Source organism: Granulicella sp. L60 (genome assembly GCF_009765825.1).
Taxonomy (GTDB): Bacteria; Acidobacteriota; Terriglobia; order Terriglobales; family Acidobacteriaceae; genus Edaphobacter.
Genome location: NZ_LMUR01000018.1, coordinates 1,534,454 through 1,592,124, shown reverse-complemented (window position 1 = coordinate 1,592,124; position 57,671 = coordinate 1,534,454). Strand labels below are relative to the sequence as shown.

General features: G+C 56.2%; 39 protein-coding genes and 1 tRNA gene (1 of these 40 cut by a window edge). 17 read left to right on the top strand and 23 right to left on the bottom strand.

What is annotated here, in order from left to right:
• From GSQ82_RS16925 to GSQ82_RS16905, 5 genes are all read left to right on the top strand, one after another.
• Nucleotides 1-69, top strand: partial view of an ATP-binding protein gene (locus GSQ82_RS16925; protein ID WP_158793351.1) — the 3' portion only. The gene continues 378 nt to the left of window position 1, outside the view; only the last 69 of its 447 coding nucleotides appear in the window; the start codon falls outside the window, past its left edge; the stop codon is at nt 67-69.
• The gene (locus tag GSQ82_RS16920; protein ID WP_158793350.1) at nt 70-423 is read left to right on the top strand and encodes an STAS domain-containing protein; all 354 of its coding nucleotides are present in this window, start codon (nt 70-72) and stop codon (nt 421-423) included.
• Nucleotides 424-607: 184 nt separating this feature from the next.
• Entirely contained in the window at nt 608-1,771 is a 1,164-nt protein-coding gene (locus tag GSQ82_RS16915) for a hypothetical protein (RefSeq protein ID WP_158793349.1), read from the top strand.
• 97 nt (nt 1,772-1,868) lie between these two features.
• Nucleotides 1,869-4,817 carry a sensor histidine kinase gene (locus GSQ82_RS16910; protein ID WP_158793348.1) on the top strand — a complete coding sequence of 983 codons (2,949 nt, stop codon included), beginning with the start codon at nt 1,869-1,871 and terminating at the stop codon, nt 4,815-4,817.
• 8 nt (nt 4,818-4,825) lie between these two features.
• Entirely contained in the window at nt 4,826-5,458 is a 633-nt protein-coding gene (locus GSQ82_RS16905) for a response regulator transcription factor (protein ID WP_158793347.1), read from the top strand.
• Here the strand turns inward: GSQ82_RS16905 and GSQ82_RS24765 are convergent.
• Nucleotides 5,445-5,756, bottom strand: coding sequence for a hypothetical protein (locus tag GSQ82_RS24765; RefSeq protein ID WP_216847104.1), 312 nt, complete (start codon nt 5,754-5,756; stop codon nt 5,445-5,447). The two genes, GSQ82_RS16905 and GSQ82_RS24765, sit on opposite strands and share 14 nt — an antisense overlap.
• Nucleotides 5,757-5,994: 238 nt before the next feature.
• Here GSQ82_RS24765 and araA point away from each other — a divergent pair, with 238 nt between their 5' ends.
• Both araA and GSQ82_RS16895 read left to right on the top strand, forming a co-directional pair.
• Nucleotides 5,995-7,491 (top strand): L-arabinose isomerase, encoded by a 1,497-nt coding sequence (gene araA / locus GSQ82_RS16900; protein WP_158793346.1) that lies wholly within the window; start codon nt 5,995-5,997, stop codon nt 7,489-7,491.
• Between the two features lie 16 nt (nt 7,492-7,507).
• Nucleotides 7,508-9,556 carry a beta-galactosidase gene (locus GSQ82_RS16895; protein ID WP_158793345.1) on the top strand — a complete coding sequence of 683 codons (2,049 nt, stop codon included), beginning with the start codon at nt 7,508-7,510 and terminating at the stop codon, nt 9,554-9,556.
• Nucleotides 9,557-9,559: 3 nt separating this feature from the next.
• On the opposite strand, the gene GSQ82_RS16890 is transcribed toward GSQ82_RS16895, so the two are convergent.
• The 6 genes from GSQ82_RS16890 to GSQ82_RS16865 form a co-directional block, all read right to left on the bottom strand.
• On the bottom strand, nt 9,560-12,703 hold the full coding sequence (locus GSQ82_RS16890) for an efflux RND transporter permease subunit (RefSeq protein WP_158793344.1): 3,144 nt from the start codon (nt 12,701-12,703) through the stop codon (nt 9,560-9,562).
• The gene (locus GSQ82_RS16885; protein WP_254061700.1) at nt 12,700-14,019 is read right to left on the bottom strand and encodes an efflux RND transporter periplasmic adaptor subunit; all 1,320 of its coding nucleotides are present in this window, start codon (nt 14,017-14,019) and stop codon (nt 12,700-12,702) included. Before GSQ82_RS16885 ends, GSQ82_RS16890 begins: the two co-directional genes overlap by 4 nt.
• A 2-nt stretch (nt 14,020-14,021) precedes the next feature.
• Nucleotides 14,022-15,473 (bottom strand): TolC family protein, encoded by a 1,452-nt coding sequence (locus GSQ82_RS16880; RefSeq protein WP_254061699.1) that lies wholly within the window; start codon nt 15,471-15,473, stop codon nt 14,022-14,024.
• A gap of 26 nt (nt 15,474-15,499) precedes the next feature.
• Nucleotides 15,500-16,540 carry a YncE family protein gene (locus tag GSQ82_RS16875; RefSeq protein WP_158793343.1) on the bottom strand — a complete coding sequence of 347 codons (1,041 nt, stop codon included), beginning with the start codon at nt 16,538-16,540 and terminating at the stop codon, nt 15,500-15,502.
• 78 nt (nt 16,541-16,618) lie between these two features.
• On the bottom strand, nt 16,619-18,076 hold the full coding sequence (locus GSQ82_RS16870; RefSeq protein WP_158793342.1) for a cell wall metabolism sensor histidine kinase WalK: 1,458 nt from the start codon (nt 18,074-18,076) through the stop codon (nt 16,619-16,621).
• Complete coding sequence (locus tag GSQ82_RS16865) at nt 18,073-18,783, bottom strand: response regulator transcription factor (RefSeq protein WP_158793341.1); 711 nt, start codon at nt 18,781-18,783, stop codon at nt 18,073-18,075. The genes GSQ82_RS16870 and GSQ82_RS16865 overlap by 4 nt, the downstream gene beginning before the upstream one ends.
• A gap of 415 nt (nt 18,784-19,198) precedes the next feature.
• On the opposite strand from GSQ82_RS16865, the gene GSQ82_RS16860 reads away from it, so the two are divergent.
• Entirely contained in the window at nt 19,199-20,329 is a 1,131-nt protein-coding gene (locus tag GSQ82_RS16860; RefSeq protein ID WP_158793340.1) for a DUF481 domain-containing protein, read from the top strand.
• A gap of 55 nt (nt 20,330-20,384) precedes the next feature.
• On the opposite strand, the gene GSQ82_RS16855 is transcribed toward GSQ82_RS16860, so the two are convergent.
• From GSQ82_RS16855 to GSQ82_RS16835, 5 genes are all read right to left on the bottom strand, one after another.
• On the bottom strand, nt 20,385-23,531 hold the full coding sequence (locus GSQ82_RS16855; RefSeq protein WP_158793339.1) for an efflux RND transporter permease subunit: 3,147 nt from the start codon (nt 23,529-23,531) through the stop codon (nt 20,385-20,387).
• Between the two features lie 39 nt (nt 23,532-23,570).
• Entirely contained in the window at nt 23,571-24,701 is a 1,131-nt protein-coding gene (locus tag GSQ82_RS16850) for an efflux RND transporter periplasmic adaptor subunit (protein WP_254061698.1), read from the bottom strand.
• Between the two features lie 100 nt (nt 24,702-24,801).
• The gene (locus GSQ82_RS16845; protein WP_254061697.1) at nt 24,802-26,073 is read right to left on the bottom strand and encodes a TolC family protein; all 1,272 of its coding nucleotides are present in this window, start codon (nt 26,071-26,073) and stop codon (nt 24,802-24,804) included.
• Between the two features lie 59 nt (nt 26,074-26,132).
• Entirely contained in the window at nt 26,133-26,486 is a 354-nt protein-coding gene (locus GSQ82_RS16840) for a DUF190 domain-containing protein (protein ID WP_158793337.1), read from the bottom strand.
• A gap of 90 nt (nt 26,487-26,576) precedes the next feature.
• Complete coding sequence (locus GSQ82_RS16835) at nt 26,577-27,362, bottom strand: hypothetical protein (RefSeq protein ID WP_158793336.1); 786 nt, start codon at nt 27,360-27,362, stop codon at nt 26,577-26,579.
• 143 nt (nt 27,363-27,505) lie between these two features.
• On the opposite strand from GSQ82_RS16835, the gene GSQ82_RS16830 reads away from it, so the two are divergent.
• Nucleotides 27,506-28,213, top strand: a complete 708-nt coding sequence (locus tag GSQ82_RS16830) for a response regulator transcription factor (protein ID WP_254061696.1) — start codon at nt 27,506-27,508, stop codon at nt 28,211-28,213.
• Entirely contained in the window at nt 28,210-29,631 is a 1,422-nt protein-coding gene (locus tag GSQ82_RS16825; protein ID WP_158793334.1) for an ATP-binding protein, read from the top strand. The genes GSQ82_RS16830 and GSQ82_RS16825 overlap by 4 nt, the downstream gene beginning before the upstream one ends.
• A gap of 214 nt (nt 29,632-29,845) precedes the next feature.
• Here the strand turns inward: GSQ82_RS16825 and GSQ82_RS16820 are convergent, their stop codons facing one another.
• From GSQ82_RS16820 to GSQ82_RS16795, 6 genes are all read right to left on the bottom strand, one after another.
• Complete coding sequence (locus GSQ82_RS16820) at nt 29,846-30,340, bottom strand: MgtC/SapB family protein (protein ID WP_158793333.1); 495 nt, start codon at nt 30,338-30,340, stop codon at nt 29,846-29,848.
• A 143-nt stretch (nt 30,341-30,483) separates the two neighbouring features.
• Nucleotides 30,484-31,251, bottom strand: a complete 768-nt coding sequence (locus GSQ82_RS16815; protein WP_158793332.1) for a phosphatase PAP2 family protein — start codon at nt 31,249-31,251, stop codon at nt 30,484-30,486.
• Nucleotides 31,252-31,410: 159 nt separating this feature from the next.
• A complete protein-coding gene (locus GSQ82_RS16810) occupies nt 31,411-32,835 on the bottom strand; it encodes a HAMP domain-containing sensor histidine kinase (protein WP_158793331.1) in 1,425 nt (474 codons plus the stop codon).
• 4 nt (nt 32,836-32,839) lie between these two features.
• A complete protein-coding gene (locus GSQ82_RS16805; RefSeq protein ID WP_158793330.1) occupies nt 32,840-33,517 on the bottom strand; it encodes a response regulator transcription factor in 678 nt (225 codons plus the stop codon).
• A gap of 106 nt (nt 33,518-33,623) precedes the next feature.
• Nucleotides 33,624-35,081, bottom strand: a complete 1,458-nt coding sequence (locus tag GSQ82_RS16800) for a cell wall metabolism sensor histidine kinase WalK (RefSeq protein WP_158793329.1) — start codon at nt 35,079-35,081, stop codon at nt 33,624-33,626.
• Nucleotides 35,078-35,803 carry a response regulator transcription factor gene (locus GSQ82_RS16795; protein WP_256370094.1) on the bottom strand — a complete coding sequence of 242 codons (726 nt, stop codon included), beginning with the start codon at nt 35,801-35,803 and terminating at the stop codon, nt 35,078-35,080. The genes GSQ82_RS16800 and GSQ82_RS16795 overlap by 4 nt, the downstream gene beginning before the upstream one ends.
• A 287-nt stretch (nt 35,804-36,090) precedes the next feature.
• On the opposite strand from GSQ82_RS16795, the gene GSQ82_RS16790 reads away from it, so the two are divergent.
• From GSQ82_RS16790 to GSQ82_RS16770, 5 genes are all read left to right on the top strand, one after another.
• The gene (locus GSQ82_RS16790; protein WP_158793327.1) at nt 36,091-38,922 is read left to right on the top strand and encodes a TonB-dependent receptor; all 2,832 of its coding nucleotides are present in this window, start codon (nt 36,091-36,093) and stop codon (nt 38,920-38,922) included.
• Between the two features lie 229 nt (nt 38,923-39,151).
• Complete coding sequence (locus GSQ82_RS16785) at nt 39,152-40,060, top strand: YncE family protein (protein WP_158793326.1); 909 nt, start codon at nt 39,152-39,154, stop codon at nt 40,058-40,060.
• A gap of 45 nt (nt 40,061-40,105) precedes the next feature.
• Nucleotides 40,106-41,413, top strand: a complete 1,308-nt coding sequence (locus GSQ82_RS16780) for a histidine-type phosphatase (RefSeq protein WP_371417222.1) — start codon at nt 40,106-40,108, stop codon at nt 41,411-41,413.
• A gap of 609 nt (nt 41,414-42,022) precedes the next feature.
• Nucleotides 42,023-44,524: a TonB-dependent receptor gene (locus GSQ82_RS16775; RefSeq protein WP_158793324.1), complete on the top strand. Its 2,502-nt coding sequence runs from the start codon at nt 42,023-42,025 to the stop codon at nt 44,522-44,524.
• Nucleotides 44,525-44,652: 128 nt separating this feature from the next.
• Nucleotides 44,653-46,320 (top strand): hypothetical protein, encoded by a 1,668-nt coding sequence (locus GSQ82_RS16770; RefSeq protein ID WP_216847103.1) that lies wholly within the window; start codon nt 44,653-44,655, stop codon nt 46,318-46,320.
• A 432-nt stretch (nt 46,321-46,752) separates the two neighbouring features.
• On the opposite strand, the gene GSQ82_RS16765 is transcribed toward GSQ82_RS16770, so the two are convergent.
• The 3 genes from GSQ82_RS16765 to GSQ82_RS16755 form a co-directional block, all read right to left on the bottom strand.
• Nucleotides 46,753-48,870: a protease pro-enzyme activation domain-containing protein gene (locus GSQ82_RS16765; protein ID WP_158793323.1), complete on the bottom strand. Its 2,118-nt coding sequence runs from the start codon at nt 48,868-48,870 to the stop codon at nt 46,753-46,755.
• A 339-nt stretch (nt 48,871-49,209) separates the two neighbouring features.
• Nucleotides 49,210-49,812 (bottom strand): response regulator transcription factor, encoded by a 603-nt coding sequence (locus GSQ82_RS16760; RefSeq protein WP_254061695.1) that lies wholly within the window; start codon nt 49,810-49,812, stop codon nt 49,210-49,212.
• Nucleotides 49,813-49,831: 19 nt separating this feature from the next.
• The gene (locus GSQ82_RS16755) at nt 49,832-52,765 is read right to left on the bottom strand and encodes a sensor histidine kinase (RefSeq protein ID WP_158793322.1); all 2,934 of its coding nucleotides are present in this window, start codon (nt 52,763-52,765) and stop codon (nt 49,832-49,834) included.
• 618 nt (nt 52,766-53,383) lie between these two features.
• Here GSQ82_RS16755 and GSQ82_RS16750 point away from each other — a divergent pair.
• Nucleotides 53,384-54,370: a glycosyltransferase family 2 protein gene (locus GSQ82_RS16750; protein ID WP_158793321.1), complete on the top strand. Its 987-nt coding sequence runs from the start codon at nt 53,384-53,386 to the stop codon at nt 54,368-54,370.
• Nucleotides 54,371-54,537: 167 nt separating this feature from the next.
• Here the strand turns inward: GSQ82_RS16750 and GSQ82_RS16745 are convergent, their stop codons facing one another.
• Both GSQ82_RS16745 and GSQ82_RS16740 read right to left on the bottom strand, forming a co-directional pair.
• Nucleotides 54,538-55,899 (bottom strand): hypothetical protein, encoded by a 1,362-nt coding sequence (locus GSQ82_RS16745; RefSeq protein WP_158793320.1) that lies wholly within the window; start codon nt 55,897-55,899, stop codon nt 54,538-54,540.
• A gap of 307 nt (nt 55,900-56,206) precedes the next feature.
• Nucleotides 56,207-56,298 (bottom strand) — tRNA-Ser (locus tag GSQ82_RS16740).
• A 110-nt stretch (nt 56,299-56,408) separates the two neighbouring features.
• On the opposite strand from GSQ82_RS16740, the gene GSQ82_RS16735 reads away from it, so the two are divergent.
• Nucleotides 56,409-57,671: APC family permease (locus GSQ82_RS16735; protein ID WP_371417221.1), on the top strand; the 1,263-nt coding region annotated here is incomplete at its 3' end.

The window sequence follows — 57,671 nt, the reverse complement described above, 5'->3', positions numbered from 1 at the left end:
GTGAAGGGCAGTAAAGGCAACAATAGCTATGTTCGGCTGGTGATTCGTTTGAATAAGGAAGGTTGCTAAGTGGAAGCCGGGACAAAAACGATTGTCGATGAAGTGAATGGAGATAGTGGCAAAGCGGTCAGCGTACTCCGTTTCAGCGGAGATATCTCCAGCAGTTCGCGAGATGCAGTGCTGGGGGCGTACGGAAAGGTAGCCAAGGATCGCCCCGTGCTGCTGGACTTTAGCCGCGTTGACTACATTAACTCGAGCGGGATTGCACTCGTGATCCAGCTGATGATGGAAGCAAATAAATCGGGCCAGACGATCTGCGCGTTCGGGCTTACTCCCCACTTCCAGAAGGTGTTCACGATGGTTGGCATCACAAAATATGCCAGGCTTTATCCAGATGAGCAAACGGCAAAGGCCACGGTCTGAGCTGTCGCGCTTTTAGAGATAAGGTAAGGTCGTTTCGAGCCTTCTCTATTTCCATAAAAGCACTCGCTCTGCTGTTCCGGATGGCTCATGAAGGTGATTCTCTGCGATTCCAGGGGTAGGTACCCTTTTCACTGGGCCTGTCATGCGATGTTTTGCGCTCAGAACTATTGCGCAACTAAGAGTTATGGTCCATTGGGTGCTTAAGGCAGCGGCGCTGAACCGCTGCGCCAGGGTCCGCGATATGATGAGCGTCATGATCTCCAGTATGGGCATGATCTCGCGCAAACGGGCGGGGAAGGCAGCCGCTTTGGCGGTTGGACTGTGTCTCATGCTGGGCGGATGCCATTCGCAGCGACAGGATGTTCCTCCAATCATTGTGTTCAGTAAGGTTCCTGTGAAAGACGAAGGAGGGCCTGAGAGGAAGGAGATAATTGCGGGAAGCGTCTCGGTAGCGCGGGCAGGACAGCAGATTGTCCTGTATGCGAGAAGCGGATCGCAGTGGTGGCTACAGCCGAGCTGGGCTCAGCCTTTTACAACGATCGGGCCTGATTTTCGGTGGCAAGCCTCCATCCATCTTGGCACGGAGTATGCCGCTGTTCTGGTGAATCCTGGGTATCAACCGCCGAAGAGAACAGTTGCATTGCCTGAGGAAGGCGATAAGGTCGTTGTAGTCGCCACGGTGAACGGTCGAGAGGGGCCCGTGAGACCTGTTAAGATCATGCACTTTAGTGGATACGACTGGAAGGTGCGCGATATCGGCAGCAATCATGACGGTCGAGCAAACTCTTACGATCCTATGAATGCGTGGACGGATTCGCATGGCTCATTGCATCTCCGCATCGCGAAGCGCTCGGAGGGGTGGACCTCCGCCGAAGTAAACCTGACGCGAAGCCTGGGTTATGGAAGGTACGTCTTTGTTGTGCGTGATGTATCTCATCTTCCGCCGTCGGCCGTGCTTGGGATGTTTACGTGGGATGGGGGGGCCGCGGAGCAAAACTTCCGTGAGCTGGACATAGAGGTAAGCCGCTGGGGAAACCCTGCCAACAAGAACGTGCAGTATGTCATCCAGCCTTACCATGTCTCCGAAAATGTTATGCGATTTATGGCGCCTGCTGGCGTTTTGACGAATTCTTTTCGGTGGGAGCCCGGACTGGCGTCCTTCAAGACGCAACGTGGCTCAGAGCTTTCAGGAAGATCAGGTGAGATCGCGGAGCACACCTTCACTGCGGGTATTCCCTCGCACGGAAATGAGGCGGTGCACCTTACTCTGTGTCTTGCCGGTGGCACCAGAGAGGATCAGCTGAGCGAAGCCGAGGTCGTCATTGATAAGTTTGAATACTTTCCGTAGGTGTGAGCGAGGTTTTCTGCGGCTGGCCCGGCTTCTGGCTGGATTTGCGTCCACATGTCTGATCGCGTCTGCGTATGCTTTGAATCCAGGCAATGCTATGTCTCAGTACCTCTACGATAGTTGGGGCGCTGAGAACGGATTTCCTGGCGGCGCGATTCGTTCCATCGTTCAGACGACGGATGGCTATCTCTGGATCGGAGGAGAAGAGGGGTTGGTGCGCTTTGATGGACAGCAATTTAGGCTGGTCCAGCCACCTGATTCATCTCCGGTAAGAAACATTCTTGGTTTGGCTACCGATGGCGGCACAGGGCTCTGGATTTGGCTGCCGAATTCAAAACTTCTGCACTATAGGAACGGAAAGTTTGAGTCCGAACAACTCGATACTAGATTGCCCAATTTCCCTATCTCGACCTTGTCTGCGGAGAAAAAAGGCGGTTTTTTCCTGGCAGGATTGACGGGGGAGATCTTGAGGTACAACGGGCAGAGCATTGAGAATATTGCCTTGATCTCCGAGAGACTGCACCCGATGATGATCACGCTGGCCGAGACACCTGACAAGCGTCTATGGATCGGCACGCGAGAGGCAGGACTTTTTTACTTGAAAGATGGACAGCCTTTCTTTGTGACGAAAGGCCTGCCGGATACGAAGATCAACTCCATACTTGCAGTGAACGACCAGGACCTATGGGTCGGAACTGACAATGGCGTCGTGCGTTGGAATGGGACCGAACTTACATCGGCAAATGTGCCGGTCGCTCTTAAGCATATCCAGGCCCTGACCATCCTGGAGGACCGCGATGCGAATGTCTGGATTGGGACACCCATTGGACTGTTTCGAACCAATGCGCATGGGGTTGCTGTGACAAAGAAGCCAGACAAATCGCCTATCGGGTCGGTCTCCACCTTATTTGAAGATCGTGAGGGAGATATATGGCTAGGCGGAGCTGAGGGAATCGCGCGGCTCCGCGACACGGTGTTTACCACTTATTCCAGCTCGGAAGGGCTGCCCTCAAACAAGAATGGGCCCGTTTATGGCGACGCAAGTGGAAGAACGTGGTTCGCACCTGCAGAAGGTGGTTTGTACCGGCTGCAGAACGGCAAGGTCGATCAGGTGACAGAGGCTGATCTGAGCAAGGATGTTGTGTATTCGATTACGGGGGATAAAGGAGAGTTGTGGGTCGGCAGACAGCTCGGAGGTTTGACACATCTGAGCTATCAGGATGATTTGCTTACGTCCCAGACCTATACCCATGCAAATGGGCTAGCCCAAGACAGCGTCTACTCCGTTCACAGGAGCAGGGATGGAACGGTGTGGGCGGGTACGCTGAGCGGGGGCGTAAGTATGCTCAAGGAAGGCAGGTTCACTACGCTGACGGTGACCGATGGATTGCTATCCAATACGGTGGCCGCGATGGAGGACAGCCCGGACGGGACGATGTGGTTTGCCACGCCTAATGGCCTGAGTGCGATGTCGAGCGACCACTGGAAGAGTTACACGGACCAGGATGGCTTGCCCTCGGATGATGTCGACTGCCTCCTCCAGGATCCAAAGGGAGTGCTTTGGATCGGCACTTCGGGAGGGCTTGCTTTTTTAAAAGCGGGACGAGTTCAGGCAGTTCACACCTCTCTGGCATCGCTGCACAAAGCGATCTTTGGTATAGCGGAGGATGGGGAGGGATGGCTCTGGATCGCGGCTTTCAACGACGTGTTGCGCGTGAATCGTGACAAGCTGTTGAGCGGTACACTCACTGACTCGGATGTGCGCGAATTTGGGATCATGGACGGTCTGCACAGCGTGGAAGGTGTGCAACGGGATCGATCTGTCATCGCTGATCCACAGGGGCGAATCTGGGTGTCGATGACTCGCGGGCTCTCTGTTGCCGAACCTGCACGATTGAAAGAAGAGGTGGCGCCTGCACTGGTTCGTATCGAAGGAATCTCCGCGAATGGAAGTCCTATCGAGATGCAGGGAACACCTCGAATTCCAGGCGCTGGGCAAAGGATCGCGTTCAATTATGCGGGGTTGAGTCTCTCCGTGCCGGAACGTATTCGCTTCCGGTATAAGCTCGACGGGTTCGATCGGGACTGGAGCGAGCCGGTAGTGGCTCGGGAGGCTGCGTATACCAATCTCAGTCCGGGCAACTATCAGTTTCGCGTGATGGCAACCGACAGCGCAGGCCAGTGGAGCGGCCCGGAGGCCGTCACCCGCTTTGAGATTGAACCGGCGATGTGGCAGACGTGGTGGTACAGGCTTCTGTGTCTTCTGGGCCTTGGATGCGTGGTGCTCGCTATCTACCGTTTGCGTCTGCATGAGCTTACGAAGCAGCTTAATATTCGGTTCGAGGAGCGGTTGGCGGAACGGACGCGCATTGCGCAGGAGTTGCACGATACGCTGTTGCAGGGCTGCCTGAGCGCGTCCATGCAGCTCCATGTGGCGATTGGTCAGTTGCCACCGGATTCACCAGCAAGGCCTTTGCTGGGGCGGGTTTTGCAGCTCATGGGACAGGTTGTGGATGAGGGCAGGAATGCACTGCTGGGCTTACGCTCGCCTGAAAGAAGCACCGACGATATTGAACAGGCCTTTTCCCGGATTTCAGAGGAGCTGGGCGCTCCGAGTGGGATATATCGGGTCATCGTAAAGCGTGAAGCTCGACCGCTGCATCCGGCGATTCGGGAGGAGGTGTATCGCATTGGACGAGAGGCTGTCGTGAATGCGCTTCGTCATGCGGGAGCGAGCAGTATCGAGGTAGAGATTGAGTATGCTCCGACCTATCTCATACTATGGATTCGCGACGATGGCTGCGGGATCGATCGCGACGTGTTGCGTTCGGGACGTGCAGGACATTGGGGACTTTCAGGGATGCGCGAGCGCGCTGAAGTGCTTGGCGCGAAGCTGAAGATCGGTTCGCACGCCGAGGGGGGCACCGTGGTCGAACTGCTGGTTCCAGGCGCGATTGCCTTTCAGTCTCATGGACTCGTTCGGCTTCCGCGGCGACGGTTGAGGCTGGGTTTGAAGAAGACAGAGATTGGTAAATCCAACAGATAGAGGGCAGGATGACGAGGGACAGCAAGCATATTAACGTCTTGAGCGTGGACGACCATCCGTTGATTCGAGAGGGCATCGGCACAGTGATTCGCAGTCAGCCGGATATGTCGATCATTGCGGAGGCGGCGACTGGACGCGCTGCGATGGAGGTATTTCGCGAGCATCGTCCGGATGTGACGTTGATGGATCTGAGGCTTCCGGATATGAGCGGCGTCGATGCGATGGCCGCGATTCTGGCGGAGTTTCCTGAGGCGCGGATCATTATTCTGACTACGTTCAGTGGCGATGTGGAGATGAAACGCGCGCTGGCCGCGGGTGCGCGGGGGTACATGCTGAAGAGTATGAATCCGGGAGAGTTGGTGCAGCTGATTCGTCAGGTGCATGGCGGGCGTAAGGGGATTTCGCCGGAGGTGGCGGAGCAGCTTGCGGAGCATATGGGGGAGGAGACTTTGACTCCGCGTGAGATTGGAGTTCTGGCGCTGGCTGCGGGAGGCAATGGAAACAGGGAGATTGCTAAGAGGCTTTTGATCTCGGAGGATACGGTGAAGGGTCATATCCGGCACATCATGGAGAAGCTGAATGCGAAGGACCGGACGCAGGCGGTTTCGATTGCGCTTCGGCGGGGCATTATGCATCTGTAGGTGGGTGGATTTTTTGTCTGAAAACTTGTACTTTTTCTGCGTGGTGGGATTGGGGTGGTTTTGGTGTTTTTACAGGGTGTTTTGATAAAAGCTGGTGGCTGGGCGTGGTAATTAGCTGGTGAGTTTGTGGCGATTGGTGTGGTGGAGATGGTTGGTTCGCGCCCACCTTTTTCGGGTCGGAAAGTACGACAGGTTTTTCAACTTTTTTTGCATTTTTTCTTTTGGGTCCACGTACCGGAGCGATGTTTTGGGTAAGGGTGCTTGCGTCTCGGAGCGATGCTTTTTTGACGGATACCAATAGATGCTGCTTCTGAGATGAGAGCGGGCAAGAAAGAAATTGTTTACCGGAACTTCACCGAGCGGATGGAGATGGGCCGGGCATTTTCAAAAGAATGGATTGACAGGCTGTAAAAGAGGCGCATACCATTTTGCCAGATTGAGTAAACCTTTTCTCAAATTTGATACCTCCATATTTGAGAACGAATCGCTATCTGGATACAGCACTTAAAACGATATTTAGAGAATTGGGAAAACAGATGAAACCGTTGAAGTCTTTGGAAGTGTGGTTTGTTACCGGGAGTCAGCATCTGTATGGGCCGGAGACGCTGGCCCAGGTGAAGCAGAACTCGCAGACGATTGCTGGAGCTTTGGATGGAGAGACGGTGGTGCCGGTCTCGATCGTCTTCCAAGGCGTGATGACGACGTCGGATGAGATACGGGAGTTGTGTCGACGGGCGAACAATGCCGAGGTCTGCATAGGGCTGGTGTTCTGGATGCACACGTTCTCTCCGGCGAAGATGTGGATTGCGGGACTGTCGGCTTTGACGAAGCCGTTTCTTCATCTGCATACACAGTTCAATCGTGAGTTGCCGTGGTCGACGATCGATATGGACTTTATGAACCTGAACCAGGCTGCGCATGGGGATCGTGAGTTCGGATTTCTGACGGCTCGGCTGAGACTGCCGCGCAAGGTGGTGGCGGGTTACTGGGGCGATCCAGTGATCGTGAGTGAGGTAGCAGCGTGGAGCCGGGCGGCGGCGGGCTGGCATGAGGCACAGCACCTGAAGGTCGCACGCTTTGGCGACAACATGCGCGAGGTGGCGGTGACGGATGGAGACAAGGTGTCTGCGGAGGCGCGGTTCGGCTTCAGCGTGAATGGATATGGGGTTGGCGACCTGACGGCGCGGATGGCGACGTTCTCGGATGGCGAGGTGGATGGGCTGGTGAAGGAGTACCGCGATACCTACCGGATTGCGCAAGGGCACGATAAGGCTGACTCGATGCGCACGGCGGCGCGGATTGAACTTGGCCTGCAGGCGTTTCTTGAAGAGGGTGGATTTGGCGCGTTTACCGATACGTTCCAGGATCTGCATGGGCTTGATCAGCTTCCGGGGATCGCGGTGCAGCGATTGATGCAGCGGGGGTATGGCTTTGGCGGGGAGGGCGACTGGAAGACGGCGGCGCTGGTACGGATTATGAAGGTGATGGCCGAGGGTATGGCGGGCGGCACTTCGTTTATGGAGGACTACACCTACGACCTGGGCGGGACGGCGACGGTGCTGGGTTCGCACATGCTGGAGGTGTGTCCGACGATTGCAGCGGATACGCCTTCGCTGGAGGTGCATCCGCTGGGGATTGGCGGTAAGGCGGACCCGGTACGGCTGGTGTTTACGGCGCCGAGCGGACCTGCCGTGGTGGCGTCGCTGGTGGATATGGGCAATCGGTTTCGGCTGATCGTGAATGAGATTGACGTGATTCAACCGGAGGAGCCGCTGCCGATGCTGCCGGTGGCGCGCGCGGTGTGGGTGCCGAGACCGAATCTGAAGGTGGCGGCGAGTGCGTGGATCTACAGCGGTGGAGCGCACCACACGGGGTTCAGCCAGGCTTTGACGGTGGAGCACCTGGAGGACTTTGCGGAGATCGCGGGGGTTGAGTTGATCCGGATCGATGGAGAGACACGCATTGCGGAGTTGAGACGTGAGCTTCGCTGGAACGATGCTTCTTATTCGATGGGAGCGTTGCGGCAGATTTGATTTTAGAATTGCTTGCATGAAGCTACGCGTTTGTTTGTCCGCTCTCGTCCTGCTGAGTTCCCTTCCGATGGTGACGCAAGCGCCGCTTCCGACTGCACCACGCAAGCCCGCGCTGCTGCTGGGTGCGGCGTGGTATCCGGAGCAGTGGCCGGAGTCGCGCTGGGATGCGGACCTGGATCTGATGGAGGCGGCGCACATTAATTTTGTGCGTGTGGGGGAGTTTGCGTGGAGCACGATGGAGCCGGCGGAGGGCAAGTATCAGCTGGACTGGCTGGAACATGCGGTGCGGGCTGCGGAGCGGCATCACATTGCGGTGGTGATGGGAACGCCGAGCGCGGCTCCGCCGGCGTGGCTGACGACGAAGTATCCGGAGACGCTGCGGACGAAGCTGGATGGAAGCAAGGACAGCCATGGCAATCGGCAGCAGTTCGACTGGAGCGACCCGAAGTACAGGGAGCTGGCGCGTGCGGTGGCGGAGAAAATGGCGGAGCGGTTTGGGCACGATCCGAATGTGATCGGCTGGCAGATCGACAACGAATATGCCAACGAGAGCTATGGGGCGAGCACGCGGGTGCAGTTTCAGGACTGGCTGCGGGCGAAGTATAAGACACTGGATAATCTGAATGCGCGATGGACGACGAGTTACTGGAGCGAGAGCTATCAGGACTGGAGACAGATTCCGATTGAGGCGGCAAATGGGAATCCGGGGCTACTGCTGAACTGGAGGCAGTTTGTTTCGGATACGTGGAGGAGCTACCAGAAGAATCAACTGGACGTGATTCGCGCGCATGCGGAGCCAAGGCAGACGATCACGACGAACATGATGGGATGGTTCGATGCGTATGACCACTACACGGTCTCGCAGGATCTGGACTTTGCGTCGTGGGACGACTATGTGGGGACGGGACAGCTTGACGTAGTACGTAACAGTGCTACGCACGATTTGACGCGAGGATTTTTGCGTAAGAACTTCTGGGTGATGGAGACGCAACCGGGCTTTGTGAACTGGAGCAAGGATAATAATGCGTTGAACAAAGGCGAGGTACGCGCGATGGCATGGAACGCGGTGGGCCATGGCGCGGAGGCGGTGGAGTACTGGCAGTGGCGCAGTGCGCTGAACGGACAGGAGCAGTATCACGGGACGCTGGTGGGCGCGGATGGGACGCCGGTTCCGCTGTATGACGAGGTGAAGGCGCTGGGCGTGGATTTTGAAAAGGCCGCGCCGGTGTTGGCTGGAACGACGGTGGAGAGCGAGGTTGCGGTACTGCAGGACTACAACAGCCGATGGGCAATTAATTGGCAGAGGCATAATCAGGCGTTCGATCCGGTGGAGTCGCTGCTGAGTTTTTATGGGCCGCTGCGTGCGCTTGCGGGGTCGGTGGATGTGGTGTCGGATACGGCGCCGCTGGGGCGCTACAAGCTGGTGGTTGCGCCTGCGCTGAATGTGTTGACGCCGGAGGCAGCGAAGAATCTGGAGGCGTATGTGCGCGGCGGCGGGCACCTGGTGCTGGGGCAGCGCAGTGCGATGAAGGATGAGGACAACAGTCTTGCTACGCAGCGGCAGCCGGGGGCGCTTGCCGATTTACTCGGGGCTCGGGTGGAGCAGTTCTATGCGCTGGATAAGACGGCGCCGATTGAGGGCCAGTGGGGCGCGGGAGAGGATGCGGTGTGGGCGGAGTTGATTGGGGTGCGGTCGCCGGAGACGCAGGTGGTGATGCGGTATGGCAAGAGTAATGGGTGGCTCGACGGGCAACCGGCTGCGGTGACGCGCAAGGTGGGTAAGGGCAGCATGACTTATATCGGGGCGGCACTTGATGCGCAGACGATGAAGGCGGCGGCGAAGTGGATGATGAGTGAGAGCGGGGCGCAGGGGGTGTTTGCTGCGGTGCCGGATGGGGTGGATGTGGCTGTGCGATCGGGCGAGGGGAGGCGCGTGGTGATCTTGACTAACTATGCGGCGGATACGCAGACGGTTGCGCTGCCGGGAGAGATGGAGAGTGTGTTGACGGGGGAGAAGGTGTCGACGGTGGTGCTGAAGCAGTATGACGTGGTGGTGTTGCGTTAGGGATTAGCTTGATTGTCGGCGCGTTGTGAGCTGGTAGTAGATTGCGGGCGTGACGATGAGGCTGAGGGCGACTGAGATGATGAGGCCGCCGATGACTGCGATGGCGAGGGGCTGGAGCATCTGTGAGCCGGCGCCGAGTGCGAATGCTAAGGGGAGCATGCCGCACATGGCGGCTGTCGCGGTCATGACGATGGGGCGGAGGCGGCGCTGAGCGGCTTGGGTCATGGCGTGGAGTGGATCGGCTCCGGCGGCGCGGGCGCGATGATCGGCGTCGAGGAGGAGGATGCCGTTTTTTGCGACGATGCCGATGACCATGATGAGACCCATGAAGCTGGCTACGTTGAAGTCTGTTCGGGTGACAAGAAGCGCGAGGACGACGCCGGAGATGGAGAGGACGGAGCTGGTTAGAATGGCGATGGGGGCGGCGAAGTTGCGGAACTCTGCGAGTAAAACGCCGAAGACGAGAGCGAGGGCGAGGAGAAGTACCTGCGCTAGTTCGCGGAAGGATTTTTGCTGCTCTTCGTAGGTGCCTCCGTACTCGACGCGGACGGTTGAAGGGAGGTTAAGTTTCGCTACTGCTTGCTTGACCTTGACCATGACGTCGCCGAGGTTTGAGCCTTCGAGGCGGCCGCTGACGATGATGACTTGCTGGAGGTTTTCGCGGCGGATCTCGTTTTGCGGCGGGAGTTCTTTGATGTCGGCGAGGGAGCCGAGGGTGGCGGTGTGGCCGGTGGTGGAGTTGAAGACAGTGTTCTCTATGGCGCTGAGTGAGGCTCGATGTTCGTCGGAGAGGCGCACACGCACGGTGTAGGGTCTGCCGTCGACGATGACGGGATCGGTGGCGGGCAGGCCGTCGAGTAGCGAGGTGGCGTCTTCGGCTACCTCCTGCACGGTGAAGCCAAGGCGGCTGGTGACTGCGGGATTGACTTGGAAGGTGGTGGCTGGGCCGCTGAGGGTATTATCGACGCCGTTCTGGGTGTCGACGATGCCGGGAATGGCGGCGATTGCGGTCTGAACTTTTGGGCCGAGATCGTGGAGGAGCGAGGCGTCGTTAGAGAAGAGCTTGATCTGAACGGGTTCGGGTGAGTTGGAGAGGTCGTTGATCATGTCCTCAAGGACCTGGGTAAACTCGACGTCGAGTTCGGGGACTTGCTCTTTGATCTTTTGACGGACGTCCGAGATGATGTCGTCGATGGGGCGCGAACGTTTTGATTTTAGGCGGACGGAGATGTCGCCGGTGTTGGCTTCTGTGACGGCTGCGAGTCCGAGTTGAAGGCCGGTGCGGCGGGTGGTGATGGAGACCTCGGGAACGGTGCGGAGAATTTTTTCGACACGATCGAGGGCTTTGCCGGTGGTTGCGAGGGAGCTTCCTGCGGGCATGATGTAGTCGAGGATGAAGCTGCCTTCGTCCATGGATGGCAGGAGGTCCGATCCTAGCGCGTTGTAGGCGAAGAGGCCGATGAGGATGAGAGAGAGGGAGATGGCTGCGAGTGCCCAGGGGCGGCGGATCGTCCAGCTCAGCAGGCGATGATGATCGGCCAGGATTCGGCGCATGACGGGGCCGTTCTCTTCATGGTTGCCTGCGCTGCTCGTTGGGTCTGGTTCTGGTGTGGTTTCGGAGGTTTTTCTCTGATGGCCGAGGAGCGAAAGTGAGAGTGCGGGCGTGAAGGTCAGGGCGAGGAGGAGCGATGTGAGCAGTGAGGCTGTCATCGTTACTGCGAGTGCGCGGAAGAAGCTGCCGGTAACGCCGGTGACTGCGATGAGAGGAAGGAAGACGACGACGGGAGTGATGGTGGAGCCGATGAGGGGGACGGTGATTTCGCGGAGTGCAGAGCGGACGGCTTCTGTACGGGACTGACCGCGATCACGGTGGACGATGATGTTTTCTACGACGACGATGGCGTCGTCGATGACGAGGCCGATGGCAGCGGCGAGGCCCCCGAGGGTCATGAGGTTGAAGCTTTGGCCGATGATCCAGAGGAACAGGATGGTGATGGCTACGGTGACGGGAATCACCAGGCCGGCTACGAGAGACGAGGTCCAGTCGCGCAGGAACAGGAAGAGGATGATGCATGCGAGGAGGAGCCCGATCAGGATTGCATCGCGAACGCTGGCGATACTTTCGCGGACGAGCTCTGACTGATCATAGAAGGGTGTGAGGTGAACGCCGGGGGGGAGGGTTCTGCTGAGTTGAGAGATCTCGGCGGCGACGGCGTTTGCTACTGCGACGGTGTTGCTGGAGGACTGACGCGTGATGTTGAGGAGAACCGCGGGTTGGCCGTTGGCGTCTACGGAGGTGTAAACGGGAAGGGTTGCGGGGGCCAGGATGGCGACGTCCGAGATGCGGACGGGGGCGCCGGAGCTGGTGGTTTTGACGACTAATTGCCCTAGCTGATCTACGTTGTGGGCTTGTGCGCCGACGAGTCCGAGGATGAGTTGATGGTCGGCTTCGTAGAGACCGGGGGAGTCGATGATGTTCGATGTCTGAACGGCGTTGACGAGATCGAGGACGGTGACTCCGGTGGCCTGAAGGCGAGCGGGGTCGGGAACGATGTGGAACTCAGGAACTTTGCCGCCTTGTACGACGACGGTGCTTACACCGGTGACGCGATTGAGAGGCGGCTTCAGATCGTAGGTGGCGATCTGCCAAAGATCAGTCTGAGAGACGGTGTGGGGACCGCGGTCATCGGCGATGAGGGCGTAGCCGAGGATGGGGAAGGTGGCGAAGGTGAGACGGTTGGTGGTGATCCTTGCGGTGGTGGGAAGGGTTGACTGGATCTTCGCGAGTGCGGAGTCGGTGAGTTGAAGCGTGCGCGACATGTCGACGTTCCAGTCGAAGAAGAGGCTTATCTCTGCCGAGCCGCGGCTTGTGGTGCTGCGCACTGTCATCAGGCCGGGGACGCTGTTGACGGCGTCTTCGATGGGCTTGGTGATGATGACCTGCATCTGTTCGACGGGCATGACGCCGTTGTCTACACCGATGACGACGCGGGGAAAGTTTGTATCGGGAAAGACGGAGATGGGCACCTGAAACGCTGCGTAGATGCCAGCTATGGTAAGTAGGGCGAGGAAGAAGAAGATCGGCTTGGAGATGCGGGATAGCCAGAAGTTTTGGTCTTCGTCTACGCTGGGAGTTTGGAGGCTCACTCTTTGCCTCCGGCTTTGGGATCGCTGGAATCTGAGTCGCCAGAGTCTTTGGTTTCTGCTGGTCCGATCTTCACCTTTGTGCCGTCGTCCAGGCCGTAGCCTCCTGTGACGATGACGGTGTCGCTGGACTTGAGGCCGCTGAGGATCTGCGTGGATTCAGTTGTTTGAATGCCTACGATGACGTTGCGTTTTGCGGCGGTGCCGTCAGGAGCGATGACCATGACGACTTTGCCTGCGCCTTCTGTGGAACGATGAAGAACCTCGCTGGGGATGAGCAGTGCGCTTTGTGCGGTGCGGCCTTTGAGAGTGGCGTGGACCGTGGTTCCAGCTTTCAACTTGCCAGTTGCGTTTGCAATACGAAGCCAGACTTCGACAGTAGTGCTTCCTGGGTCGAGCGCGGGACTGATGAGAGAGACCTTAGCATCGATGGCTTCGTCGAGACCGGGGACGGAGATGGATGCGGTCGATCCTACGCTGAGCTGCTGCGCCTGCGATTGTGCGATGTGAAGTTTTGCGATCATGGTGGAGGTGTCCATGACGGTGATGACCGGGGTGCCGGTGGCAGCGGTCTCCCCTGCGAAGAGAGGGCGATCAGTGACGACGCCGGAGATTGGGGTTCGGATGTTGGTGTAGCTAAGCTGCGCTTGTGCTCCGAGGTATTTACCTTCGGCAGATGTAAGTTGTCCTTTGGCGGACTCGAGCGAGGCGCTGGTGCCGATCTTGGTGAGAGATTCGTACTTCAACTTAGCGATGTCGTAGGCGGCCTGGGCCTGGGAGGCTGTGGTCTGCGCGGTGTCGAAGTCGCGGCCTGGAATTGCGCCTTGTGCGAGCAACTGTCTGCGACTATTCAAGATGCTGTTGTCGAGGTCGAGCGTAGCTTTCGCCTGTTCCAGATCCAGACGCGCGCGTGTCTGCTCTTCCGGTACGGCGGATTGGGTGGCGGAGGCGTAGGCTCCCTTCGCGGCGCTGTAGGCGCCTTTGTTGTCGAGGGCGGCGGCTGCCAGATCTTCGTTCTCAAGCGTAGCGACGAGTTGGCCGGCTGTGACATGTGAGCCGCGTTGGACGTAGAACTTTTTGATTGGAGCGGAGATCTTCGGCAGAATCGCTGCCTGGGCTACTGGTGCGAGGGTTGCGTCGGCTTCGATCTCTTCAGTGATTGCGCCGATCTCAGGATGGACTGCCTGCACGGTGACTGTGGGCTTGGCTTCCGTGTTGTCGTCAGCCTTCTTGCAGCCGCTGAAGACGAGTGCGATTGAGAAGAGAAAGAAGAACACTAGCGCGTTGCGAGTTCCGGGTTGAGTCGTCGTCTTGTTCACGGTTAGATCTTTCCGGTAAGCAGTTGGAGGTTGGCGAGGGCGAGTTGATAACGGATGGTTCCATCCTGAGAGGCGAGTTCCGCCGTGGTGAGCGAGTTCTGCGCGTCGACGACCTCGAGGACAGTGGACTCTCCGGCGGAGTAGCGAAGACGTGTAAGACGCAGACTCTCTCGAGCGGTCTGAACGCTGAGGTCGAGGGATTTCATCTGATCGTGGGCGAGGGCGGCCTCGGCGTAGAACTCTTCGAGCTGCGCGATGAGCGTGCGTTGTGTGGAGGTGAGAGCAACTTTGGCGGCGTCGCGGAGTATGTGGGCTTGCTTGATTCTGTGCTGCGTGGCGAGCCAATCCCATACTGGAATGTCGAGCGTCGCGGAGGCGGAGTAGCCGAGGTTACGGACGCCAGCGGGTCCGTTGACGGCGAACTCGGGTGCGTCGATACCGTATGCGTAGTTGAGGACGAGATCGGGTAGATAGGCGGCGCGGGCTGTGGTGACGTCGGCGTCTTTCAAACGCAGCGTGGCGAGTGCGCTTTTTAGCTCTGGATTATTGTTGGCTGCATCGGCCTCGACTGTTGCGCGATCTGGCAGCTCGGTCGAAGCGGAGGGTGCCACGGCATAAGGCGAGCGAGGATCGGGGAACAACAGGACACCGAGATCGAGTTGGGCCTTCTGCAGCTGCAGTTGAGCGTCGGCTAGGTCGCGCTGCCGCTGCTGCAGGGTTAGTTGCGCCTTGATGACGTCGGCATGTGCGACTTCCCTTTCGACTTCGCGCTGCTGTGCCTGGGTGACAAAGTTGTCGGACTCGCTGGCGGCGCGCTGTTGGATTGCAATCCGACTCTGCGCGGCGATGAAGTTATAGAAGAGGCCGACGACGGCTGAGGTGAGACCTCGGCGGCTGATCTCCAGTTCAGCGTTTGCGACGGACTCTGCTGCGCTTGCGCGTGCAAGAGCACTGTATTGAGCGGCTCCGATCGTCTCTGTGACGACTGCCTGGCTTGTGTACTCGCGGACGGCGTTGTTGGCGATGAACTTTGGGGCAGACTGCATGCCGATCGAGCCAGCCTGATTTTCCGCACCGTTCGGCTGGGTGTAGAGGTACTGGTTGTGATAGACGACGGAAGGAAGTAAGGCCGACCGGGCGATGGAGTGATCGAGTTGGGCGGTCTTACTCGTTGCGACTGCGGCTGCGAACGTGGGTTCGTTGGTTCGTGCGAGGGCAAGCGCCTGTTCCAGCGTGATGGCTGATCCGCTTTGAGCTGTGTCTTGACCGACTGCTTGTGATGCGGTGTTTACAGCGGGTTGGGCTTCGGAATTCGCTTGCGGAGTGTGGATTGACGAAGTTGGCTGCTCGAGCGTGGACATGTTCTGCCATGCTCGAGCTTGAGGTGAGAAGCCGAGGAGAACCGACGCACAGAGAGTAACGACGATGGCCGAGATTGGAAGTGGTGGCTTCATGGTTTGCTCTAGGACACTTGTCGGGATCAGTCTCGTCCGATGACGAGCACGGTGAAGCTGCCTGGCACGACGGATGGCCTGGGACGCGGTGTTACGGGAGTTGCTGGCGGAGTGGCACCGAACTGTGCCGTGACGGTGTAGATCTTCCCTGTTACGGGGTCGAGTGCCATGGTGCGCGCACCTTTCATCGTGGGCAGCCTTTGCAGAACAGGATATCCCGGCTTCCCTGCGTCGACGACGGTGAGTGTGCCTTCGCCGTTCGAAGAAAAGGCGAGCTTCCTGGTCGGGTCATAGGCAGCCGCGTCTGGTCCTTCTCCAATTGTTGGGGTTCCGAGTGATTTGCCGGTGCTGGAGTCGGTGATGGCCATCTTCTTTCCGTCGCATACGGAGAAGAGTCGTCCGCCTGTGCGGTCGAACGCCAAACCGGAAGGAGAGTCGCATCCGGTGAGTGGCCAGGTAGCGGTGATCTGTTGGGTTTTAGCGTCTAGCCGGACGATCTCATTCTTATCTTCGATGTTGACGAAGACTGTTCCCTTGTCGTCGCTAACGGGGAACTCTGGTTTGCCAGGCAGGGCCGTTGTACCAACGACGGTGCGGCTCGCTACGTCGATGATGGTTGCACTCTTGCTTGTGCCGTTGAAGGCCCAGAGAGTATTCGTCGAACGTTCGTAGGTCATTCCATCTGGGTTGGTACCGGCTGGAATCGTCGCAAGGGTTGCAAAGCTGCTCAAATCAAATGCCACCACATGGTTGGCACCGCCATCGGAGACGAAGCCGACTTTGTGGTCCGGTGATATCACGATGCCGTGGCAACGGGTGAGGCCTTCGACGGCTCCGAGCAGTTTGCCGGTGTTGGTATCGACGACGTCGACACGAGTCTGGTGGGCTATGTAGAGGCGATGCGCATTCGGATCAACGGTGAGGTAATCCCATCCGCCGGTACCGCCGATGGCCCAACGCTGTTCGATCTGAAGTGGCTTTTGCGCTTGGGACGGCGCCGCCGCGACACAGATGGCCAGGATAGAAGCGGCAAGAGAAAGACTGAGGGCTTTACGGCAGTTCGGCATGAGAGGCTCCGCGCGGAGATGCGCACAGTGTGCGTTCTTTCACTATCGCAAAGCGAGCTTAAGGGATGCTTAAGATGATCAGGTTCCTTCTGCGGTGGGGGATGTGGAGGCGATCACCTCTTCCGGCTGGCTATTATTTTGAGCCAGAGGGAGTAGGACGACGGCGGTGGTGCCCTGGCCAGCCTGGCTTTCCAGGCGAATCTCTCCGTGGCATCGTATGACGATTGCCTTTGAGATTGCGAGTCCGAGGCCGGTGCCTCCAGTTCGCCGACTGCGAGAGGGATCTCCGCGATAAAAGCGATCAAATACGTGCGGAAGGACGTCGGGGTGAATACCGTCTCCGTCGTCCTCGATCCGCAACTCTGCTAAGGGTCCGCGCAGGAAGATCATTGCGCGCACTTCACTACCGGGCGCGCTGTGCTGCAGGGCGTTCTGGAGGAGATTGGAACAGAGCAGGTGAAGTTGGTCGGCATCAGCTTGAACCGGTGCTGAAGCCTCGGCGTGTACGACCATTCGAATCTTAGACATCTCAGCAAGCGTCTGGAACTGATCGGTTACATCCAGTAAAACACTTTCTAGTTCGACTGTCTGCGAGGTGTTCGGCTGTTGGGCTTCATCTTCAAGCCTGGCGAGTGTGAGCATTCTGGCGACGAGCTCTTCCATACGTTCGGAGTCAAGTTGAACTCGCTCAAGTCCGGCTTCGTATTCCTTGGCAGACCGCGTCCTCATTGTGAGGACCTGCAGAGAAGATTTTAGGACTGCCACTGAAGTCTTCAATTCATGGGCCGCGTCGCTGACGAACTGTCGCTGTTGCATAAAGGCCTGTTCGAGACCGTTGAGTGCAGACTCGATAGCAGATACTAAAGGTGCGAGTTCACGCACGTAACGCGCTTGACTGGACGGTCCAAGATTCCAGGTGTTCACTGAGATCTGCCCTGCCTGATCGGCTAGTTCGTAGAGGGGTTGAAGCCCGCGCCGCAGTAGATAGAAGAGAATAAAGCCAGTGATTGTAAGAAGAACTAATCCGGCGCACGCGTAGAAGAAGATAGCGTTACGAACGCGCTCCCACACAGGATGAGTGCGAGAGCCGTAGAGAATGACGACGTGTCTGGCTACACCGCCGCCAGCATCGCCTGGATCGACCATGCGGAGGCCGGGCATGCGGATGACGCGGTAGTGCACACCGGATACGGTTAGATTACGAAATTCTCTTGTGTCATTCGACGCTGCCAGCTGTTCGCCGCCGGGCCAGTTATGGGAGCCGAGCAAGCGACCTCGCTCGTCCCGAACGACGTAGATATCGTGCTTCGGCGTGAGGCCCTGGGTGCCGTCGAGCATTACGTTGTCCTGAGGATCCTCCGCATCCTGAACGGCGCCTAGTAGAGAATCTGCGCGGCCGCGAAGCATTACGTCGAGCGCTCGAAAGTTGGAGACTACCTCGTAGGTGCTGGCGATACCGATGAGAACGAATACGGAGCAGAGTTCGACGAAGAGCACTGCGGTAATGAGGCGTCGGGTTAGAGAGTAAACTTTCACCTCGACTGGACCCCATCTTCCTTGGCGTTGGTCTGTTCGGCTACGAGTCTGTAACCACGGCCGCGCAGGTTCTCGATACTCAGGTGATTCGCTCCGTCACCGAGCTTGCGGCGAAGGTTTGAGACGTGCGCTTCGATGACGTTGGAGTGGTGCTCCCAGTTGTAGTCGTACATATGCTCAAGCAGTTCACGCTTGGATACGACTGTGCGGGGACGATGCAAGAGGTATTCAAGAATCCGATACTCCATGGGCGAGAGCGTGACCAGGGAGCCGGCTCGGAGGACGGTTTGTTCGCCGGTGTGAAGTTCGATGTCGCCGAGTCGGAGGGTGGGAGTTGCGACTCCTTTGCCACGGCGAATGAGCGCCTTGGCTCGGGCGATGAGTTCTCCGAGATCGAATGGTTTTTGGAGATAGTCGTCGGCGCCGTCGTTTAGAAGCTGGATGATGGAAGCTCGCTCGCTGCGGGCTGTAAGTACAAGAACGGCAGTGTGATCGCCGCGAGCGCGGATGCGACGAAGTACGGTTGGGCCGTCCACTACTGGGAGCATGAGATCGAGAATGATGAGGTCGTAGCAGAGATTTTGCGCCAGATCGAGGGCTGTCAGGCCGTCTTCGGCGTGATCGACGGCAAATCCGGGGCCATCGCGCAGCGCCACTGCTACATTCTCGGCCAATCGGATCTCGTCCTCAACCAGGAGCACACGCATAAGGTAATCTCAACACTTTCAGCTTAAGGGAGCCTTAAGGCTACTCGTTCCTCAGCGTGAAAGTTCCGGTTTTTTCTGGCGAGTGGGTTTGTGGCGTTTTGCTGGGTTTTTGGTAAAAGTGGGCGTTTTAGCGTGGTGGATTGCTGGTGAGTTGTGGTAATTAGCGTGGTGGACCTGGTGTTTTGGCGGTCACTTTTTTGAGGTGGAAATATGTGACAGGGTTTGGGATTTATTTGGGAGGGCTTCGGCGTAGGGCGGGCCAGAGAATCACGTGTGGGTGTAGATACATTTTCGCGGTGGAAATCGTCATCATAGAAGTATGGTTAGACAAAACGGGCTCCCTGAGTTTTTGCATGGTGTTTTTTGGGCCTTATGGACATTGGTTTGGCTGGTCCTAGCGGTTGGGGGCGTTTCAGTGTGGGCGCAAACAGCCAAAGTCGATCAAGCAGCCAAGAGCGATAAGGACAGGATTACGCTCGGCAACGGCGATACGCTGACGGGCAAGGTCGGCAAGGTGGTGTACGGGAACGTGAGCTTTCACAGCGACGAGCTGGGAGACCTGACGATTCCGCTGATCAAGATCGAGGAGATGCATACTGCGACGGAGTTCGCGGCGGGGGCTAAGACGGAACGGCTCACGAAGAAGAACGTTGCGGAACAGGTGCCGGTGGGAAAGATCGCGCTTGAGAACGAGACGCTGAGCGTGATGCTGACGCAGGGCGCGGTGCGGGAGTTTCCCGTGAAGGACCTGAACTTTATGCTGGATGAGCAGGCCTACCGGCGGGACCTGCATAACCAGTCGGACTTTTTGTATGGGTGGTATGGCACGGCTACGCTGGGTGCAACGGTGGTGACTTCGACCAACAGTGCGCAGACGTATACGGGTACGGTGGGATTGGTGCGGGCGATCCCGACGATCGCCGGGCTGCCGGCGGGGAGCAAGACGATTCTGAATCTGAGCGCAAGCTACGGGCTGGCGAAAGATCCGGAGATTGTCTCCGGCAGCGACGTATTTCAAACGGCGTCGGTGACGAAGACGGACATTCTGCACGGCGATCTGGAGTACGACAAGTTCTTTACGCCGATGGTGTTCGGGCTGGTGAGCGGGAGCGCGGATCATAACTTCGGCAACGGCCTGCAGCTGCAGCAGGCCTATGGCGCGGGAGTCGGCTGGGCGATCCTGCGAAGCCCGCAGAACGATCTGGCGGTGCGGGCCAGCCTGCAGTATGAACAGCAGCAGTTTTATAACGGCATTACGAGCGGGTTGGGGACGCCGACGGAGAACCTGGTGAGCGCTTCGATTGGGGAGACGTGGAGCAGGACATTTCCACACAGCATCAAGTTCAACGAGTATGTGACCCTGAATCCGACGTTCAATGTGGTGAGGGCTTACTCGGGCGTGGCTGGGGCGGGATTCCTCTTTCCGGTTTATAAGAATTTGAACTTTTCGGTGACGACGACGGACAACTATCTTGGAGATCCGCCGGAGGGATTTCTGCGCAATACATTTCAGTTCACGACAGGAGTTACTTACACGTTGAAATGATTTGAGGAGAAGCTCGCTGGAGGTCGCTTCGCATTCCGCGAAGACGGCCAACTGTTCAAGCTTTGTGACGATAGGCCAGAAGGAATCCGGCAGGGACGAGAAAGATCGTAAGCAGGACGGAGAGAGCAAGGCCGCCAATGATGGCTTGTGCCAGTGGCGCATAGGCTTCGCTTCCCTCTCCGAGTTTCAGGGCCATTGGCAGCAGGCCGATTACTGTTGCAAGGGATGTCATGAGGATTGGGCGCAGACGGACGCGGCAGGAGGCGACGATGGCTGTGTGTGCGGACAGGCCTTCCTTGATGAGGTGATGAGCGAACTCGACGATGAGGATGCTGTTCGAGAGGGCGATGCCTGCGAGCATGACTACGCCCATCAGCGACATGACGTTGAGCGTGGTTCCCCAGCATAGAAGGGCTATCAGGACGCCGGTTATGGCTGGAGGAAGTGCGAGCAGGATGATGAAGGGGTCGATGAAGGATCGGAACTGTGCGACGAGGATAAGGTAGAGCAAGACGACCGAGAGGATGAGGCCGATGGCGAAGCTGTGGAAGGATGCGTTCATCGATTCGACGCTGCCCATCAGCTTGACCTCGATGCCGTGAGGGGTTTGGGTTGAGTTGAGAATGCTGTGGATACTGGTTGCGATGCGGCCGAGATCTTCCTGCTGGGGGCGAACGTAGATGTCGACGTATCGGCGAATCTGAGTGTGGTCGAGTTCCGTGGGGGCGTTGAATTGCTTGATGGACGCGACCATGTCGAGACGGGTGGACTGTGGGACGTTTTTTCCGTGCAACGGAATTGCCTTGAGGTCTTCAAGCGTTTTGACCTGGCCTTCTTTGTACATGACGGTGAGGAAGTAGTTGTTGCCGCTGTTGGGGTCGATCCAGATACTTGGGGCGATCATGACGTTGGAGGTGAGTGCGGTGATGACGTTGGAGACGACCTCCTTTTCTGTCATGCCGAGTTCGCTTGCGCGGGTGCGATCGATTGTGAGCTGGAGCGAGGGATAGTCGATGTCCTGAGGGATGTAGACGTCGGCGACTCCGTGGATGCCACGGATGCGTGTTGCGATATTTTGAGCGAGATTGTAGTCGCCCGTCATATCTGTTCCTGTGACACGAACGTCGATGGGTACAGGGGAGCCCATGTTTAGGACGGCGTCGACGAGGCTTCCTGTAGAGAAGAAAGCCTGCAGCTCGGGCATGTCCGTCGCCATCTTCCGTTTTACCTGGTCGATGTAGGAGAAGCTGTCGGTTGTGTGATCCGGTTGAAGAGCTACCTGCATAAAGCCCGTATGCATCGCGGAGTTAGGGGAGTATAAAGCGGAGAAGCCCGGGTCGAGGCCGATGTTAGAGACAATCATGCCCATATCGTGCTTTGAGACGATGCCGCGAATCATGGTCTCCAGCTTTGCTGTCTCTTCGTTTGTTGCTTCGAGCCTGGTTCCGGAGGGAGCTTTGAAGTTGATTACGAATTGGCCTGGATCGGTTCTTGGAAAGAAGGAGAGGCCGAGTAGAGGAAACAGCGCGAGACTAAGGAGGAAGCCGATACCGATGAGAGCCAGTGTCGCTCGTGGCCATAGGAGAACTCGCTCTACGAACTGGTTGTAGCGACGGAGCATCGCTTCAAAAGCGGTGTTGAACTTCGCGTTAAACCGTTCTCCGAATCTCGGTTGCCTGGAGGGGGTTGGTGATTCTTCTTCGGTGGTTGGAGTGTCAGACGTGTCCCCGTGTGGGCTCTTGATGAATCGTGCGCAGAACAATGGGACCACGGTGAGAGCGACAAAGTATGACGCAAAGAGTGAGGTGACAACAGCAAGAGCTAAAGCCGAAAACAGGAATTTGCTGACACCGTAGAGAAGCGTGACGGGGAAGAAGACGACTACTGTGGTGAGCGTGCCGGCAAGTACGGGCAGCGCGACTTCTCTTCCGCCCTTTTCCGCCGCGACGGTGGGAGACTCGCCTCCTTCAAGATGGCGAAAGATATTTTCGAGCACGACGACGGAGTTGTCGATCAATCGAGAGAGCGCGAGCGCGAGGCCACCCAGGACCATGCTGTTGATCGAGCTGCCGGCGAGGTGCAGCACGAAGAAAGTTGTGAGGACGGAGAGTGGGATGGAGAAGAATACGGCAAGAGTGGCTCGCATGCTTCCGAGAAAGACGAGGATCATGAGGCAGGTGAGGAAGAGGCCGATACCGCCTTCGTGAATCAGGGTCTCGATGGCGGTTTTTACGAAGCGTGACTGGTCGAAGACGACTTTTGTTTCTAGTGTTGGAGGTACGTCGTAGAGCTTCTTCAACGTCTCTTTCACACCGTTGACGATGGCGATGGTATTGGAGTCGCCGCCCTGCTTGAAGACCGGGACATATACCGCGCGATCTCCGTCGACGCGGACTATGTTGTATTGGAGGCCAAAGGCATCTTTTGGCACGGCCACGTCTCCGACGCGTACCGGGGATTGGCCCTCCATCTTCAGAGGCACCTGGGCTATGTCGTCGGGCCCCTTGAGCATGGAGTTCGTATAGATGTTGTAGTCCAGACGACCGATCTGCACGTCGCCCGCGGGAAGGATGACGTTCGCTTCGTTGACTGAGCGAACGACGTCCATTGGGCTGAGCTGATTTGCTTCGAGCTTAAAGGGATCGGTGTAGAGCATGATCTGGCGCCAGCGGCCACCGAAGGGTTGGGGAACGGATGCGCCGGGCACGCCGGCCAGTTGATTGCGAACGAAGTTCTGCCCAACATCTTTGAGCGTGCTCTCATCGAGGCCTGTTCCGCGGAGTGTTACGAGCGCAACCGGAAGGCTCGATACATCTTGCTTGAGGACGATAGGGGGGTAGGTTCCAGGAGGCATGTCGCGCATGTCGCTCATGGCGAGGGTGGAGATCGATGCGGCCGCGGCGTCGGGATTTGTTCCAGCGCGGAAGTAAACTTTGATGAGGCTGGCGCCTGGCAGCGATCGAGATTCCATGTGGTCGATGCCGCTTGCGAGAGTGAATTGGCGTTCAAGGTGATAGGTGATGTTGGTTTCAATCTGCTGCGGCGGCATGCCGGAGTAGAACGTTGCCACCGCGACTACGGGAAGATCGACCGGTGGAAACATGTCCACGGGCATATCTGCTGTACTCACTGCACCGAGGATCATTACAAAGAAACAAAGGACCAGAATCAGATAGGGGTTGCGTATGGCAAATCCCGACATAGTGAATGAGTTCCTTAATTTGAGAGAGAATTTTGAGGATCAGCTTGGGTTGTCGTTAGCTTCGTACGAGGCTGGACGCGGGACAACGCCTTCGTCCTCTGACAGACCACTGTGCCGGCCAACGACGACTTGGTCGCCAGCATGCAGGCCGGAAATAATTTCGACGCGAGCGGGAGTCTGCAATCCTACTGTTACCGGGACTAGATGGAGACGGCCTTCGCGAACCAGGTAGACGTGCTGCACGGTTGTGCCAAGTCCTTCGACTGCGTCGACGGGAATGCTCAACACGTTCGAATGGGTGGCAAGATGAAGATGGACCTCGGCATACATTCCGGGGACGAGGGAACCGTCGGTGTTAGGGACATCGACTTCGGTGTCCATGGTGCGAGTGGATGTCTCCAGCGAGTCTGCGGATCGCGTGATCTTTCCAGCAAAAGTTCGGTTGAGTGTGGTGACATTCACTTCGACAGAATTTCCGTTGTGGATGTCGGCGACGGCGCTGACAGGCACAGGGAGAGTAAGCCGCAGCAAGTTGTTTTGCGCCAGGCGGACGACGGGCATCGCCTGCGTCTGAGAAGAGATACCTGCCTGAATCATTGAACCTGTGTTCGCGTATCGCTTCGTGATGACGCCGGTAAACGGTGCCCGGATGGTTGCGTACTGAAGCATGGTGACGGTTCGCTGACGCTCCGACTCTGCTTCGGTCAGCATCTCCTGGGCGCTGCGCAGTGCGGATTGCGCGCTTGCAAGTTGTGCTGCGGCTTCGAGGTCGTGCGCCTGGGCAACATCGACCTCCTGTTTTGGAACTAAACCCGGTTGATTTACAGAGACATCCTGTATGCGTTGAAAAGAGAGATGCGCGATATTTGCTCCGGCCTCCGCACGAGTGACTGCGGCGCGAGCGGTGGTGATATTGGCCTGGGCTGCTGCAACTCCCGCTGAGGCTTTGGCCATTTCATTTTGTAGCTCAGGAACCTCGAGGGTAGCCAAGAGATCGCCTTCACGGACGTGATCGCCGATGTCGACACGTATGTTTTTCACATAGCCCGCGACCTTTGCCATTACGTCGACATCCTGATATGGCGTGAACTCGGCGGTGAGGACGAGCTCGTTGGTGAGGTTCGCAGGTCGGGCGGTTGCCGTCGGCACTGTGGGTTGTTCTGCGGCCACGGTCGTGGTCTGGTGGCACGCTATCAGGGAGCCTGACAGTCCTGCTGCAGTAAGTGTTAACAATGTGGCTCGTAAGGAGACTGGCACGGCAGTAAGTCCTCTAATTCAAAAGTCCGGCGGCGAAGTCCAGCTCCGCGCGACGGGTAAGGTAGGTGTAGTTCGCTCCAGCAGCGTTGATCTCTGCAGAGGTTTCGCTTAGCTGCGCTTCATTGAGTTCCACGATGCTGCCGAGACCGGCCTGGTATCTGGCCTGTGCCAGTCGCAGCGACTCTTTGCTTTGTGCAACCAGACGCGCGGAGACATCGAGGCTGCGATACGCCTCCATTGCCTGAAACCACTCGTTTTGAACCTGTTCGTTAACTTCCAGTTTTACTTCCTCCACGTCGTGCGTACGTGCAGCGGACTCTAATTCGGCTTCGTTGCGTCGTGCGGCGAAGAGACCACCGTTGAAGACAGGAATGCTTAGGTTGAATCCAGCCGCGGCGTAGTTTCCCTGCAACGTGCGATCGTGGAACGGGATCTGTCCGGCAGCGCCGAGAGCGTTCAGCGTGGGATAGCTGAGTCGCCGCTCTGAGTCGGCGAAGTGCGACGCGGCGTGCTGTTGGGCGATGGACGCGTTTAGATCCGCACGTTGCGATTCGGCCTGGATCAAAAACGAAGATGGATCCGGAGGGAGTTGGGGCGGGAGTTGCTCTTCGACGAGAGCCGCGGTGACGGGCTGCAGCTGACCCATCGCACTGGCGAGATGAGCGCGTTGTTGCTGCACGGAGCTCTCGGCACGAACTACTGCAAGCTCTGCTTCACTCTCAAGAACGTTTGCGAAACTAACGTCGAGGGTTGAGCGGAGCTGACTTTGAGCAAGTGCGCTAATCTGGCGGACGATCAACTGACGATTTCCCTGAGCCTCCTGTGCGGCGTGCAAGACGGCCTCTGCTCCCACGACCTGAAAGAAGGCGCTGCGAACATTCAGACGAATCTGAGCAGCTGTCAACGTCGTCATGTCTCTCTGGGCATCAGCGAGAGAACGCTCTGCTCCGACTAGAGCGCTGGTTCTTCCGAAGTCGGTCACTAGCTGAACAAGATTTCCACCGTAGGCAAACCTATCGGAGATCGAAGAGGTTGTGAGCGCCCCTGCGGCGGTGGCTGTGCCTGTATCCGCGACTGCGACTCCGGTTGCATTGAAGGCGATGGTAGGAAAGAGTCCGGAGCGTGCCTCGCGGACTCTTTGTGCCGCTGCACGTGCGCGGAGCTGTGCTGCCAGTAGGCGAGGCTGATTCTCGATTGCGATTGATTCGGCCTGAACGAGGGTTAGCGTTGTGGCGGCAGGCGCCACAGAGTTCGACGCAGTCTGTAAACTTTGTCCGTAAGACAACGCTACTCCGATCGTAGACAGCAAAATAGTCGACAAAAGTGCACTCTGCGTTCTCCCCATCAAGACAGAACCTTTTCGGCTGTAGTGATGTCCTTTAGAACTTCGGTCGGATGAGCCTCGACCAGACCGTCGGTCACCATGGTTAGGAGTTCAGGTAGAACGGCCTGCACCTTCGCGGCTTCGTCAACGAAATAAATAAGTACGGAGAGATGCTCTCCTGCAACAGAGCTGGCATCTCTGCTGTGTAACCGATGGTGGGCTCCAAAGCCGGCGTGAGCGCGCAGTGCGGTTGCTCCGTCGATGCCTCGGTCCTGTAGGAACTGAAGGATGTCATCGTAAAGAAAGCCTCGCGCTGAGCCGGTGTCCTGGTTCAGATGCACGGTGACCTTCATTGCGGGACCTGCTCTAAGCATTACGAATCTCCGTGTTGTCAGAATTTGAAGTTGACTGTGCAAGGGAGGAGCTGCCTGAACCGGGCAGACTCCATCCCTGCCAGTTGGCAGTTACTCTGAAACGAGGCCGGTTGCTCCCGGAAGAACTTCAAGCAATGCCGTGCTGTGCGCCCAGACCTTCGGCGATCGGCGGCGGGAGGCAATCGTAAGGGTTGAATGCTCACCGCTTTTTCCAGTCCCTATCAGCGAACTGTCGGCGAACCCGTATAATCCGCATGCTGAAGCAGAGAACAATCCCATCGACTCCTCGGTATCGCTCGCATCACAGCTGTCGGGGCTGTTGCCGGATGCTGAGATCAAGTGCGCGTAGATGCCCCCGTGCCTTTGATATCCGACGATGTCTCCATCCTGTGACATCACACCATCTTGTGACGGGGTTACCAGGTCTCCGCCAATCTGGGTCACCGTGCCGAGAGAATCTTCGTCGGTCGCCTTCGGCCTTCTTGCTGCCCATGCGGTCAGCGGATCTGCGAGCGCCCGGACATATACGTTCAATGGCAGGCTCTTCCCCTGAGCATCGATGGAATCAAAGTGAATTGCAAGTACGCCCTGCCGCTGCTTGGCGTATGGCGTCGGATCAAAGACGAACGCGTCCGAGGCAGTTACATGCCCAGAGATTCTGGAGCCTGCAGGTAGAGCCTGCCCATTGGAGAGATGAACTGGCTGAGTGGTCTTGGCAGAGATCACATCGCCAACATGAACATGTTTTGAATCGATGCTGTGATCAAAGCTAATTGGCAGGGTTGTTCTGGGCGACAATAGAGTTGTCGTTGGGGCCTGCGCTACAGCGAGTTGGGCTGAAAACGCGACGATTGCTGCAAACAGAATAGGTTTCATCTTCACTCCGCATGCCGGTGATACCGGTGACAGACCGAGTGGACCATGGAAGCCCCTTACGCCTGACTTACATTTTCCTTACATCGCACCCAACTCTCTTGCCCGAACGACAATCGTAAGAAATCATCAATATGGAGAGTGCTGTGCAAGAAAAACCTAAACTCGGCCGAATCCTTATCGTCGAAGACGATCGGAAGATGGCGGACGCCCTTGTCTCAGGGCTAGAGCGGGGAGGTTACGAGACCATTCTTGCCCGAACTGGCGAGGATGCGTTTTTTCTTGTGCACAGCAAGCAACCTGATCTCGTTGTGCTTGACCTCACATTGCCGCAGCGAGGTGGTATAGAGATCCTTGCGCAGATTCGTGCTCACTCTCTTACGCTTCGCGTGCTGATCTTGACTTCTCATAATTCGGTCGATGATCGCGTTGCGGGTTTGAATGCGGGGGCCGATGATTATCTGGGAAAGCCTTTTTCTTTTCCGGAGCTACTGGCGCGTATTACATCGCTGTTGCGTCGGACCAGCGTCCCCGAACACTCCTCGTCGCTGAAGTTGGCAGACTTAGCCGTCGACTCGCAGACAAGGACCGTTAGCCGGTCGGGGAATATTATTGACGTCACGACTCGGGAGTACGATCTTCTGCTTTATCTGCTCAACCATCGCAACAACGCAGTGTCGCGGGAGATGCTTGCTAAAGATGTCTGGAAGGAAGTGTCGCGGTTCACTCCCATCGACAACGTCATCGATGTGCAGATGACACGCCTTCGCAGAAAGATCGATGATCCTTTTCCCGTCAAACTGCTGCATACGATTCGCGGCGTAGGATTTATTCTTCGGGAGCCGGAACAGTGAAATTCATTCGTCCCGCAAATATTCGAACAAGGATTGCGATATGGTTCGTAGCGATTCTCGCGAGCATACTTGTCGTGTACATCGCAGCGGTGTTTGTCTTCCAGTATGTCCTGCTCGAGAGGCAGATCTTTCACGACGAGATCCAGGATGTTGAGACGGTTGAGGGACTGCTGTACTTCGATTCCCACGACGTACTGCATCTACAGGAGAGCTACCACTCGCATCCGCAGTCGCGCTTGCTTGAGGATCGCCTTATGGAGGTTCGCGACCTCTCCGGCAAGATCTTGTATCGCAGCGAGACCTTGAAGGGCGAGCTTCTTGGAGGCACGTCATCTGCTGATGAAGGTGTTCACTCCTACAACGAACGATCGACCAAACTTAGCGATGGGACCCGCGTTCTTCTTATAAGCCATCTCCATCCGGTACAAGACAGGGTTGTCTTAATCAGGCTTGGTTACAGCATCGCACCGCTACAGGACCGCATGCTGCATTTCTTTCTACTTCTTCTATTAGCCACTCCAATTGGGCTGATCATGGCTGGTTTTGCGGGTTATCGAATCGCCAGAAAGGCGTTGCTGCCGCTTGATCTGATGGCTGCACGGGCAGAGTTAATTACCGCAAATAATCTGAATGATCGAATTATTGTTGAACATCCGCACGATGAGTTGGGCCACATGGCGAAGGTGCTCAATCATCTGCTGGAGCGTCTGGAACAGGCTTTTGTTCAACTTCAGCGATTTACTGCCGATGCGGCCCACGAGCTTCGCACTCCCCTCGCTTCGCTGCGTACTACAGGCGAAGTTACGTTACAGGAGGGCCGCACGGAGTCCGGCTATCGGGAGGCGATCGGCAGCATGCTTGAAGAGACAACTCGTCTCAATCAGACGATCGATGGTCTTCTTTTGCTGGCGAGGGCGGAGACGACGCGGTCCGGTGGTGAGGACACGTTATTTTCTTTGATTGAGTTGGTGGACGAGATCCTTGTTCTTTTAGATGTACTGCTCGAGGAGCGCCACATTACGGTGCTGCAGGAGCATGATGACGGTGGGTCAAATATGCTCTTTGCAGACCGCAGTCTCATTCGTGTTGCTCTGCTTAATGTTCTGCATAATGCGGTAAAGTTTTCGCCAGATCGGTCGGCTCTCCGCATCGTCATCTCACGCTATCAGCTGGCTGGCCGCGTGTTTCAAAGGGTTTGCGTACACGATGGCGGACCCGGAATATCTGCTGGGGAAGTTACTCGGGTTTTTGAACGTTTCTTCACGAGCAACTCGCCTGGCACCTCCAAATACAGCGGGTCTGGGCTAGGGCTTTCGATTGCTAAGTTGATCGTCGACCGGAGTGGTGGGCAGATCTTCTTCGATACGACGGTTGAGCATGGGGCGAAGTGCTGTGTCGATCTTCCGGTTCGTGAGTGAGTTTTGGCGCATTTTTTTGGTGGGTAGGTTTGTGGCGTTTTGCTGGGTTTTTTTGGGAAAAGTGGGTGTTTTAACGTGGTGGCTTGCTGGTGAGTTATGGTAGTTAGCGTGGTGGATGTGGTGATTTCGCGGTCGCTATTTTGGGGTGGGAAAATGTGACAGGTTTTTGGGATTTATTTTTGGGGCTTCCCGATTCGGGATGGTGGGTTGTGGGCTAGTCGTGCTTTGCGTCGTCGGACTGTTCGGTTGGGAGGGGTGAGCCGGGGAGGAGGCGCAGAAGGAACGGGAAGAGGAAGGCTACGACGAAGTAGGCAAGGGTGACGGCGAGTGCGAGGAGGGGGAGTCCGGCTCCGCATGCCATGCCGACGGCGGTGACGAGCCAGATGGTGGCTGCGGTGGTGAGTCCGTTGACTCGGTCTTCGCGGACGAAGATGAGACCGGCTCCGATGAAGCCGATGCCGGTGACGATCTGGGCGGCGACGCGGGAGGGATCGAGGATGACTCGTCCGTCGAGAAGAACGTCCGAGAAGCCGTACTTCGAGATGAGCAGGAAGAGAGCGGCTGTGGTTCCGACGACGGTGTAGGTTCGGAGTCCGGCGCTCTTGTGGCGAGCTTCGCGCTCCAGGCCGATTGCTGCAGAGAGCAGGAAGGCGGCGCCGAGTTCCATGAACTGCTTGATTCCCTGCCCCTCTGTGCTGAAGTTCACCATGATGGCATTCTAGTCAAACGGTGGGAGCGATGCTGTTGCTGCTCGTTGCGGATGCTTTTGCCGGGTAACCTCCGGTTTGCGACGAAGGAAGCCCTGCCTGGACGGTGTGCGTTCGCAGAGCAACTATGAGTTGCCTGATGTAGCTATGAAGGTGGGGTGAGGACCGGAAGACCGAGCCTGGAACGGGTCTCTTCGCGTGCGGCTGCGAGGTCCTTTTGAAACTGCGGGTTTGCCAACATGTAACCAAACATTAGATAGGCAATGTTGCGTCCGGCTTCAATGTCGCTGGGATAGTGAACTCCACAGACGATGCGATTGTGGGCGTAGTCATCCACCCTGCTCATAATCTGGGCCTGCTTCTCCGGGATTATCTGTATGAGAGTGAGGGCCAAAAGATAGCCGGAGACAGTGTGTCCGCTCGGATAGGAGTTGGGCTCTTTGCTGAGAGCGCAGACAGGCTTGAGAGAGTTGTCGAATTGAAAGGGCCGCTGGCGAGCGAAAGAAGTCTTAAGCGGTTTGGTGATGATGCCTTCGTCGCTATGAATATGGTGCGAGAGAGCGGCGGTAACGGGCAGCTTTTCTGCGGTGAAGTTCGATCCGAACAGGTTCCGGAAGATGAAGATGTCCTGCTCTTGATCGTCAGCTTGCGCGGCAGCTACTTGCTGGGGCGTACGCGTTTGTTCGGCGTGGTGGACGTCAGCAAGCTCGGCCCTGCTCATGGCTGAATCGGAGGCCGGCGGGAGGGGCAAGATGGCCGCGACATTCAGGGTGGCTGGATCCATGTAGTAGGCGAGGTGTTTGGGGGTTTTGTCGGATTGAGCTGAGGCAGCATCCGATTGGGCCTCCTGTGCTCCTAGATTTGAAGATAAAAGAAGAAGAAGCAATGACCCCGCAAAGCATTTATGTCTCATAGTGGAACTGAGCTTAAGGTCGAATAATGAACAGGGGGCTTCTGGCCTGTTGCTGGACGATGAATATCGGCACCGCGGGCGCCCGGTCGTCATTTTTTTGTTGATATTAAGGTTTACTTAAGGTCCATTTCAGCAACCTTAGATTTTCTTTCCAGCGGCTCATCGCGACGCATGAACCGTTGTTGCGAGGTGGATCTCCGATGTTGCCGGAAAGCGGATTCGAAAGGCGGAGCCTCTGCCTGGGGCACTCTCCACGGTGAGATCGGCGCCATGAGCATCTGCGATCCACCTTCCGATGGATAGGCCAAGACCGCTGCCAGCCTGTGATTTTCTCTCTCGAAGATCGGCTTGATAGAAGCGTTCGAAGACATGCTGGCGTACGTCCTCGGACATGCCGACACCTGTATCACGCACGGTTACAATTGCATTGTCGCCTACGACGGTGACCTCTGCGCGTATCTCGCCATGTGCCGGGGTGTATCGGATTGCGTTGTCGAGGAGGATACCGAGAAGGCGCTGGAGGAGAAGTTCATCGCCCTGGATGTAAGCGGATTCGGCGGGCAGATGCCAGTCGAGCATGATGCCGCTGGACTCGGCGAGGTCTTCGACGCGTCGGCATCCGCTTACGAGAAGCTCGCAGAGATTGATCTCCCGGAAGGCTACCTCGTGAATGAAGTTATCGCTTTGGGCAAGAGCTAGAAGTGCGTCGAGCAAGGTTGAGGCGGTACGGCACTCAGTGACGATTTTGTCGAGGTCCTCCCGATACTCCTCCTCGGAGCGGCGCCTGTGAAGTGAGAGTTGCGCGGTTGCGAGGATGACGGTGATGGAGGTTCTAAGATCGTGGGAGGCGTCCGCGGAGAACTGGCTTAGGCGCGAGACGGCGGCGTCGAGTCTGGCAAGCAGCTGGTTCCAGGCGATGGCAAGCTGCTGTATCTCGTCCTTTGCCGGTGGGACCGGGAGCCTCTCCGACAAGTTGCCGATTCCTATTCCCAGGGCCGCGCGAGTCATGCGACCGACGGGCCTCAGAGCATGCCCACTGAGGAGATAGCCGCTGATGGACGACAGGATGAGCAGGCCGGGCAACAGGAGCAGAAGAGCGTCACGGTACTTCTTCAGGATGTCGACTTCCTCATCGAGAGAACCACCGATGTGAAGACGCACTGGCCGGCCATCGAGCAGAATGATATGACACATCATCATGGCCGGCTGTGGATCGAGGACGACGGAACGGAAGACTGGGTGAGCACAGTCTTCCGACTTCGGAAGAGGCCAGTTTCGGCCTATGCTTTTGGATGGGAAGATTGGGCTGCCATCGAGGTTGTGAATGTCGAAGAGGTTTCCCTCGTGGGTGACGAGTGCGTAGTTCTTAAGTTCATCTTCAAGGCTGAGCGGGGCGGCGCTTGCTTTATTTTCCTCGAGCAGGCTAATGAGGCGGTCTTCTCTGCCCTTGAGGTGGGTCTTCTTCGCTTGTAGCAGCGTGTATTGCAGCACACCGAAGCTCAGGAGTCCGAATAGGAGAAGGCCGGTAAAGGTGACCAGAAAGTAGAAGAACATCAACTTCGCACGGACAGAAAGGGCGTGCATGCAGTTAGTTCGCCTCGAACAGGTAACCTGCGCCGTGGATGGTTCGGATGAGTGGTCGGCCTTTATCGGACGAACTCTCGAGCTTTGCTCTCAGACCATGGATATAGACGTCGAGTGTGTTCTCTTTTACTTCGGAGGTATGTCCCCATCCGGCTTCGATGAGTTGCTCGCGGGAGGTGATTAGACCTCGGCGCTCCATCAGCAGATTCAGAAGTTCGAACTGCTTTCGCGTGAGGGGAATGTCTCTTCCGTGACGAGTTGCGAGACGGCGGCTCGGGTTGAGCGTGAGGTCGCCGACACTGACGATGACCGGCTCGGGCCTGGCGATTCTCCGTGCGATCGCGCTTACGCGTGCAAGCAAGATCTCGAGGATGAAAGGCTTTACAAGGTAGTCGTCAGCACCGAGATCAAACGCATGCAGGATCTTTGGGACGGCGTCCACCGCGGTGAGGACGAGCACAGGTGTCTTGCAGCGTTTTGTGCGGATTTGATGCAAGACTTGGAATCCGTCGATGCCGGGAAGCAGAATGTCCAAGAGAGCTGCGTCGAATTGCCCAGCGAGCAGCCGGTCAGCACCCTCCTGGCCTTCGTGAGCGAGGGTGACCTTATGGCCGTCTTCTCGCAGCGCACGTTCGACAAGGCTCGCAATCCGCTTATCATCTTCGATGACCAGTACGTTCATAGGCAACTATCTTTAAGGTACAGCCCGTTTTGTTCTTTATTGTGAACAAGAGATTACAGTCGAGCGGGAGACTTGTTGAGAGATATCAATTGAGTCGGTGCGAACATCAGCCGCCAAGAGATGAATAGATCGTGCTCCTGGGCGTGATGGTGTGGGTGGACTGACGAACGAGAGGCAGCGAGATCTGGAAGCTTGCGCCTTGCCCAAGTGAGCTTTCGAGGGTAATGACCGTATTGTGTTGCTCGGCAATCCAAGAGGCAAGGTTGAGGCCGAGGCCTGCGCCGACGCGCTGACGGCTGGTATCCCCGCGAACACGGAAGAAGCGGTTAAAGATAGCAGCGTGATGCTCCTGCGCGATGCCGGGACCATTGTCTTGAACAGCCAAAATAACATGTTGTTTGCCGGGCGTGATCGCGATGGTGACAGTGCCACCGCGCGAGGTGAACTTGAAGGAGTTGTCGAGGAAGATGCGCATCAGCCGGAGGAGGGAGAGGCGGTCGCCGAGAATGATGAGAGGAGTTTCGAGTGAGGGAGGGTCGACGATTTGAAACTGGATGGATAAACGATTCGCGATCGGTGTCCACTCTTCAGTGATTACGTCTAGGAGCGATCTCAAGTCAAGCTCAGCGATAGATAGCACTTCGGTGCCCGCGTCCGAGCGGGCGATGGCAAGGAGGCTGTCGATAAGAGTGGACATGTCGAGAGTGACCTGGTGAAGATGCTCCAGGGAGTCACGGTACTCACTTGCAGCGCGTGGGCGAAGCAGGGCAACCTCGATCTCGGTGCGGAGGCGTGTGAGTGGGGTGCGGAGCTCATGGGAGGCGTTCGCAGTGAAATCGCGCACACTGCGGAAGCCCGCGTCGATGCGTGCGAGCATATTGTTGAGAGTGGTAGATAGCTGGGAGAGTTCGTCATCGGCGGCTGAGACAGGGAGTCGGCTGTCGAGATTGCGATCGCTGATTCGACGCGCCTCGGAAGTAATGAGGCTGACCGGTACGAGAGCCTTCCGGCTGATGAGATGTCCTGCAGCAGCAGCGGAGATGACGACAGCGGGTGTGAGGAAGAGAAGCCCGAGACCGAAATCATGAAGCAAGATGAGTGGCTTGTTGATAGAGATGCCAGTCTCGACCGAATAGGCAGAGCCGTTGACGCTGATTGGCAGAGAGAGTGTGCGGATGGGCCGGTTCGCTTGATGGATCGTGTCGACCAAGCCGGCGGAAGGGAGGGCTGGTGGCGGCGCGAGATGAGCATTTAGGGTGACCATGCGTGGAGAGCGATAGATCCAGTGACCGTTCTGGTCGAGAATCTGTAGCCATTTGCCATCGTCGCGGAAGCGATAGATCGCGTCGAATGCGTATTGGGCCTGATCCCCGGAAGGATGCGGGCCGAGGTGCTGCAACTGGATGCGTATATCGTCGACTCTCTCCTGGAGATCTTGCCGGAGTGTCGTTTCGATAGTGTGTCGAAGCATCCACCAACTGGTGAGGCTGAGGAGGAGCGCGCCGGTAGCAAAGAGGGCGAAGTACCAGACAGCGAGTCGAAGACGGATGGGGAGGGGCTTCACCGGATCAGCTCCTGGAGTGAAACGGAGATGTCGTCGGTTGATGGTGCGGGGTCAGGCTGGAGAGAGTAGCCTACGCCGCGAACGGTGAGAATGGACTTATGTTCGTATGGCGCATCGAACTTTGTGCGCAGCGAGTTGACGAGGACGTCAAGGGCGTTGGGGCTGATTGGATCGGAACCCCAGATGGACTCAATGAGAGTTTGGCGGATGACGGTCTCGCCGGTACGCCGGTGAAGCGCGGAGAAGAGGAGATACTCGCTGCGGGTGAGGTTGATGACTTTATTGCCGCGACGTACCGTGAGACGAACGGGGTCTAATGCAAGGGAAGAGCTCGGAGCGGATCGGGGGGTGGCGCGGGTGAGTCCCTTAAGACGGGCGAGCATCTCGGCGAAGGAGAAGGGTTTGACGAGGTAGTGGTCGGCTCCAGAGTCCAGACCGCGGATGACGTCATCTTCAGCGTCCCGTGCGGTGACCATGAGGATGAAGGCGCGTTTATTCTCCGCGCGAAGGGTAAGTGCGATGTCGATGCCGTCGCGGCCGGGTAGGCCAAGATCGAGGAGGATGGCATCGAAGTCATGACGAAGCGCGAGGTCGAGGCCGGTATCCCCGTCAGGCGCAGGGACGGTGGTGTGGCCCTCTTCACGCAGCCCCTTGCAGAGTAGTTCGAGCATTCGTGGATCGTCTTCAATGATAAGAATCCGCAGTTTATTTGTGGCTGTCATTTTTGAGAAGAAGAGCCGGATACGCGAGACGCAAGGTCGCTCCGGTTTATCGAGAGTGTACGCGGAGGCACCGACCTGCAGTCTAGAGTTCCAGTGATTTCGCGGAAGATTCATCGTCTTTTCATGCGCACATGGACAGGAGTATGAATTCCAACCTTAGGAATTATTCATTGCTTCGTGAACGAGCGTTTACGTCAGTGGAGGAAGCTTGCGACAAGTCATCAACCTGAGACTGTAACGCGAGCCCCATACTCGGTAGAGGTGGAGGCCTATGGAGAACTATGCATATGAAGTCAGCGACGTTGACCTTTCTCCTCTTTGTGATTTCTTTCTCGCTCTCAGCGCGTGCTGTGGAGAGCGATAAAGGCAACGCTGGCAACGGCTCTATCAGTGGAACGGTGAAGGATGCTACGGGATCTGTGCTGCCGGGAGCACAGATTGTGCTGCAGCCAACGACGACGCGAGCGGTGTCGGATGCGGCAGGAGACTTCTCGGTTCCGAATCTGAAGCCGGGTACTTATACCGTGACAGTTACATATATTGGATTTGCCAATTCGGTGTCGACCGTAGTCGTGAATGCCGGACAAACCGCAGTGCTGAATACGATGTTGACAGTCGGTCCGAGTAGCCAGCAGGTAGAGGTTCTGGCGAACATGGCGGGCGATGCGGCGGCTATCAATGAGCAGAGAACCTCGGAGAACATTCTGAATGTGATGACGGATACGCAGATCCAGTCGCTGCCGAATGCAAACGTCGCAGATGCTGTGGGACGGCTTCCAGGCGTGACGCTGCAACGCAACGAGGGCGAGGGTCAGTATGTGCAGATTCGCGGAACAGAGCCCAGGTTGAGCAATACGACGATCGACGGCGTGATCGTACCGGGACCTGATCCGCAGGTGCGCCAAGTAGATTTAGATACGATTCCGGCGGATCTCGTGGGATCAGTGGCCATCAACAAGACACTGTCTGCGAACCAGGACGGGGATGCTATTGGCGGCTCAGTGGATCTGCGGATCAAGCAGGCGACTGAGGATGAACCAACGCTTTCCATCTCGGGACTGGATGGATATACACCGATTGCCGATGGGCGTAAGACCTTCACGATCAATTCGTCGGCGGGCTTTCGATTTGGGCCACGAGTTGATGCGGGGCAGAAGAAGTTCGGTCTTGAGCTGGGATACAGCTACGACTATAACGGGCGCGGAATCGACGATGTAGAGCCAGTGCCGGACCTGGATGGCAATGGTGCGAAGACGTTCGATGCTCTGTACCTTCAGCAATATCTGTATGACCGAACGCGCTTTGGCTTTGCAGGCGCCGCGGACTACAAGCTTGGTCCAGCCTCTGACCTGTTCGTACACGGGCTATTTTCGAACTTCAGAGACTACGGACAGAAGTACGCGTATCAACTGTCGGCTGGATCGAAGGCGTCGTATCACACCAGCGTTCGCAGGCCGAATCTTCAGGTTGCGGACTTAGCGATTGGCGGCAACCATGTCTTTGAACACTCGTTTCTCCGATATCAGATTGCGGCGGCGCACTCGCGATTTGGCGGAGCTGCGGGTAATCCGGGAGCGGCGTTCAAAGGGTCTTCGGCGACGAACGACTGCGCGTACTCTGCATCGGCTACGGTGAGCCAGTACAGGCCGCAGTATACGTGCGCGGTTGCGGGCGATCCAGCGCTGAATCCGACGAACTATAAGTTGGACACAATCGATCTGACCAGCGGCCAGGCGTCACAGCTGAACCTGCAGGCGAGCGCGGCGATGGGGATCAACTATCACCTGGGCACACATGCTTCAACGCTCGAGTTCGGTGGCCAGTTCCGGAATGAGCATAAGGGGCAGAACGCTTTTGCGCCGGAGTATGACTCCAACAACGGCACCTTGATGAGCAACTATCTAGGTTCGTTTACGAATAATCATTTTTATGGTGGGAGTTATCCATTGGGTCCGGTGACGAACTTCGCATCGATCACCGGCGACCTTGCAGCGAATCCGGGCAACTTCACACTCGATGAGGGCACGACACACCTTCAGTCGGACGCTGCGAACTATAACCTGCAGGAGCGCGTGTCGGCTGGTTACATCATGAATACGATTGAGTTTGGGCGATTCCACCTTCAGACGGGGCTGCGTATTGAAGGAACAGTGACCAGCAATACCGGATACCTTGTGGTGAACGATGTGAATGGGAACTATGTTTCGACTACGCCGCAGCATGGGAGCGGGTCGTATGTGAATCCTCTGCCGAGCGTTCAGCTGCGATACAGGATTGGCGATAGCTCGAACATTCGGGCGGTCTATGGACGTGGAATCTCTCGACCTGATCCATACCAGCTGGTGCCTTACATTACGGAGGATCAATCGACGACGCCATACACCATCGGGATAGGAAATACGGGTCTGGTGGCAGAGCACGCGAATGACTATGACCTACTGTACGAGCGCTATCTCCCGTCGGTGGGCATATTGCAGGGCGGATACTTTTATAAGCAGATCACGCGGCCGATCTTCGCGCAACAGACAATCATTCCAGCAGCGGGCTCGCCGTTATCGCAGGCATATGCTGGTGATCTTGTGCAGCAGGAGGTGAATGGCGATCACGCTTATGTGCAGGGCCTGGAGATCGCATATCAACAGCATCTGAACCACCTCCCGGGCGTGCTCGGTGGCCTCCGAATCAACACGAACTTTACCTACACGGCTTCAAAGAACTACAACCTCACGAATCGGTCGGACAATCCCGCGCTTGTGGGGCAAGCGCCCTTCTCTTGGAACATAGGCCCATCCTATGCAACGAAGCGTGCGCTGGTGACGATGGGTATCTCGCACAATGGCTCGAACATTTTTGCATACCAGTACCAGGACTCGGGACCAGCTGCTGTGAGCTTCGGAGTGAAGGGCCCATTTGGGGACAACTACTTTTATTCGCATACTCAGGTCGACGCCCAAGCGACGTATTACATCGGCAAGGGATTCACCGCGGTGGCTGTGGGCGAAAACATGAACAACGAAGTCTTCGGTTTCTATAACGGCAGCACTCAGTACATGGTCCAGCGAGAGTACTACAAGCCTACGTACTCGGGAGGCGTTCGCTGGACGATGCATCACGAATAGCTGCTGGGATCGCGACAGTGAACCAGAGCGCAGGTTAATCAGCATCGGACGTGATGCTGTTACAAGCACAACAATTGTTTGTTGAACAAGACTCGCCGTGCGCAATCGCAGCGACGTGCCGGAAGGATATATGAAGATAGTTTTGGTTGCCATAATGTGTTGCTCATTGAGTTCCTCTTTCGCTTCGATACAAACGGATGCGCCACTTGTACTGGAGCGAAAGATTTTGTTGCCCAGCGTAAAGGGGAAGTTTGATCACTTTGCAATCGACGAGGCCAGCAATCGTCTCTTTGCGGCCGCAACAGGAAACAAGTCGGTTGAGGTAATTGACCTCGCGAGTGGAAAGGTCACTCAGAGTCTCACGGGGATGGGCAAACCGCACGGACTGGTTTGGGTGGCTGCAACAGGAAGGCTCTTTGTGGCTGATGGGGAGAAGGCAGAGCTCACGGTATTCGAAGGAGAGCCGTTGAAGCTCCTAAAGAGTATCAAGCTGTCAGAGGACGCCGATGACATGGTGTACGACGCCCAGAGCGAGATGCTCTATGTTGGTCACGGGGGCACAAATTCAGCGAATCCAGCGTCGATAGCGGTTGTGGATGCGAAGAGACTCTCGGTGCTGACGCAACTGCCGATGGACGCTCATCCCGAGGCGCTTGAACTGGCTCCGGGAGGAAATCGGATTTTTGTGAATGTGAGCGATACCGGACAGGTGGTAGTGATCGACGGTAGCACACACCTTAAGATGAAGACGTGGACGTTGGCGAACGCAAAGGGCAATACACCGCTGGCGTACGACGGACCGAATGACCTTTTATTGGTGGGATGCCGGACACCCGCGAAACTCTTAGTACTGAATGGAAAGACGGGCAAGGAAGTTGGATCCGCTCCAGCAGATGCGGGTGCAGATGATCTGTTCTACGAGGCGAAGACACATCGCGCCTATCTCGTAACCGGGTCGGGTGCGGTAGACAGCTTCGCGGTCTCATCCACTGGGAAGTTACAGGCTCTCGGAGTTACTCATACTGCGGTCGGGTCGAAGACCGGGCTACTTGTTCCTTCACAAAGTGTGATGTATATCGGAGTGCCGGGCACAAGCACACCGTCAGAGATCGACGTTTACCGGACCGGAGCAAAGTGAGCAGATGAAAGCAGGTGCAGAAACAGGAAAGGGGCAAAATTTGAAATGAGATCATACTGGATGTTTTTTGCGCTGACGGTCTTTTTGGGATGCATCGGCGTGCCTGCAGCGAGAGCCCAAACGAAATCGCAGGTAGGGGAGGAGCGGCTGAAGTTCGTCCTTGTACTGACTCGGCACGGAGTCCGTTCGCCAACTTGGACTAATGATCGGTTGAATGAATACTCGCGGGATCCCTGGCCCAAGTGGGAGGTAGAGCCAGGTGAGCTTACGCCGCATGGAAAGATACTTATGACGCAGTTTGGAACCTACTACCGCGCATGGTTTGCTGATCGGGGACTGCTCTCGGCGGATGGATGCTCTGACGCAGGAGCCGTATATATAGGCGGAGATACGGATAACAGGACTATAGATACGGCGCATAGCCTCTCGCAAGGTCTGCTACCCGGATGTGGAACCATCATTCATTCGCTGGAGAGGGGAACACAGGATGTGCTTTTTCATGGGGCAGCAAAGCTGGGAAAGCAGGATGTACAATTTGGGCTCTTCGCTGTGGCTGGACACATAGGTGGTGATGCTGCGGCGTTGCTGCCTGCGTATAAGATGCCTTTGCAAGTGATGCAGCAGGTACTATCGGGATGCTTTGAAGCTGGATGTGCTGTGGACGGCAAGAAGTTTCTGCTGAAGATACAACCGTCTCTTAACTCGGGCTCAGGAGACCATGTGGCGGAGCTCAAGGGACCGCTGAGCACAGCCGCAACTTTCGCTGAAAACTTTCAACTCGAGTATCTGGACGGCATGCCGGATGCGGAGGTAGGCTGGGGACGGATCGATGAGGCGAAGGTTCATTCGCTGATGGCGCTGCATGCGGCGAGTTCGGAGCTAGTGCAGCGTACACCGTATATCGCTCGGATACAGGCGTCAAATCTTCTGTTTCACATAGTGCGCACACTGGAACAGGCGCGAGATAACAAAACAGTTGCCGGAGCTATCGCGTCGCCGCAACAAAAGATCGTGTTCCTAGTGGGACATGATACGAACATTTCGAATGTGGCTGCATTGCTCGACGCACATTGGCTTATCGCTGGCTACCAACGCGACGATGCCGCTCCGGGCGGTGCATTGGTCTTCGAGCTGTGGCAGAGACCTGGAAAAGAGGATGATGTGCGCATCTACTACACAGTGCAGACACCAGCGCAGATGCGGAGAGCGTCGCCAGTATCACTCGCAGAGCCCCCCGCGAGAGCTACAGTGTTTATTCCACAATGCAGCCGTGCTGAAGAGGGCGTCCCTTGCTCCTGGAAGGAATTCGAGCGCGTCACCGGCGCGGCAATTGACAAGCAGTTCGTTCGTTAGTCCTTAGCCGGGCACGTACCTCGAATGCATTGTTCTTTTCAACGCCCTGTTGACTCGTCCATGCTCACGTAAGATTCATAATAGGACTGAGAGCATCCAACAGCCATATTTAAGACTACTCGATGAAGCTTAAGCTCACCTTAAGGCTTGAGAGGGGAAGTATGTAGATACCTTACCGAAATTATTAATTGGCACCGCTGGTTTGAGAGAAACCGAACCATTAGTTCCTCTTACCTACCAAATTAGTAGTTTTTAGCTTAAGAAAACCTGATAAGTGGCTTAAGGAAAACTGAAGAGGTCGAAGAGAAATGCGACTCTTTTGACTAAGTGGCAGCTGTGGCCAAGAACAACTAAAAATAAATCCTAAAAAGTCAAATAGTCAATGAAATCAATGCTTTTCTCTGCGCATAGAACGCGCCGCGGATGCGCTGCGCCTAACTTCTTTTACTACTCATGACTTGCTTGCGGAAAACATCGACGGAATGTAACGCCGAGTTCACACTATGTAGCTAAGTTTTCGGGACTGCAAGTTATTGCTGTAAGTCTATGGAGGAACGTTTGATAACGCATCGTATAAGCTACTGGCGTTTGTTATTATGTGTATGTGTCATGTTTCTGGTTGCCGGCCACATTCCACTACGGGCACAACAGATAACGGACGCGACTCTCACGGGAACGGTTCTGGACCCACAAGGGAACATCGTTCAGAACGCTACAGTCACCGTGATCAACGAATCGACTCATAGTGTTCGTAAAGTCACCGTCGACACGCAGGGACACTTTTCCGCTCCCAATATGGTTCCCGGTAGATATACGGTGGAACTCTCAGCGCCAGGCTTCGCTATTACCAGCCGATCGGGGGTTCAACTGGCGGCAGGTCAGCCCCAAGACCTGCCAATGAAACTGAGCGTCGGAAATGTATCGGAGCAGGTCACCGTCGAAGCAGCAGACTCTGACTCCATCGCATCGCAACTTTCGCCGGTTCAGCCTCTGCTGAATGCACGCTCCGCACGTTCCGAGATCAGCTCTGAATATATCCAAAAGTTCACGTCCCCACTCAGCGACTACACGGAGATCATTCAGATCGTACCCGGCACCTTTACTATCAACACCAACGGAGTTGGTCTTGGCCAGGCTACTACTTCCTTCCGCGGCTTTCAGGATGGTGAGTATGACATCACTTGGGATGGCATTCCCTTTCAGGATACCAATACGCCTAGTCACCATTCCTGGGCCTTCTTTCCTGGGCCATGGATTGGCGGAGTAGACTTCGACCGCAGTCCTGGGTCAGCTTCAACCATTGGACCCACTCCATTCGGAGGATCGGTCAATCTATTGTCCAAGGACGTGCCGTCACAACATGCAGTACGAGGCTCCGTCTCTTATGGATCATTCAATACTCTTTTGCTGGATGGCCAGTACGACTCTGGAAGCATCGGTGCCAATCATAAGACCAGCCTCTCTCTCGACGTGCATAGGATGACTTCGGATGGCTTCCAGACATTCAACTACCAAACGCGCGACGCCGGAGACATTAAGGTTCAATATCAGTTCTCCGATAAGACTTTACTGACTGGCTTCAGCGGCGTCGTCATCCTCGATGCCAACACCCCCGATGCTAATCTGCCAACGCGTGCTCAGATCGCCCAGTTCGGATATAACTACCTGCTAAATAATATTCCCGGCGACCCTTCGAACTACCACTACAACCTCAACCACGTTCCTACAGACTTTGAGTACGTCGGCCTCAAGTCGCAGTTTAGCCACGGTTGGCTTTTGGACGTGAAGCCCTATACCTACAGTTATTACAACCATCAGAACTTTACTGAGGTTGGCTCAATCACATCGATTACAGATACACCTACAGCAGATACCCCAAACGGATTTTGTGCGACACAGGTCAATGGGAGACTTCCCTGTGGGGTCGACAAGCTCAATAGCTACCGCCAATATGGTGAGACTAGCACCATCAGTCAGACCTCCAAGTATGGCGTCTTCCGCGCGGGCCTTTGGTACAACTGGTCAACGACCAATCGTTTCCAGTTTCCTTCCGATCCGCTCACAAACATCGATCAGACACTGCCTAACTTCCATGAGCGGTACTACACCAATATCTATCAGCCGTTCGCTGAATACGAGTACCATGCAACCAGAAAACTCACTATAACCGGCGGTCTCAAATACGCCTATTACAACCAGAGCTTCACGCAGTTTGCTGATGACGGCAAAGTAGTCGGTAACCTTGGCGGCGCGCCGTTCATCACCAACACTGCAGGTTATAAATCGTATCTTCCCTCTGCCGATGCGAACTATCGCATTAAGGATAACTGGTCGGTCTACGCTCAGTTCTCGAAGGGCAGCATCATCCCTCCAACCAGCGTCTTCGATGTGACAGATGGCAGTGTTGCGAATTTGCCAAAGCCGACAGGTGTGTCGACTTACCAGGCCGGAACCGTCTTGAAGTTGAAGCGGATCACCTTTGACGGAGACGCTTACTTTATCAAATTTCAGAATGCATACAGCTCTTTCACTCCCACGAACGGCGATGACACTGTCTATTTCCTAGGTCCTGATTCGATCACCAAGGGCATCGAACTCGAGACCAACGTTTATTTCGGTCATGGTCTTAGCCTGTATGGCAATGGGACGGTGGGCAGCGCAACCTATACCGGCACAGGAGTACCTTCCGGCCTATGGGTGACGAATACTCCGGCTAATACAGAGGGCTTCGGGTTGACTTATCAGGAAAAGAATATTGATGCGGGAATATTTGAAAAGCGCATTGGTCCGCAGTGGAACGACAACGGCCAGTATCACAACCAGATCTACACCGATGCGTTCAATACAGTAAATCTGTTTCTGAACTACACGATCAAGAACGGTTCTCGTTTCAATAACAGCAAGATCGGATTGAGTTTTAATAATTTGCTGAATGTTCATGATGTAGTTGGGGTAATCCCTGCAGGAAATCCTGTGCCGACAATACTAGCTGACGGTACAGCCTCGCCCTATCTTGCTGCCACGACTATCAATGGCGGAGATCAGTTGACGCAAACGCCAGGGCGTAGCGTTATGGTCACATTTACCTTCGGATATACAGGCAAACGGTAGATAAGCGATCAACGTGGCCGTGCTAATCAATTCATCCGTTGGCACGGCCGTTCGTTGAAAGGCTCGAATCCAACATACCCGGCATATTGTTCTTCTCGTGTCGGCAACAAAATTCAATCGGAGAAATCATGCAAATTATCTATTCGAAGATGAATCGTTCCTGGCACTCTTTTGTAAAAGGTTTCGCCGGTCTCTCTCTTGTCGCCGTCTCCGTCAGCCTTCCTGCGGTTGCTCAGGAGCAAGGCCTTAACGCCGGCATGTATTTCTACCCTGGCAACCTCGTTGTCAGTCGAAGTGTTTATGACAATGATGCCAAGAATGTGAAAGTCGGTGCTCTCCTGCCTACCAATTGCGCCGAAACTGTGGGACCCTGCGTTGCCGCGACCAATAATGGCAAGTATCCCGAAGTCTTCAATAACGTCATTCCTGATCCGTCCTTTGGTATCACCTCGGCGATCTACCTCGATCAAATTACACCCTCTGGCTTCCTACTCGATAGCCTCGAAGTTCCCAATAGCTCGTTCAAGAAGATTCGTTCCGAGAGCAACCAGCTCGTCACGAGCTTTAGCTCCAAGTCTGAGATTGCCCTTAACCTTTCTACAGATCACAAATTTCTTACCCTCATGGGCTATGTTGCTCCTGTTGACACCATTGACGTTTCTAACTCGAACACGCCGGGCGCTGTCGATCCGACCAACCCTGTGGGGAGCAGCTATTATCGCGCCGTAGCAACGGTCAATCACGTCGGCAAGTTTACCTTTACTGAGACCGATGCCTACAGTGGCAACAATGGGCGCGCTGCGATCCTCAATAACTCCTATGGTGCTGATATGTTCTATGCGGCAGGCAACGCTGGCAATGGTTCCAATCCTCAACCCAATGGCGTCGTCCTCGGTGCAGGCGCACAGTTGATTACGCCATCGACCGCGCCTGAGAGCTTCCAGAATGTAATGGCACCTACTCCACTCTCCAGCTTTTCTGTGACAGAGCTTGGGGATAAAGCCGATAAGATCGGCAAAGATGACAACTACCGGGGCCTCACCATCTTCAATGACGTCGTCTATTTCACTAAAGGCAGCGGCAGTAATGGTGTCAACACTGTCTACTTCGTCGACACGACCGGAACCGCGTGCCCTACGGGCGTAGGCATCCCCGCCGTTGGTGCCCCACTGCCCATCTCTGCTCTGACTTACGATCCGTCGAAGTTACAGACCACCGGTTTGCCGAACAACATGTGCATCCTCGCAGGATTCCCCACCGTCCTTGCGAAGACTGCAACTGCTCCTGCTGCTCCCTTTGGCTTATTCTTCGCTAATGCGGAAACGCTCTACGTCGCTGACGAAGGCGATGGCTACACTGGTGGCTCCGACCTCTATACTCACGCTGCAGCCCAAACCACAGCCGGCATCCAGAAGTGGATCTTCAATAACTCTACTCAATCCTGGAGCCTCGCCTATACGCTCCAAACCGATCTAGGCCTCGGCACACCTTACACGATCAACAAGTATCCCACCGGCAATAATCCCGCCACGAACCTCCCCTGGTCTCCGGCAACGGACGGTGTCCGTAACATCACTGGAACGGTTGCCGGCGGTTCCGTCACCCTCTATGCCATCACCTCAACGGTCAGTGGCAATGGAGACACCGGTGCCGACCCCAACCGCCTTGTCACCATCACTGACTCCTTGGTCAACACCGAAACCACTAAAGCGGCAAAGGAAAAATTCACTATCGTTCGCAGGGCCGACTTCGCCGAGGTACTCCGAGGCGTCTCCTTCGCACCCGATACTAAGTGAAAGCCGATCTGCAATGAGCAGTAAAACGCCCCTAATAAGCTCCGACAGCTTATTAGATCAAGCGCGGCAGGAAGCAAGTTTCCTGCCGCATACAGATGCTGGCTTGGCAAACTTCGAAGTGACACTTAGGTCACACTTTTGCAGATCGCGAGGCGCAGTTCATGACATGAGTACGCTGGATGTTGACGCATACCAACCATACGCGGCTCGTCGCCATCGACAAGTAGACAACTTCATCGTTTTGGATCGCAGATCATTGGATGAGAACCAGCAAGGCGTTCGACGAAGTTATTGACTCTGACGCCGTCATCCGCGACCCCGATTATCCAACTAAAGAGATCCGAGGGAGCGTTCCGGTTATCTCGGCACCGAAATAAAAGGGCAGGCACTCGTAAGAATGCCTGCCCCCGTGATCTCAAACACCTCGAAAACTTACTGGAACGCTTTGTTCCAGTTCGTCACCAGGTTATTCACGTTCAGCGTACCGATACCCGTTGCGAAATCCCATCCCTGCTTCGAGTTGTAAGCCTTCTCGTACTCCGTGCCCGAGACCGACAATGCGCCGAAGTTGCCCGATGGCCTGTAGCAGTTATACGAGCGGTAGTTATACCAGATGCAGTTCACATCGTTGTCTCCCTGCGTCACGTCATAGAAGGTACATGAGCCGTCCGTTCCCGTACCCAGGGACGAGTTGCACGAGTTGTTCCCCGTCCCGCCATATTCCTGCTTTGCCAACGCGTAGTACACATAGTTCGGATTCCCCTGCGGGGTTCCCGTCGATTGGTTCACCAGCGCTTGAATCCCAGCCACGATAGGCGCGGCAAACGATGTGCCTCCCGCTCCCGACCAATTCACCGGGTCACCAGTACACGGCGCACCGCCTGTTCCGGCAGCAGGCTGGCTATAGCAGAACGCGTAGTAGTGACCCCACACGCCATTGGCCGCAAACAGCGAGATATCCGGAATATCTCTCACGCCATCGCTCGGGTTACCGAACGCACCAGCCTGATAGTTTGGCTTCGCATACCCCTCGCATGTCCCGCCGTTTTCAGGATGCGGATAGAAGAGCACAGGATGTCCATAGGCGCAGTTGCTAGGCCCACCACTGCCACTCACCACCGTCTCGAAGTACTCCTCTGCCAAGGGCGAGTTGCAGAACCCGTTCGCCCCATAAGGCACGTTGTATCCCTCGACGTTGGTGATTAGCGTACTCGCACACGAGTCGTTCCACGGAATCTCAGGAATGTAAGACTTCGCCGATCCGAACGTTGCGCTATTGTTTTTCTTCCAGTACTGAGACACCGTTCCGGAGTATGTATCGCTGAAGTCCGTGCCGCCGACTGCAACGTTATATGGTGTCGTCGCAAATCCGCTCGTCGTAATCCCGGTCATGGCAAAGTCCCCACCCGCATCGCAGCTGGCCGCGCCCTCGTCTCCAGAGGAGACAAACACCGACACACCCTCTGCCGCTGCCTGTTCATAAGCCTCGTTGAAGCTCGCATTGCCTGCCTGACCCAGCCCTGCCTCACACTCGCCATAGCTGATGCTGACGATAGATGGCGGCAGATCCTGGTCGATCAACGTCTGGAGCGCAATCAATCCTCCGAACGTAGTCTCGGTGTCCGCGCACGAAGCCAGCACAATCGCCGCGTTCGGGGCCGCCGCGCTCGCATACTCGGCATCCAGAATGGCTTCGCCATCGTTGCCAATCACATCGCCCGGATCCGTGCATCCACCTGGATGAATCTGAGTGAACGTGCCCTTGGTGTACTTGGCCAGGCCGAACACGCCACGGAAGGTATACCAGTCACCTGTCGAATACACATCGGTGTCCTCGATCACAGCGACCGTCTGTCCCTTGCCAGTAATCCCGTTCTTGTAGACCGGTTCGAAGTTGTAGATTGTGTGCAGGTCATCCGGCACGACTAGTTGCGTCGCGCTGTCCGCCGTGTAGTCGGACTTCACACCATTGGTCGCCACTGTCCTTGCTACAACCGCCTTGGATGCACCATCAATCCGCGCCGAGCTGATCCCTTTGTTGGCCGCCTTAGGACGGAAGTCGTTCAGCGAAGATACTCCAATCACCACATTCGCCAGCGCGGCAGGTATCTGCGGATTCTGCATGTTGGAGAGGTGCTTCACACCCGAAACATCAAGCGTATGCATCTCTGCCTTGAACGCAGAGTTTACCTGCGCGGCCGTTCCCGAGAAGTCGATTACCATACCGCTGTCCGACACCCGGTTCACCTGAAGACCACTTCCCTTCAGCCACTTCGTCACAGCCGCGATATCGGCGGTATTCGGCCCATACTGCTCGCCATACTCCTTCGCTGTCAGCCAGTGATGAAATACAGGATTGCTCGACTCGTGCATCGCCTGAATTCGCTCGTTCAACGCTGTCTGCCGATCTTCCGGACGCTTCAACTGCAGCAGCATATGGTTCAGCTTCAACCCATCCGCTACCGCGCCGCGATCGTTCTGTGCGTTTGCCTCAACCCGGACATTGCCTGCCAGGGTTACTGTCTGCGTTTCGACAACGGGCGAAGTCACCAACAGCTTCGCCGCGGTTGCGCTCTGTGCAAGAGCGGAAGGTATCGGCAGAGCCGCTACCGCTAGAAAGTAAAAAGTGCGAACGAACTTATTCCTTAAATGACAACACTTCATGTAATCGGCCTCGATGGAACAAATCCAGGGTTTGCCTGCGACGAGGTTGCAGCGACGAACCCGTTCGGAGAGGACGCCGCAAAGGAATCGGTCTGTGCTGGTTCAGCACAAAACAGTTTGGTTGTTGGAGAAAATCTGATGAAAGATTAGCGCCAGATTCGAGCGAGCGGAAAAATGCAAATGATAATTTTGAAACTACCCAAAAGGGTAGCTTCACGCTGCGGCCTACGCGTCGAGCAGCCCCCGCTGGATCGCGATCACCACCGCTTGTGTTCGATCGTTCGCATGCAACTTGAGTAGGATCTTCTTGACGTGCATCTTAACCGTGTTGTCGGTCACAAAGAGCAGGTCCGCGATCTCCTTATTGCTTTTCCCCTGCGAGATCAGACCCAACACTTCGACCTCTCGATCGCTCAGCTTTCCTGATGTGATGTAATGGGTCAGCTTCTCTGCTGTTTCGGGCGAAAGAGATCGACCACCGGCGACCACGTGGCGGACCTGTTCGGCCAGTGTTGCGCCATCAATACCCTTGAGCAGATATCCCTTCACGCCCAGGCTGATCGCCGTATAAATCGAAGCATCGCCCTGCGCGGAGCTGAGAATGATGATGCGACCGTCCGGATGGCTCTTCAGGATAGTACGTACAACGTCAAAACCGCTCTGGTCAGGAAGACGAAGATCAAGCAGCATGACATCGGGCAGGAGCGCCAGGTACATCTCAATCGCCTGACGGCCATTGGCGGCAAGACCGACGATCTTCATCTGATGGCGTGCAAGCACACCTGCCAGCCCCTCGCGCACCATGGGATGGTCGTCAACGATCAGCACCTCGATCGGCCTTACAGCTTCAGCGAGCGGATTCGTCTCCAGAACTGTTCTCCTCTTGTGACCTTCGACCCAGACGCCAACGTTTCCATGCTGACTTCGTTGTTCTTACCTGCAACGTGACTTTTGTTCCCTGGCCCAGCTTACTGTCAATCGTAAGGGTAGCGCCAATGCGTTTTGCATGAGCGTGCATGCCTCGCAGTCCAAAGTGACCTTCTCTTCCTTGACGTTGCGTGACTTCGTCGATGCCCTCGCCATCGTCTACAACAATAACCTCGAAAGAATCTGGAGAAAAAATGATCTTTACCTCGACGTGTTTTGCGTAACCGTGTCGGAAGGCGTTGGATAGAGCTTCTCGACAGATGCGGTACACCTCGTCACGAACAAGAGGATCGATCGGACGAGGCTTTCCTGCGGTCGTCAATTCAAAGTCAGGAAGCTCGCTGAGTCTGAACTCAGCTTCTGCATGTTGTAAGACATCGACGAGGCTGTACTCCGCCACAGCGGTCGAATGCAGATTAGAAACCATATTGCGATTGCGCGCTATGCTTCCACGCACCCGATCGGCCAGCGTGCTGAGTGACATGGTAGCTGTCTCTGGCTGATCGTTCAGTTGAAAGCCCAGCAACTCGAGCTGAAACGCAACCCCGATCATGTCCTGAATGACGGTGTCGTGGATCTGGTAAGCGATGCGTTCGCGCTCCGCAGCTCGCTCTTGAAAGCGAAGGCTGAGGCGCTCTGCCCGGAGCCGCGTTCTTCTCCGCGTTACCTCAACCGCGATGCCCACCAGGCCAAGAGCTAGCAATGCCCTAAACCATCCTGTCTGCCAGAAGAACGGTTGCAGCTGGAGTGCAGCAGTGGCGGCCACTCCGTTCGACACGCCTTCACGATTCGTGGCAACGACCCGAAATGTATAACGGCCGGGCGGCAGACCAGTGTAGGAGACAGCACGTTCTGTACCGGCATCGATCCACTGCCGGTCCCATCCCGCAAGTTGATAACGAAATCGAATTTGTTCGGGAGCACTATCGGAAGGTGCAGTGTAGGCAAAAGTGATGCGATGAAGTCCCGGAGAGATCGTAGTCACATCCGCGCCAAGATGTTGATCATCGACTTGGATGTAGTCGAGCACCGCTTGCGCGATCGGGTCTGGCGGGTGTGGGTTCACCACGGCGATTCCGTCCACCGTAGCAAACCAGATGCGTCCATCGCGGGATCGAATCGCTGTCACCTGATTGAGAGGAAGTACCTCATTGCTTTTAAGGCCGTCGGCCTGATCAAATGTCTCGGGGACGACATGGTCAAGCTTCCCTTCAGCGAACGCCATCCACTGTTTGCGGCTCACGCACGCAATGCTCCGTGGAGTGACGACCCAGAGATTTTCCTCTGCATCTGACACAACGTCGAGCACGAAACTACCCGGCAGACCCTGGGCCTGTGTAAGGATTCTCCCTGCGCGCAGATTCTTCCGTACAGAATCTTGATCGGGCCATAACATCAAGCCGCGCATTGTTGCTACTGCCAAACCGTGTCCGGGCCATGCAGCGCTGAGAATGGGATGCGGTGTGTTGACCACGTGCTCAAATCGTTCCCCGGCCCATCGTTCGAGCTGCGTGTCTGTTCCCACCCAAAGCTCTCCCTGTTGATCGGCCGCGAGATACCAGATGGAACTATCTGTTTTCGGCTGCCCCACGTCAATGCTCGATAGCCTTCGATCCTTCAGACGAAAAAGTCCGTGATGCAAAACGCTGAACCAGAGACTTCCATCGGACGTTGCTACGGGAGTATTGACGTACCCATGAGGGATGGACGGTATTTTGGCGAACCTGGATCCGCTTCGCTCGAAGATGCCGTAGTCGGAGATTGCAATCGCGGGGGTGGCTCCATGTTCTGCGAAACCGCGAATTTGACCGGTGGGAAGTCCTTGCGCACGTCCGTAGAGTGTTCTTCGACCGTCCTTGAACTCAGCGACACCACCCTCCAATGTTCCAGCCCAGACCCCGCCGTCTCTCTGCTCAAAGATTGCGTCTGTCTGGCTCCGCCCGCCAGGACCATTGCTGACACGGTAACTTGTGAAGATCCCATGATGAAATCTCTGGAGTCCGGCGATCGTTCCGATCCACACATCATGATTGCGATCTTCCAGAAGAACTCGTACGTCATCGCTGGCCAACCCGTCAGCAGCGGTCATCACCTCGGTCTGATCGTCATATCTGCGGCTGAGTCCATGTAATCCCCCACTCGCCATCCAAAGTGCTCCGCGATGATCGACCATCAGATCGACGAAGTTGCCAAGTCCAGGGTGCGGGATCAGTTTGAAGTCCCCGCCATCAAAGCGAAACAGCTTATGGCCATCGCCCGCATACATCTTGCCCGAGGCGTCTCCGAACAGAAGTTGGATACCGGGGTGGTCGTAGCGAATTACTGAATGATTAGCTTGTACAGCAACAATGTGTTCACTATCAGTGATCCAAAGTGTTCCGTCTTTGCTTTCGAAGAGGTCACGCACCGCATGAGTATTGGATGGCAGAGGTACATCCTCCAGTGCATCGCCTCGCGTTCGCATAAGTACATTGTCAGATACGATCCAGACGCCTCCATCACCAGCACGCGCAAGCGCTTGGATCAGAGCATGCGAATTGCCAGGAATACCGATCGTGACAAACCGATTGTGGGTGTAGTGAAAGAGTCCCGTGATACTGGCGATCCAGATCCCGCCATCGTTGTCACGCACTAGCTTGAGTATTTTTTCCTGTAACTCCGGCGGCCCGTCCTTCTCGAAGGACCTGAAATGTACACCATCAAACCGTGCTAAGCCGTTGAGTGTTCCAACCCATAGAAAACCATCGGGTGTCTGCGCCAGTGCTGTCACGAAGTTCTGCGGCAAACCTTGTTCGGTTGTCCAGGTAGAGAGAACCTCGTTGCGCAGGAGAGGTTCTGAATCTGTTGTCTTCATGCCGTGCGCGTTCAAGGCTAATGAGAGCACTAAGCCGACACATGCAAGGTCAATCTTTCGTCTCCACCGCAAATCTTTTCCCTAAGAGAAGTTCCTTTTGTGGGTGCCTTTAGTATTTAGTACAGACGTCTAGTATAGGCGGGCCTGTCTTATTCCCGCTGACCGGTAAAATATTATGAGAATGTCGCATTGAATTAGAACCAGTCAGCTACTTTCCATCCCCAAAAGGTGGTAGCTATGCCGAACCGACCACTCTTACTTACCTTTTGATTCGGAAGCCCCCATCTCCGACTTTGACCGAACCGAGATTACCTTACTCTTGAAGTCAACATTTCCCCAAGTGGAGTACATGACTCCCTGCTCCCGGAAACCGGTGCCCAGAAAACTCGAGCAGAACGGCTCTTTCGGGTGTGCAGCAATGAATAGTATTTTCTTATGTCGCAAAATATTGCGGACAACGTGCAACTTAATAATGTCGCCTAAGCGACTTATTCGTTTGCATCTGGAATCTTTAGGGAAGAGTATTGGTCCTATCCCTATCCTGATCCAAACCTGCTGCACTATGAGCATTAAACCTCAACCCACAACCACTCAGAGAATCTTGCGAGAGCAATCCCAATGCCTACATCCTTTGCTGCTAATAGTAGTCGTGCGCCTGTCAGTGTGCTTGTTCCGACCTACAACGGGTCGGAGCTTCTGCTCGAGACTATAGATTCCATCCTCTCGCAGAAGTTTGCGCCTGCCGAAGTGATTATCCTCGATTACGGCTCCACGGACGACACCTGCGAGGCAGTAGCCCGCATGGGTGGCGGAGTGAAGTATCACTACAGGCAAAACGAAGGCATCTCCGCCGCTCGCAATCAAGCTGTTGCACTTGCTCAATTCAAGTTCGTTGCCTTCTGCGACCATGACGACTTGTGGCGACCTGACAAGCTGTTACAGCAGATGGAACTACATCTACTGCGCCCTGATCTGAAGTTCTCCTTCACGAATTTCTCAACTGTAAACAGTGGATACTGGTCGATAGAGACCAAGTTCGATGCTGCACGCGGCGGCTTCTTTGACGACTTTACCCCTATCGGAAAAAATCTTATCGCCGAGTTCTCTCTCTACAGCAAGCTCCTCAAGTTCCAACCGATCGTCCCGTCCAGCGTTGTGATGACCAAGGCCCTGTACGATTCCTGCGGGGGAGCCAATGAAGTCTTCGGCAAAAATCCGTCTGAGTATCTCGACCTCACCCTTCGATGCGTTCACAAGCCTCCTATCGGCGCCATAACGGACCCGGTCGTCGGCATCAGAAATCATGTGAGTAACTACTCGGGCAGCGATATAGGCTACGCTCTCGGGCAGTTGGAGATCATCAGTCACGCTCTCGAAAACCATTCCATTGGAGAGATGGAGAGAGCTGCAATCATTGAACGAATGATCACAGCCCGCATCAACACCTCCTACTACTTGTTTGCGGACCGGGACTTTGAAACCTGTAGAGAGTTGCTTTCTGCCGTACCCTCTGACCGGCTTGATCGCATCCTCAAGATCAAACTTCTGATCTCGAAGATGCCTTTGACGATCGCGCTGGTAATGCACTCTCTCGTCGTCCGCTGATGGTTATCTGTTCCTGCTTTTGAGAATCAGATAATTCCTCTTGGACATCACATCGCTTCTGCTTCTCAGGAAACGGCCGACGGGTTCTTGATCGTAGGTCCGAGAAGCCATACTTCGAGATATGGGTTGATCGGAGTACTCTCTGCACTGCGCAAAGAAACGGCTAGCTAGCGGCTGTAGTTCTGCGCGTACATGTCGTGCGGTAGCCCCAGAGAACGTGAGCGGCGGACAAGAGCATAGGCCGCGTCGCGGTCTATGACCCCGCCGATGGAGACCAGGTACGGAGCGTGCCCGCTGGGCGTGAAGACCACAGGCTCCAGTTCAGGATGACTCCGCGCCAGGTCGGAGACCTTCTTCTCCGCGTCCGTCCTGCGGTTGTAGGTGAAGGTGATCACGCGCCAACCAGCGCGGGAGCCAGCTGATGCGGGGACGCTCGCAGGCGGTGGATCCGCGGCGACGGGCTCAGGCGCAGGGCTAGTCGCGATCTGGTTCGCCGATTGCGCAGTTGGTTGTGAGATGGCAACAGCCTGCGTGGCTTTGTCCCGATGCGCATTCCATTCGTGCGCAAGGAACCATGCGGCAAGCAGGAGAATAGCGACGATACCGACGCCGAGCCAGCGGGAGCGCAGTGAGAAGCTCTGATCTTCGCCCAAGATATCTTTGCTGGCGATTGGGCGGACGGTTGTGCGGGTGTATTCCGCGTTCCGGTCCTCACTGAGGAGAGGAAGCGGAAGCTGCGCCTCCGGCTGCACAGAGTACTTGATGGTAGCAGCCGGAGCCTTCTGCTCAACCACTGCTGTCGTTGCCGGAATCGCGTTCTCCGGTTTCTGCGCTACAGGTTGATTCGAACCAAACTGGCGTACGAGAGCGGCTTTTATGTTCTCCAGTCCCCATGTGCCAGCGAGGCCGTTACGGATGATCTGGCCGAACGGCGGAGGCATGGCGGAGTCGGGGATACCCTCGATCGATTCCCGTTGAGTAAGTGCCTGGACGAGCACGGTTGCGAGATCATGCACGTCGCGCTGCTTTGCGATGCGGCCTTCCTCTCCCTCCGGCGCTTCGCGGATGCAGTCGCTGCGCAGTTTGACCACGCTGCTCAAGGCAAAGATATTGCGCGGCTCGATGTGTTCGTGAATGAAGCCATGGGTGTGCAGCACATCGAGCGCCGCCACCAGGCTGGATGTCAGCTGAGCCATATCCTCGAGCGCCAGGTGGCCCTGGTCAAGGACCTCGGCAAGATTCCCGTCCACCTTCTCGAGGACCGCATAGACGGCTGGGCTGCCATCTAGCTCAGTCTGGCCGAAGCGCTCGAACTTGAGGAAGTTCGGATGGTTCAACGCATCCACGCAACGCCAACGGGCAAGAATCTCCTCCTCGTCGAAGTGGCACTCGATGAGGCGCAGCACCGTTGGCTCGCCCGTTGGGCCGGCGGTGGTGTAGAACGCGCTGCGGCCCTCGGACATCAGAAGTTTTTTCAAGGGGAAAGCGCCGTCGATGGTGACGCCTTCATAGTCGGTCCATAGCTGCATATGTCAGATCCTGTGTGGGAGTGGGGTGAAGCTAAATGCCGAAGAGGCGAGTTAAACAGGAGGCGAGCGAGCCGCGGGTGCTTACGCAGCGGCTCTTGTTGTCACAGTCATTATCGCAAATAATGGGATGGATTTATGGACAGGCTTACTACTTGAATTCGGGGCTGGAACGCACAAAAGACGCGAAGTATGGGGCGCCGAGATTTTTGGTTAGCCGTCTTGTAAATGAAGTATTGAAGCGGTTCGACTCTTAGGTCTTGTTATAAGAAGTTGATCGCAGACTATGCGGTTGAACAGCTTAGCCTTATGGCGGAGAATGGGGGATTCGAACCCCCGATAGAGCTTTCGCCCTATAACGGTTTAGCAAACCGCCGCCTTCAGCCACTCGGCCAACTCTCCGTCTGTGTTGCGGTGAGCATCTGCCTCTCGGCGATGCCCGGCTGAGGCAATTATAGCTTGAGGCTGGGGTGGGAAGACAAGATCGGATAAATTGAACAGGAAACGTGCGAATGTGCGTGGGTTATGCGGCACGTTCGGGACCGCCTGACGATGATTCTGACGATAACGAGGATGACGAGATAAAAGACACTGCGACGATGGAGGGGTTGCCGGGCCGGGTGGGGTCGCGGCGCGGGGGGAAGATGCGGCTGCTGCCGCTGATTGCGGCGACGTACTTTATGGTGTCGGGTGGGCCGTATGGGCTGGAAGACATTATCGGCAAGGCGGGGTATGGAAGGGCGTTGCTGCTGTTGCTGGTGGTGCCGGTGGTGTGGAGTCTGCCGACGAGCCTGATGGTGGGGGAGCTTGCGTCGGCGATACCGATGGAGGGCGGGTACTACTGCTGGGTGAGGCAGGCGCTGGGCGGGTTCTGGGGGTTTCAGGAGGCGTGGCTGAGCCTGACGGCGAGCGTGTTCGATATGGCGATCTATCCGACGATCTTTGTGCTGTACCTGGGTAGGGTTGAGCCGGCGTGGACGGCGGGGTTCAGGGGGATGCTGTGGGCGCTGGCGGTGGTGGTGGTGTGTGCGGCGTGGAATCTGTATGGCGCGAGGGCGGTGGGGGAGGGGTCGGTGGCGTTGTTCTGCGTGCTGCTGTCGCCGTTTGTGGTGCTGACGGCGGTGGGGTTGTGGAAGGGATGGACGGCGAGGCATGGCGGCGGCGGGCTGCATGGGCTAGGGGCGGCGGTGCCGGGAGGGGATCTCGCGGGGGCGCTCTCGGTGGCGCTGTGGAACTACATGGGTTGGGATAACGCTTCGACGGTGGCGCAGGAGGTGGAGGAGCCGCAGAGGAACTATCCGCGGGCGATGCTGTCGGCGACGGGGCTGGTGGCGTTGACGTATGTGTTGCCGCTGGCGGCGGCGGGGATGGCGGGGATTTCGCCGGACAGGTTTTCTACGGGGGCGTGGACGGATGCGGCGAGGGAGTTGGTGGGGCCGTGGCTGGCGCTGTGCGTGGTGCTGGGAGGGATGATCAATGGGGCGGGGATGTTCAACGCGCTGACGATGAGTTATACGCGGGTGCCGTATGCGCTGGCGGAGGAGGGATTGCTGCCGCGGGTGTTGACACGGACGACGAGGGCGGGGGTGCCGTGGGCGAGCGTGGTGGTGTGTTCGGTGGCGTGGGCACTGGCGCTGCAGATGTCGTTTGAGCGGCTGATCTCGATGGACCTGGTGCTGTATGGAGGGGCGCTAGTGCTGGAGTTTGTAGCGCTCGTGGTGTTGCGGGTGAAGGAGCCGGGGCTGGTGAGGCCGTTCCGAGTGCCGGGTGGGGTT

Excerpts from the sequence above, each read along its gene's own strand:
- GSQ82_RS16810 (WP_158793331.1), bottom strand. The coding sequence starts at position 32,835 with ATGCACGCCCTTTCTGTCCGTGCGAAGTTGATGTTCTTCTACTTTCTG.
- GSQ82_RS16855 (WP_158793339.1), bottom strand. The coding sequence starts at position 23,531 with ATGTCGGGATTTGCCATACGCAACCCCTATCTGATTCTGGTCCTTTGT.
- GSQ82_RS16805 (WP_158793330.1), bottom strand. The coding sequence starts at position 33,517 with ATGAACGTACTGGTCATCGAAGATGATAAGCGGATTGCGAGCCTTGTC.
- GSQ82_RS16815 (WP_158793332.1), bottom strand. The coding sequence starts at position 31,251 with ATGAGACATAAATGCTTTGCGGGGTCATTGCTTCTTCTTCTTTTATCT.
- GSQ82_RS16795 (WP_256370094.1), bottom strand. The coding sequence starts at position 35,803 with ATGACAGCCACAAATAAACTGCGGATTCTTATCATTGAAGACGATCCA.
- GSQ82_RS16755 (WP_158793322.1), bottom strand. The coding sequence starts at position 52,765 with ATGAAGACAACAGATTCAGAACCTCTCCTGCGCAACGAGGTTCTCTCT.
- GSQ82_RS16745 (WP_158793320.1), bottom strand. The coding sequence starts at position 55,899 with ATGCAGCTATGGACCGACTATGAAGGCGTCACCATCGACGGCGCTTTC.
- GSQ82_RS16880 (WP_254061699.1), bottom strand. The coding sequence starts at position 15,473 with ATGAAGCCACCACTTCCAATCTCGGCCATCGTCGTTACTCTCTGTGCG.
- GSQ82_RS16790 (WP_158793327.1), top strand. The coding sequence starts at position 36,091 with ATGAAGTCAGCGACGTTGACCTTTCTCCTCTTTGTGATTTCTTTCTCG.
- GSQ82_RS16905 (WP_158793347.1), top strand. The coding sequence starts at position 4,826 with ATGACGAGGGACAGCAAGCATATTAACGTCTTGAGCGTGGACGACCAT.
- araA (WP_158793346.1), top strand. The coding sequence starts at position 5,995 with ATGAAACCGTTGAAGTCTTTGGAAGTGTGGTTTGTTACCGGGAGTCAG.
- GSQ82_RS16835 (WP_158793336.1), bottom strand. The coding sequence starts at position 27,362 with ATGAAACCTATTCTGTTTGCAGCAATCGTCGCGTTTTCAGCCCAACTC.
- GSQ82_RS16820 (WP_158793333.1), bottom strand. The coding sequence starts at position 30,340 with ATGGTGAACTTCAGCACAGAGGGGCAGGGAATCAAGCAGTTCATGGAA.
- GSQ82_RS16915 (WP_158793349.1), top strand. The coding sequence starts at position 608 with ATGGTCCATTGGGTGCTTAAGGCAGCGGCGCTGAACCGCTGCGCCAGG.
- GSQ82_RS16780 (WP_371417222.1), top strand. The coding sequence starts at position 40,106 with ATGAGATCATACTGGATGTTTTTTGCGCTGACGGTCTTTTTGGGATGC.
- GSQ82_RS16875 (WP_158793343.1), bottom strand. The coding sequence starts at position 16,540 with ATGCCGAACTGCCGTAAAGCCCTCAGTCTTTCTCTTGCCGCTTCTATC.
- GSQ82_RS16895 (WP_158793345.1), top strand. The coding sequence starts at position 7,508 with ATGAAGCTACGCGTTTGTTTGTCCGCTCTCGTCCTGCTGAGTTCCCTT.
- GSQ82_RS16770 (WP_216847103.1), top strand. The coding sequence starts at position 44,653 with ATGCAAATTATCTATTCGAAGATGAATCGTTCCTGGCACTCTTTTGTA.
- GSQ82_RS16840 (WP_158793337.1), bottom strand. The coding sequence starts at position 26,486 with ATGCTTAGAGCAGGTCCCGCAATGAAGGTCACCGTGCATCTGAACCAG.
- GSQ82_RS16865 (WP_158793341.1), bottom strand. The coding sequence starts at position 18,783 with ATGCGTGTGCTCCTGGTTGAGGACGAGATCCGATTGGCCGAGAATGTA.
- GSQ82_RS16775 (WP_158793324.1), top strand. The coding sequence starts at position 42,023 with ATGTTTCTGGTTGCCGGCCACATTCCACTACGGGCACAACAGATAACG.
- GSQ82_RS16750 (WP_158793321.1), top strand. The coding sequence starts at position 53,384 with ATGCCTACATCCTTTGCTGCTAATAGTAGTCGTGCGCCTGTCAGTGTG.
- GSQ82_RS16910 (WP_158793348.1), top strand. The coding sequence starts at position 1,869 with ATGTCTCAGTACCTCTACGATAGTTGGGGCGCTGAGAACGGATTTCCT.